The sequence below is a fragment of the Streptomyces sp. NPDC042336 genome (assembly GCF_055581985.1).
Genome location: NZ_JBVJEA010000031.1, coordinates 1 through 57,181 on the forward strand (window position 1 = coordinate 1; position 57,181 = coordinate 57,181).

A 57,181-nucleotide genomic window follows, 5' to 3' on the forward strand; every position below is an offset into this window, starting at 1 on the left:
CCCGAAAAGACCGTCCCTACAAGCGCGTTCGCATCATGCACGCTCGATGATCACAGGCGAGCACTCACCGTCACCACCGACTACGGAACAGACCCGCTCACCGTACAGACCCGCCGTATCTCAACCGATCGTGGAACGTGCGGGTCGAACAGGTTTCCCGCCGGGGTGATCTTCCCGTTGTGCGCGCATGAAGGCAGGGTTATTCGGTAGCTCGGGATGCGAATCCAACCGGGCAGTGCCGGGAGGCTTTGGTGTCGCTGTTGTACGCGTCCGAGCCCGTTCAGTTCAACTCGGCAGTTCCATCGTGTGATTGGCGCATGTGTGCGGCAACGCGGCCGACCGTCCGAACCCGGAACGCCGGTATCCCTCGGACGTGTCGGACGCGGAAGCCGTTGTTGATGTCGCGAAACTGCCAGAAGGTGGCTCCTGTTCCTGCTGAAATAGTGTCACTCTTCATGTGAGGCCCAACACAGGACGGGATTCATGCCCACAGCAACCACCACTTCCATCGACTCGCCTTCATTACCGGCGCGATCACCATTGGTATCGTGGCTGGCGGTGATTTCGGTGATGTTGGGGATCTTCTCGATCATCACCACCGAGATCCTGCCGATCGGCCTTTTGACCTCGATTGGATCGAGTTTCACCATTTCCGATGGAATGGCTGGTCTGATGATGACCATGCCTGGTTTTCTGGCCGCGGTATCGGCGCCCGTGGTAACTGTCGCCACGGGGCGCATCGATCGTCGGCTCATGCTGGGCACGTGTATTCTGTTGCTGGCATTGGCGAATTTCCTGGCCGCGGTTGCGCCGAGCTACTGGCTGGTCCTGGTCTCACGTGTATTGGTCGGGGTCACCATCGGTGGTTTCTGGTCCATCGGCGCAGGGCTGGCAAGCCGGCTGGTTCCTGCCGCATCGGTGGGCCGGGCAACCGCCGTGATCTTCTCCGCGGTGCCTCTGGGGTCCGTGCTCGGAGTCCCGCTGGGTACGCTCATCGGAGACGTTGCGGGGTGGCGCACCGCGTTTCTTGTCATGGGGATTCTGACCCTCTGTGTCTTCGCCCTGTTGTTCCTGGTGGTCCCGCCGCTGCCGACCGATGAGCCGACTCGTCTGAGTGCGCTCACGGGCATGCTCAGGAGTGTCAATACTCGGTCTGCCTTGGTGATGACGTTCCTCGTGGTGCTCGCCCACTTCGGTGCCTACACCTATGTCACCCCGTTCCTGGAGCAGGTGACTCATGTGAGCGCCGGGCTCATCACGGTCTATCTGCTCGTGTACGGAGTTGCAGGAATTGCCGGGAACTTCCTGGGCGGATCGGCTGTGGCGCGGTATCCGATCGGCACCTTCGCAGCCGCCGCCCTGATGATCGCCGGCGCGACTGTGCTGCTCCCGGTGCTCGGCAAGGAGGATCTCGGCGCCGTGGCCCTGCTGGTTTTGTGGGGCGTTGCCTACGGTGCCGTGCCTGTCTGCTCGCAGACCTGGTTCGCCAAGGCCTCACCCGATTCACCCGAAGCCTCTTCCGTGCTCTTCACGGCCTCGTTCCAGGCCACCATCTCCATCGGGGCGCTGGTCGGAGGCGTCGTGGTTGACCACTCCTCCCCATCCACGGTCATGACGCTCGCTGGCACAGCCGCTGCCCTGATGGTGCTGGTCGCCTGGTCCCACTGCGCCCGGAAGAACCCGTTGCCTGACCCGGCCAAGCCGTAAATAGCCGCATCTCAACCGATCTTGGAACGTGCGGGTCGAACAGGGTTCCTGGTCGGGTGCTCTTCCGGCAGTACGTGTATGAAGGCAGAGCCTCTTGGTAGCTCGGGCGTGCGACCCCATCCGAGTAGCTCCAGGAGGCCCTGTTGTCACATGTGTACGCGGTTGCGCCTGTCGACTTCAACCCGTCCGTCGTGTCGTGCGATTGCCTCGCGCACTTGTACGGCAACGCTGGCGCTCATTCCGACCGGCAGCGCCGGTATCCATCGGACATGACGGACGCGGAATGGGTGGCGGTGCGCCCCTTGCTGCCCACGCCTTCCTGGCTGGAGGGCCGGGGCGGACAGCCCGAGGGCTACTGCCACCGTCAGATGCTGGACGCGATCCGCTACCTGGTCGCGGGCGGGATTTCCTGGCGGGCGATGCCCGCCGGCTTCCCCGACTGGGCCCGGGTCTATGCCTTCTTCCGCCGCTGGCGCGAGAACGGTCCAGTCGCGGAGTTCCACGACCGGTTGCGTGGCCGGGTGCGGGAGCGCGAGGGCGGGAGGCGGAGCCGACGGCGGGGATCATCGACGCGCAGTCGGTGAAGGCCGCCGCGACGGTGCCGGCCGCCTCACGCGGCTTCGACGGCGGGAAGCTGATCAATGGGCGGAGGCGGCACATCGTGACTGACTGCCTGGGCCTGCTGGGGGGCGTGGCCGTGACCGCCGCGAACATCGGGGACCGCGAGGCGGCCACCGGCCTGCTGACCCGGCTGCGTGAGCTGCACCGGGACATCTGCCTGGTCTGGGCCGACGGCGGCTACACCGGATCCCTCATCGACTGGGCCCGCGAGAAACTCGCCCTGGCCGTGGAAATCGTCAAACCGACCGACGATACAAAGGGGTTCGTGGTGCTGCCGAGGCGGTGGGGGCATCCCGATGGCTACCGGCATCGCCTTCGCCGTGGCCGTCCTGGCGGTGGTCGGCCGGCACCTGCCGACGCCGCTGCGGACCTGCCTGCTCACCCTGGCCACCGTGGACGACAAGGTCCGCGGTCCTGGTCATCGCCATCGCCATCGCCTGCACCAGCGGCAGCAACCTCACCGCCCTCGCCTTGGCCGCCGTCGGCCTGGCCGTGTTCGGCTACTTGCAGAACAGTCCGGGCGGGCGGTGGCCCGGGTGCGCGCGATGGTCCCGGCGTGGCTGCTGTTCGTGCCGCTGGCCGCGGTCGTCTGGGCGCTGATGCACGCCTGCGGTGTACACGCGACCATCGCCGGGGTCGTCATGGGCCTGTCGATGCGCACCCACCCCCAGGGGATGGAGCGGGTGTCGCCCTCGCACCGCGCGGAGGAGGTCTTGCGCCCGTTCTCCGCCGGGATCGCACTGCCGCTCTTCGCGCTGATGTCAGCCGGCGTCTCCCTGGCCGGGGCGGGAGGCTTCGTCACCTCCGCCATCACCTGGAACGTCCTCGCCGGCCTGCTCGTGGGCAAGGTCGTCGGGATCTTCGGCGGCACCTGGCCGACCAGCCGCCTCACCAGCGCCCACCTCAACCCGCTGCTCGGCTGGGCCGACATCGCCGGGATCGCCGTGCTGGGCGGGATCGGCTTCACGGTCTCCCTGCTGATCGCCGAACTCTCCTCCACCAGCCAGGCGCATCTCACCGATGCCAAGGGCGCCATCCTCCTGGCCTGCACCACCGCGGCCCTGCTTGCCGCGCTCCTGCTGGGCCGCCGCAGCCGCCTCTACCAGCGCCTCGCCCGCCAGGCCGCGCAGCAGGCGACGACGTGAACGCCGGTGTGCTCGCGCCAGCCGTCGTCATCGCCGCGTTGGTCGTACGCAGCGCCGTAGCCGAACTGCGGATACCGGGCACGGCGCGAGCGGAGTGGTCCTTCGCCCGTGACCCCGTAGCCGTGACGGCAGCCGTCGTCGTGTCCGCGATGACGGCCGCGGCGAGCGCGAGCTGGCCGGCCACCGCCTGGGGCCTGCTCGCCGCCGCTCCCACCGGGCACCTCACCCACACCGCGCCGCCGGGCACTGTCGCTAACGCCGGAGCCTCAGAACCTGAGCGCGCTGGTTGGTGTTCGTCGCCGACCAGCGCGCTCAGTTTTTCGTCCGCAGACCGCGGCTCGGGGCCCGCCTTCCGCCGCGCTCTACCCACAGGCCAACCGCTTTACGGTTCGGGTCCGCTTCCGGGTGTGAGGAGCCGGCACGCACGGGACCGTCGGCGCAAGTATGCGCAACCTGGTCACAGAGGAGAGCGTCATGGCGTTACGGTTCGTCGGGATCGCCCCCCACACCGGCGGCGAGGGATCACCGACGGTGTGGGTGGAAGAGGAGAGCGCGGACCTGGTCCTCCAGGGCGAGGAAGCCGGCGCCCTCCTCCAGGCCCTGGTCGGCTCCACCGAGTGGGTGGCCGGCCACAGGACGGGATCCCCGCGCACGAGCGGGTGATCCGGATTCCGTTCCGCACGGTGCAGATCTTGAGGGAGGCGTGCGATGCCGCTGAACGCGCAAGCACTGACCACCGCGACGTTCGCTGAGCTGCTCGCCGACACCCACCACATGGCGGTCCACCTGGAGATGCGCGACCTGTATGCGACCTGTACGCCGTCGGTGACGTGACGGACGACTACGCCGCCTTCCTACGCACCGGCGCCCCGAACCTCGCCCCCGGCCGGACGTTGCGGCCGCAGTGGATGCCGCAGTGGATGCCGCAGTGGATGCCGCAGTGGATGCCGCAGTGGATGCCGCTCGTGCAGGACGCGGTCGCCCGCGGCGTGGTGATGCGCCGCGCGGATCGTCTCCGAGCCGGTCACCGACTACATCCGCTACGAGCACGCCGTCACCCCGCTCAACCTCCAGGCCGGACAGGACGTGCGCCGGCTGCCCCGCCGCCACGCGAGCAACATCGCGCTGCCCGGCAACGACTTCTGGCTCTTGGACGACCGGCTGGTGCAGTTCCACCACTTCACCGGCACCGGCACCGGCGACCGGGCGCCCGACGGCAAGGAACGCACCACCGACCCGGCCGCGGTCGCGCTGTGCCACGCCGCCTTCGAGACCGTCTGGGAGCGCGCCGTCCCGCACGAGAAGTACCCCGTCCAGGCCCACCGAGTAGAGCACCGTGAGCGCATCCCCGTCGTCCAGTGCACAGGCGGCCCGTGAGGCGCCGGCCGTCCGTTCGCAGCACCTGCGCAAGGACGCCGGCCTTCCGTCCTTGACAGAGCGGCGCTGGCGGCTCAACGGATCACGCTGGCAAGCCGTTCGCCGAGCGAGGCATGGACCGGATCACCGGCACGACCGTCCGGGCGTCAAAGCTGCCCCGCCGCCCGCCCAGCAGGGCCGCTGTCACAGGCAGCGGCTACCTTGCAACTCAGCTCAGACCCAAGGCAGGTTGCAGCAAGAGGAGCGGCAATGGTGTCGAAGTGGGGTACGCGCAGGCGTGGGACGCGCAGGCTTGTGCGCCCTGGCGGCCGATATCCGCCGGGGAGGCCCGGGAGCGGGATGCCGCTGGGCTTCCGTACGTGGTGGTGTACCGGGAGCCGGGCCGGGAGGCTCCGTTGGAAGTCCGGCTCGTCTCCTGGCAGGACCACCACGTCGGGCTGTGGGCCTACGACGCCCAGGGCCGCCGCAGCCACGACCTGGACATGCGGCTGCTGGACGACCCGTCGCGGCTGCTGCGCCGGTACTCCGTCAGCTGGCACTGCACAGGCCCGGAGATGGCGGAGTTCGACGAGGCGGGCCCACGCATCACCGTGGATCTCATGCAGGAACACCAGCGCCTGCATGGCGAGGTCCTCACCAGCCTCCGCGCCCTGCCGGAACCACCTCCCAGCCTCCGTCCGCTGCCCCATCGCTGAGGAAGGGCAACGCCGCGGCGGTGCATCGTGAACTGACCCCTCGCGCGGCCAGGGCCGAGGGCGAGGCTCCTCCGTCCATCCTGACGCTGCACCGGGCGATCCGCCGGGATCTGACGCCGGGGGAGCGGACCGGACTCGCCGGCGGTGAACGCGAGGCACGTAAGCACGATGAGTTCCTGGCACGGCCGCGGGGCTGGCCGGAACCAGGTGTGGGAGACCGGCCACACGCAGATCCCGGTGCTGGTCGATGCGACGGCAAGCCCCCAGGCCGTCGATCACCTGGTTCACCGACTGTGCCACCAACGCGATCACCGGTGTCGCGGTCACGCCCGGGCATCCCTCGCGGAAGTCGGTGCTGGCCGCGCTGCGCTCCGCGGACCTGCGCGATGGGCCGCACCGGCGATGTGCCGCCCGGTTCGTCATGGTCCGTTCGAACTGGCAGCTCAACGCGGCCAAGTTCGAGGTCACCGGCGCCTTCGAGCAGAGGTTGCCGCCGTACGCCTACCCCAGGGCGGAAGGGGCGGCCCTCGGCGAGGGGCGCGAACTGCCGCTGACCCACGTCGAGCAGTGGGTGCCGCTCATTTTCACTTTCGCCCACGTCGTCGCGTTCTGCGCTCTGGTGGTCTGACGTTCAGCCCGACCACTGTGCTGCCCAGCAGGGGCTGCTGCGGCAGCGGGGAAGGGACAGGCGGCGGGGGAGGGGTGGTGACGACCGGCGCCGGCGGAGGGAGCGTGTCCGGGGCAGCCTGCCGCTGCGGCAGAGCCGCCCACGCGCCCACTAACGCGTCGATGCGTTCGCGCACCATCCTGCGCATGGTCCAGACGTGACGAATCCGCGGGACCGTGACGACGAACCAGTGCAGGCTCGGCCGCCACTGCTGGTCGAAGGTGACGAAGGCCCTGAGTGGCGACTGCCACTCACGCTTCGAGGCCGGGGGCCGCGCGGGACAGTCGGGCAGCCGTGGTAGCGGAGCCCAAGTGCTGCCCGGCTCCTCGGATTTCCGGACGGCGTACCTCTCCACGACGGCCGAACGGAAGGCGTCGTACTCCTCGGGTCCGCAGCAGACCATGAGCACCAGCCGTTCCGGAGGCATCGTGCGCAGTGCCTCGGTGAACTCCCACACCGTTCCCGGACCCGGCGCCACGGACATGAGGACGCAGTGAGCCCCCTGGATCAGCTCGCTCACGGTCCTCTCCCAGCCCTCGAGCGGCAGGTAACCCCGCTGTGCGCCGAGCAGAGGCAGTTCTTCGCCGGGTTCCCCCACCGCGACGACCCTGCCGTGCCGGGTGAACTGACGGACGAGGAAGTCCTCCATGGTGAGCCCGGGAAGCTCATACGGGGAGCGCATCCACCAACCTGGAGCCTCAGGAGGGGGCAGCGACATCCGGGCGTCGAGAGCGAAGGGCCGCAGATAGAGGATGTAGCGCTCACCCCGTAATTCCTCGAAGCCGGTGACAACGCGGACGCGGTGCCGTCTGCCCCGGACCACCACCCTGCGACTGGCGCGGAAGACGAGCCATCCGCCCTCCAGGACTCCCAGCATGATCAGCAGGCGCAGGACCCAGGGGATGTGGCTGACCGGCGGACCGGGCGCGATGACGAAGTGCTTCAGCAGCAGGGACCCGCATCCGGTGGACAGGGCGTACCCCAGGAATCGCAGGGTGCGGCCCGTCACGGTCAACGTGTTCCCGGAGGCACGCCGTTGGTGGGGAAGGATCGGGGTCGTCCTCGGTTGCTGTTCTCGCTCAGCACGCACGTTGCCTCCGACGCCGTCGCGGACGATCGCAGCACTACTCCTGCCTATGCTGGCCCGCGCGCGGAAGGAGCGTGCCCGATTCGGCACAACGCGACGCCGGCAGTCCTGTTCCGGCGTCTTCGACGACGCCGTTGAGCGGTCTGCCGGATGTCTCCGGCACCAGCGGTCCGCCGCGCGGAGCCCGCGTACCGCAGCCCGGTCAGGATCGGCCCCGCACTTGACCCCCTCCGACCGGTGGAGGCCGAAACTGATGACGGGGCACCACGGGCAAGTCCTGGTGGGCGTACGGCGAGGTGGCATCCGGCCCGCTACGCCGGATGCCCCCACCGCCGCCGTGGATGGGTGGCCGGCGACTACCTAGCCACCGGTTACCGGCACGGCGACTGAGCGGCGCCACCGCCCCGGTTCACACGGGCCGGTGGTGCCCCGGCTATCCCGCAGCTTGTGCGGCCGCCGCCCATTCGAGACCCAGCTCAGCGAGTGCTGCCATGTCCAGGGGCGGTCTTTCTGGACAGTGGGTGGTGGGCTGGCCTGGGGTGATCAGTTTGGTGTTGGGGCCGATAGGGCTCCGGGCCGAGCTATCACGGCTTGGTGAAGGGGACCGGGGTTTCAGTTCTCTGCGTTGAGCGGGTGTGTCCAGTCAACGGCTGATCTTGGTTGTTGAGGTTCAGTGGCTGGTGGGGGTGAGGCGTCCTTCGAAGGCGATCTGGAAGGCGTTAAGTGGCGCCTTCCAGCGCATCGTCCAGCGGCGTCGGCCCTTGCCTGTCGGGTCCAGGCTCATCAGCGCCATGTAGACGCACTTCAACGCAGCGGCCTCATTCGGGAAGTGCCCGCGGGCCCGGACCGCCTTGCGGATGCGGGCGTTCACGCTCTCGATCGCGTTCGTGCTGCAGATGACCTTGCGGATCTCGACGTCGAAGGAGAGGAAGGGCACCATCTCGGCCCAGGCGTCGGACCACAGCTTGATCACGGCCGGATACTTGCCGGCCCACTTCTCGGAGAACTCCAGGAACCGTTCGGTCGCGGCGGCCTCGCTCGGCGCCGTGTAGACGGGCTTGAGGTCCTTGGCGACCTTGTCCCAGTCCTGGCGGGCGCAGTAGCGGATGCTGTTGCGGATGAGGTGAACGATGCATGTCTGGACGACAGTTCGGGGCCAGACTGTCTCGACGGCGTCGGGCAGGCCCTTCAGTCCGTCGCAGACGAGCATGAGGACGTCCTCAATGCCGCGATTCTTCAGCTCGGTGAAGACCTGGAGCCAGTGCTTGGCGCCCTCGCCGCCGTCACCGGCCCAGATGCCGAGGATGTCGCGGGTGCCCTCGACGGTGACGGCCATCGCGACATAGATGGGCCGGTTGGCGACCTTGCCATCGCGAATCTTCACGTTGATCGCGTCCACGAAGACGACCGGATAGACGCGATCGAGCGGTCGGGCCTGCCATTCCGCCATGCCCTCCATCACGGCGTCGGTGATCGTGGAGATGGTCTGTCTGGACACTTCCGCGCCGTACACCTCGGCCAGATGAGCGGATATCTCACCGTGGGTGAGGCCTTTCGCGGACAGCGACAGCACCATCTCGTCCACGCCGGTCAGCCGGCGCTGCCGCTTCTTCACGAGCTGCGGCTCGAAGGTGCCGGCCGTGTCGCGGGGCACCTTCACCTCGATGGGGCCGACGTCGGTCAGCACGGTCTTCGAACGGGTGCCGTTCCGGGAGTTGCCGCTGTTGCGGCCTGCTGCGTCGTGCTTGTCATAGCCGACGTGATCGGTGATCTCACCCTCCAGGGCGGACTCCAGCACCCGTTTGGTCAACTGCTGCAGCAGCCCACCCTCGCCGGTCAGCTGCAGGCCGTCCGAACGGGCCCGGTCGACCAGCATCGAGATCAACTGCTCGTCCGACACCGCCTCCGCGACCGGCTCGACGACCGGCTCCTCCACCGTCTCGCGCTCGCTGATGGTCTCGCTCATTTCAGGCGTCTCCTTGATCATCGGATCCGCCGTCTATTGGACACTCCCGTCCGCCGCACCCGACGCCGAATCTGCCTCCGCCTTCCACGAGGCAGCCCTCGCCCACGCCTGGACACACCTCCCCCCGGAACAGCCCCAAAGGCCCGGCCAGAGGGAAGTCCTCGTGCGCTTCCTCCTCGACCGCCGCTTGAGCAGCCCCGACCGAGCCCGTTCACGCGGCTCCGCAGCGCACAGCCTCTTGTGGTCCGCCCCGTCTTGAGGTGAGTGGTCTGGAACAAGCAGTTGGCCATGACCTGTTTCAGGGCAGGCAGGACGGACGATGATGCCGGTCACTGCGGCAGGGATACGACGACTGCGCCGGGCGCCCTGCTGCGTGACGTGCCGGGCGAGCCCGAGGAACGCATGTCCCGGCCTTCGATCGCGTGCGCGCATGTCGACGCGACGCCGGGCACACCAGTTCCTTGTGCCGCACGGTCGGCGACTGGTGGTAGACGCCGTCGATGATGACGACCGTGTCATCGGCCGTGATCTGCGGGTCGAACAGGTCGCCGAGCCGGATCGGCGGTCCTACTCCTAGATACCGGTGTCGCAGGGCGGGATCGTCCGGGCTGAGCGCCCGGTGAAAACGTGAATCACAAGGTCTCCCAGGGAAGCGCTATAGGGCGGGTGCCCGGCCACGGCCGTGGCCGGGCACCGTCGAACCGGCTAACTCAGGTCAGAAGGTGTAGCCGCCCTCCTGCTCGACGTCCTCGGAGCGCGCCACCGCGGCGGTGACGACCAGGCCCGCGACGTCGGTCGCGTCGACGGTGATCTCCGTGCTCTCTGCGGCTTCCTGCGCCGTAGACATGAACCTCCACGGTCCTTTCGGCGGTGGTGCGCCTGGAGGGCGGGTCGCTCTGCAGGCCTCGGCTCAGACGGCGCCCGTGGGGCAGCCCTGGGCCGTACCCGTGCGACAGCTTCGGGCCGGCGGGAGTCTTGAGGCGGACTGTCGGGGCGCCGCCAGTCCTCGGGCAGTGCACCGTCGAGATGCTCGGCGAGCAGCTCGCCCGGCTCGTCCGCCGTGTTGGCCACGGCGTCCATCGCGGTCACGATGGCGTCGGCGAGTTCCTCTTCACGTTGTCCCCTGTGTGCGAGGCGCCTTTTACGCGGGTTCGCGCCGGTCGTTCCGCGATACGCTTCGTCGACCTCGCCCATCTCCTGGAAGGGGAGTCGCCTCCCAGGGGGATGGCGCTTCAGGCCGGGAGTGGAGTCTGTGGGACGGCCCCGACGGAGGCCGGTTCCTTCAGGTCCGCGCCGTGACGAACCGGTCGATGGCCTGCTTGCTGTATCCGTAGAAGTGGCCACGCACCTGGTCGTCGTCGGGGTCCGGCGGGGCCTCGCCCCACTCGACGTTGTGGCACACTCTGCGGTCGCTGGACCACCGCACGCGCACTGCGGGGAAGCCGGGACGGCCCAGCAGCGCGTAGCGCAGACAGCGGGCGGTCAGGCGGTCGTCGACGGCCAGGAACCCGCCTCGCCGCTGCCCGTCGGTTTCGCTCACGGGTACGGCCAGGTAGCCGACGCGGTCCACGACGGCCACGACCGCAGCGTCCAGCAGGGACAGGTCCGTCAGCCGCTCGCTGTACCAGATCACTTCCCAAGCGTCGGGCGCGCCAGGGGCCCTCAGGTACACGCTCGGCGGGCGACGCCTGAACGGGGGCCTGACCGTCAACGGGACCTCCTCGGGAATGAAATGGGGCGAGCGGAAGGGCCGCTGCGGGCTGAGGGCTTCAGGTGAGAGCGATGACCGCGGCGGTGAACAGGACGGCGCCGTAGGGCGCGCAGAGCATGGCCAAGCGGGGGTGTCTGCGGCGGATGCTGTGCCACCCCTCCCGTCCGCTCCGGCCACCGGCGTGCGGCCGGATTCCGAAGCCGTTGAGGGACATCAGACACGTTCTGGACGGGCTTGTCGTGTTCGTCGAGCGGGGCGTCAAGCATGCGGCTCCTCTTCGCGATGCGGCTCCGGCGTTACATCGTGGGGCCAGGAGAGCGAGATCCGGCTGTGTACCTTGTCGATGATCCGGTCGGCCGGGATGTGGTCATCGGGGGTTCCTGCCGGATAGACCCGGATGACCGGGCTGGGACCGCCGCGCCGGTTGGTCTCCCAGTCGCGCAGCACGTCGGCGATCTGGTCGGCGAGTTGTGTCGCGTGCGGTCCGAGGGAGTGCACGCCGTACTCGAGGTGCTTGTTGTCCTCGGTGCGGCGGGTGACGAGGTAGGCGAAGCTGTCGCCTTCGACGGCGGCGAGGGCGAACCGCTTGTTCACGGGGGCGACCAGGCCCGTGTCCAGGATTTTGTCAACGGCCATCGTGCAGAAGCCTGGCAGGCTGATCGCCATGGCCATCTGGAGGCTGTCGATGAGCTCCTGGGGGCGGACGGTGACGCCGGTCCACCGTTCGTGGCGCGGTGTTGTGACGGCGTTGTCGAGCCGGTGTAGGTCGGCCGGCATGCCGTCATCGAACTTCAGCCCGATCTCCGGGGTGCCGTTGACCAGGAGGAGTTCCTCCCGGTGAGCGGTCGAGCCGTGCATCGGGACGAAGCCGCAGATCCGCGCCGATTCGCTCTGCAAGTAGGTGCCGTGTTCACCCGTGCCCTGGGTGAAGGTGACCGACCGGGTCAGGCCTCGCATTCGCAGCGGCACCACGAGCCGGCCGCCCTGCTTGAGCTGAGTGGTCCATGCCGGTGCGATGTCCCAGGCTCCGGCGGTCACCATGACGACGTCGACCTCACCGAGGCCGGGGATGGACTCGGCCGCGTCGGCGGTGACGACGCGGACCCTGCCGTAGCCGTGGGCCTCCAGCAGCCGGGACGCACGGTCAGTGACGGCCGGGTCGATGTCCACGGTGACGACTTCACCGCCCTTGCCGACGAGCTCGGCGAGGTAGGCCGCGTTCAGTCCGCCCGATCCGATCTCCAGCACCCGCATCCCGGGCCGCACCTGGGCCTGCTCCAGCATCATCGCCTGGATCTGCGGGGCGGAGACGGAGCTGAGATGCACGCCGTCCTCGTCCGTCTTGGTGATCACCGCGGCGTAGGTTGCGTATGCCACGTCCAGTGGAGTGTCCGGGATGAATGCGTGACGGGGAACCTTGCGCATCGCCGCTTCGATCGCCGGGGTGGAGATCGTGCCGTCCGCGCACAGCTCGTTCACCACCCTGTTCCGCAGACGGGCCGCCTCGTCAGGCTCGATGGTCGTGTCGGTCATAGGGGGTTCCTTCGGTTGTACGTATTCGGAGGAGGCCGGCATGAGCGAGCCGGTGGGCCGGGAGGGATGCTCCGTTCTCGCCAGTTCACCCGGGGCAGGCGGAGTCGTAGCGGACGGTGCGAGACAGGTTTGGCGCCGGTGGAGAGCGGTCCGACCCGTCACGTCAGGACCGTCGGGCGGCCGTCTCTGGGGTGAGCGCGAGATCGTCCAGGTTGACGATCGTGTAGTCCCGCAGTTCGCGGACGAGCTGCGACGCTAGGAACATGCCGATCTGCGCATGGTTGTAAGGGGTGGGGAGCCGACGTCTGAGAGGTTCTGAATGCCCGTACGCGGGGCCGATCACCCGTGGCTGGGGAAGCGAGTGGTGCCTCCCTGAAGCGGCTGAGCCGGGGGAACGCGCTGCCGTGCATATGGTCAGGTCCCGTGGTCTCTCTTGAGGCGCTCATGGCGCGGTACGGTGACCGACAGTTTTTCGGCGTCCGGGGCCGTCCAGGTGAGGGCCCACGAGTGCACCTCGCGCAGGATGCAGGTGCCGTCGCGCCTCACGTCGCTGACGATGCCTTCCTTGCCTGCGTTGGCGTCAAAGACCTGGTCGCCGACCCACGGCGAGGCCTCTTCGGTCATCGGACCGGCTCGTACTTCAGTTCTCCCCAGACCTGCTTGCCCCACCGGTAGAGGTCGGTGCCCCAGCGCTCGGTCAGGGCGTTGACCAGGACGAGGCCACGGCCCCTGACCTGATCGCCATTGGAGTCGGTTCGCATCATCGGGATGCTCTTCGAGCGGTCGACCACCCCGAGGCGGACCCAGCCCGCGGTGGGACGTGAGACGATCACCCGGATCGAGGCGAGGCGACCGTGCTCCACTGCGTTGGAGACCAGCTCGGTGACGATCACCATGGCGTCGTCGATCTGATCCTCCAGGCCCCAGGCAGCCAGAGCAGTCCGCACGAGCTTGCGGGCGACGGCTGCGCTCTCTGGCTCTCGGGGAAGGGTTTTGGAGTATGCGGGGTACCTCGTGGGGTGTGGCTCTGCCATCACAGTCATCAGGACCTCTGGGGTGCGGTTGCGGTGCGGCCTTACCTGAGTGAACGGCTTCCGGTCCCGCAGGGGCAGGAAAAGTACGGTCCGCGTACATCAGCCCCGACCGGAAATTTCTCTGCCATGGCTGTTACTGATGGGCACTCGGTCACTACCGTGGGTATGTGCAGGGGAACGAAAGCCTCAAGAGCGCCATGCAGGAGAAAGGGCTCACCCAGGCCGAGCTGGCCGACAAGGTGAACGCGCACCTGATCGGTGCTGGCCACGAGGGGACGGTCAGCGACCGCACCGTCCGCAACTGGCTGACCGGAAAAACAGGGTGGCCCCACCCCCGACAACGCGAGGCGTTAGAGGCAGTATTCGGTTGTACCCCCGGAGAACTGGGCTTCAGCCCACCGGCACGAAGACGACGCACCTCGAACCCTGCGGAGGACCCCGTGAGGCGCCGGAACTTCCTCACAGCCGCGAGCGGTACAACCGCCGCTGTGGCGGTTCCCTTTGTGGGCGCCCCACCCCAGGTGGGCACCTCCGACGTCCTCCGGCTCCGCAGCGGCCTGGACGCCTTGATGGCCCTGGACGACACCAGAGGAGGCCACGAAGACCTGGAGCGGGCTGCGTTGGCCGGAGCGGCTGAGGTCCTGGAGAAGCAGAAGTTGGGGGCCACCCAGCGCATCCGGCTCCGGCTCTTTTCCGTTGCCGCTGACTACACCGCCACGGCCGCCTGGAGCGCCCTGGACGCCCGTCAGTCGGACCGTGCGTACGCCCTGCTGGGGAAGGCTCTGTACTTGGCCGGGATGGCTCAGGACCCGGTGGTGGAACTGAGGGTCTGGAACTCGTATGCCATGCTGGCCCACCAGCGCGGGGAGCACGCAGAGGCCGTCGATTCCGCCCAGGCCGCGCAGGCGACCTCGATCACCAGGCGGGATCCGTTCTTCTCCTCCCTGGCCCACGCACGTACGGCCATCGGCCACTCGAACATGGGCGATCGCCAGGCAGCCATCCGCTCGTTGGGGCATGCCCAGGAGGCCCTGGGCAAGGCGGAGCCGGACCAGCCCAGGCCGAGCTGGATGGCCTTCTACGGGCCGGCTGAGCTGACGGCCATGACGGCTATCGTCCGGGACCGGACCGGGCACGCCGCAGAGGCCGAGGCCGCCTCCCACAAGGCGCTGGGGTCGATCCCTAAGCAGTTCCGCAGAAACCGGGCCTTGGCCACCGCACGGCTTGCCCTGGCCCAGCTCCACCAGCGGGACGTCGATCAGGCATGTGCCACGGCCTCCAGCGTCTTTGAACTGATGAAAGGCTCGCCGTTACCAGGAAGGATGCGGTCCCTCCTCGGTGATTACTACCGCGACTTGATCACTCTTGCGCCGGACGCGGCAGTCGCACGAGAGTGGGGAGACCGCTATCGAGCCGAATGGAGGCGAGCTTGAGCGCCGCCGATCTGGACGTCCGCCGCTTCACCCACAAGGATCTCCCGCAAATCCGCCAGGCCCTGATCGACGTGCACGCCGACGCCTACGCCGATGCGATGGACGACGAGTTCAACCAGCGCTTCCCCTGGTTCGTGGACCACTGGGGCGCTCACCCCGGGTTCGCTTGCGTGATCGCGTTCGATGGTGAGGAACCGGTGGCCTTCGCCTACGGGGCCCCGGCGCATCCGGATAGGGAGTGGTGGCGCGAGCACCTGAAGCCCGCCCCGGAGAGGAGTCGGACGTTCTCGTTCTCCGAGCTGGCCGTCCGGACGACGTGGCGGAAGACCGGGACGGCCGAGCTAGTGAGCCGATCGCTCCTGGAGAGCCGGGACGAAGACCTCGTGGTCCTGCTCGTCGACCTCGAACACCCCAAGGTGCAGGACATGTATGAGTCTTGGGGCTTTCGGAAAGTCGGGGACCGCCAGCCCTTCCCCGATTCACCGGTGTACGCCGTTATGCTGGCCGATCTGCCCCTGCCGATATAGCGATAATCGCTCCAGAGAGCGGGACTATGGTGAGCATGGCTTCTGCTGAAACGCCCACCAGTTTCCGCGAATCACGCTGCGGACGGCCTCATCGCGTGCCCGTGCTGCTTCCAGCGGGCATCGGAGGAGCGGGCGACCTTCTAGATCAGTCCAGAGTGCGGCTGGGAGGACGACGGGCAGACGACGTGGGTGCTCACGTTGTCCGGGGCGGTCCCAACGGTTGGCTGAGCTTGGCGCAGGTCCGGTTGGACTATCTGGAGGAAGTAGCCGAGGGACGCGATGAGTCGATGACACGCGGCGGCGAGGGGCTGTGGTTGTCAGAAGCACGGCGCCAAGTTCCGGGCGTGGCCGTTTAGGGCAGCGTCCAGTGAATGCTATGCCCGTCGACGGTCCTGACGCGGTTCTGTAAGACCTTCGTGGGCGGTGCCCGGCGTGACAGTGTGAGACTTGCTCTGTCGTGAGGTTCAGCAAGGGGGATGGGACGTGGCAACGGGGACGGGTGTGGCGCTTCAGCTGACGCGTGCGCATCGGGTTCTCGTCGGGGTGGTCGTCTTCGGTGCTGTCGTCATCGCGGGGATCGGCTTCGCGGGTTCCTATGCGGCGGTGCGCGAACTGGCCCTGAAGAAGGGCTTCGGGAACTTCAGTTACGTCTTCCCGATCGGCATCGACGCGGGCATCTGCGTGCTGCTCGCCCTGGACCTGCTGCTGACCTGGATCCGCATCCCCTTCCCGCTGCTGCGGCAGACGGCGTGGCTGCTGACGGCGGCGACGATCGCGTTCAACGGCGCGGCGGCCTGGCCCGATCCGCTGGGCGTGGGCATGCACGGCGTGATCCCGATCCTGTTCGTGGTGTCGGTGGAGGCCGCCCGGCACGCGATCGGCCGGATCGCCGACATCACCGCCGACAAGCACATGGAGGGCGTCCGCCTCACCCGCTGGCTGCTCTCGCCGGTGCCGACGTTCCTGCTGTGGCGGCGCATGAAGCTGTGGGAGCTGCGCTCCTACGAGCAGGTCATCAAGCTGGAGCAGGAGCGGCTGGTCTACCAGGCCCGGCTGCGGTCCCGCTTCGGCCGCGCCTGGCGCCGCAAGGCGCCCGTGGAGTCCCTGATGCCGCTGCGGCTGGCCCGGTACGGCGTCCCCCTCGCCCAGACCGCCCCCTCCGGGCTGGCAGCCGCCGGCATCGTGGAACGCGCGGGCCTCGTCACCGACGAACGGGTCCCCGCCCCTGCCGACCAGGCTGGTGACAGCAGGCTCAGCGCTGTACCGGACGACAGGCCGACACCGGCGCAGATTCCGCAGGCCGGCCCGGAGCAAGAACAGGCGGTGGCGCCCGAAGAAGCACGTGGTGCGCTGGTCACCGAGGGGAAAAGTGCTGAGCGGTTCGCTGACGCCTACCAGGCGTTCCTTACGCGCTACCAGGTCGAGCCGACGCCGATGCAGTGGGCTTCGTGGTTGCGCGACGTCTACGGCATCACGACAGCGGCCGGCAACCCCCTCGCCGAGGACCAGGTGCAGCCCCTCCTTCTGGTCCTCCGCCAGCGCTACGCCGGATCGGTCGGGGCACCTGCGGTCGCGGATGTGCCGGAGCCGGCCGACGCATCCCTCGACTGGAACGACTACTTCTACAGCGCCTGGCTCACCTACGCCGATGAGCATGGTGCTTTCCCGGACGCCGAGGCCTTGGCGTCCTTCGTCTACCAGCGGGACGCCATCACCGGAGAGGGCGGACAGCCCATCAGCGGCGAGGACCTGGCCGACTTCGTCAACCGCTTTAAGGCGGAGGCCGCCGGCGGACACGATGCCGCAGCGCCGGCCGACGATTCCGACGGGCAGGACACGGACGAAGCCCCCGCACCGCAGCATCCCGAAACGGCCCCGGCGGGGGTACGGGCAGCTAAGGAGTTGCGCGGCGCCCGGGTGGATGCGCTCATCGACGACTCGCTGCCGGAGCAGGATTCCTCAACCGCGGAGCATTCCGCCCTGACTACGGCCGACCGCTACTACCTCGGATGGATGCGGTACCAGGCCGAGCACGGTGTCGAGCCCACCGCCGAGGAACTGTCCGCCCACCTTGCGCAGCACGGAACGTTCGGCCGCGGCGGGAAACCGGTCAGCCCGGCGAACCTCCGCCGCTACGTCCTGCCCTTCCGCGTCTACAACGTCTGGGCCGAACACCGGACGGCCGACGAGAACCCTGCTGCGGACGACGTCGCGCAGCGCTGCGCGGCCCAGGGAATCACCGGCCAGTACAACAAGCCCCTCACCACCGCCTACATCACCGAGCACGCCGCCGAATTCGAGCGACGCTGGCAGGCCCTCATCCACCACCGCGCAAGTGCCCAGCACTGATGGCGTGACTGATCCCCGGACAAGGAGAAGAAGAGTGTGAGCGGTGAAGGTCGAACCGGACGCCACCGTCACGGAGATGGACCTGCCCGAAGCCGATGCGCGGGCAGCGATCCGGGAACTGCTCGGCTCCCGCGACACCGTCGACCAGGGGCATCTACTACCGCCACGCTGTGCTCCATGTCCACGGTAACGGTCGGCAGTTCGGGCTCCTGCAGAACACCTGGCCGCATGGGCACTCGAGAGTGCCTGGCGCGGCACGGCCATCTACCCGCTGGCCGGGGTCACCTGTCCTGTGTCAGGTGCTGGTGTCGGCCCTCGTCCGGATTCAGCGTCGTGAAATCATCCAGTGATGACTCCACCGAGCAGCGACGACGACCGCAGTTTCCGGCGCGAGACCGAGCGGGTCGTCAACGAGATCGCCCAGGGGCTCCGCACGTTGCACTCTGGTGTGAGCTGGTTTTCAGACCTCGCCCCGACACGCCAGCAGATGGTTCTGCAGGAAGTCGCTGGCTATGCAATGCAGGCGCACATTACAACTGCGGACGGGCGTGCGGGAGTGGCGCGGTCTGGTGTGAAGCCCACGGCTGACCCCTCGGTCATGATCTGCATGGACCCTCCCCGCTTCGGTTTCGCGGGCCTGCCCACCGCCGAACACGTCAAGGCGTTCCGCGTCCTCGTTTCCGTGTTTGCCGTTGCTGATACTCGCCGCCGCGAGAGGTACTGCAAGGGCGCCTGCGGACATGCATGGCACAACCTGTCGGCCGCGACCGAGCAGCCGTAGCATCGGCCGTTCCAGCGGGGTGGGCGGGCCCCCGAGCGGCCCCTCCTGAGTGACATCCGTTCGTTTCTCGCGTGCGCAACGCGCGACATCTCCGAGAGCAGGTAACCCGGGACGCCTGGTCTCGAGGCGACCGCGAGGACGTGCAGGCCTCGATGGGTCCGCGGGCGAAGTCGTTGCCTTCCACTGGCCGGCCGGAGCGCCCGTCCACTTCAGGGGGCTGGGACTCGGGCCAGGGACAGCAACTTCATCGAGGTCCGGCGGTGCCCCTCCTGTCGCCGGAGCGGCGCTCACAGGGTCTTGCGGGCACTGCTGTCGGCGTCGTTGAGGAGTTCTTTGATGAGCTGTTCGGTCTCTGTTTCCAGGGAGCAGTCGAGTTCGCGGTTGACTTGTTGGATGCGGGTGATCGCGGTGTGGAGTCCGTGCCGGTTTCCGGCGGCGTGTTCGAGCCGCATCCAGTCGCGGTAGAGGAGTTCGGCGGTGTGGTCGGCGTCGAGTCCGGTGGTGACGGCTTGGCGTGCGGCGTTGAGGTCCTGGTGGGGGCCGGGGGAGGTTCGGTAGGTGGCGACGGTGTGCGCGATGTCGATGATGCGGGTGGTCATCTCCTGCTGGTAGGGCTCGGCCCATGGCAGGGGGGTGCCACCGAATGGTTTGCCGCGCACGAGGGAGAGGGCCTGTTCGAGGTCGGGCAGGCCGGCGGGGCCGGTGGGTAGGGCGTGTTCGGCGAGTTGGAGGAAGTGGGTCCAGTCGCATCGTACGGCGGGGGAGAGGCGGTAGGGGTCTTGGCCGGTTTTGCGGCGGGGTACGTAGGGGTTGCCGTGGGGGTCGTTGCCCAGTGAGCGGCGCAGGCCCTGCATGCGGGCGTTGAGGGTGCTCAGGTGCCAGGGGTGGGTGGGGTCCATGTCGGCGCACAGGGTGTCGGCGCTGCGTCCGGGCCGGAAGTACAGCAGCGTGGCGAGTTGCGCGAGCCGGGGGCCGTGGCCGGTGGTGGCGACTCCGGTCACCTCGATGGGGCCTAGGACCCGGATCTCCGGCGTGTGCAGGTCCTGGGCCGTACCTGCGGCCGAGCCCGCCTGCGCCGTCGTGCTTGCTGCACTGGCCGTCGGTTCGGCGGCGGACTTGTCGTCGTCGGAGTCCGAGCGCGGCGCGGTAAGGGCGGCTGGAGTGCCCGTTCCGGTAGAGCGTTCCCCTTGAGTGGGGGGCGGCGGTGCGAAGGAAGGCAGGAGACGCAGGGTGGCTGGGTCGGTGGCGGCGGCGAGCAGGGCGGGGAAGACTTCGCCATCTGCCTGTGCGTCCTGCGTCACCGTGTCGTCTGGCTCCGTCGTAACGGGCCCTGGTCCGGTCGGTTGCTGCGCCTGCTCGCTCTGCTCCCTATGGGTGGGTTCGTCCGGGACGTCCGTCCATGCGCCGTGGGCTTCGTGGGCGGGTTGTGCGGCCATGTGGAGTGCGGTGGTGATCTGGAGGTAGGCGGCGTGTTCCAGGCGCTGGACGGTGACCTCGTGGCCGGCGGGCTCGAGGGGCTGGGGGGTGCTGAGGGAGGCGTTGAGGATCGACGCGTCGGGGAAGTGCGGTGCGGCTGCGCTGGCGGGGGCCACCAGGGTGACCGGAATGCCTGCCTTGTCGATGAGGTCGGCGAACTCCCAGGCGGTGTCGGCATCGAGGACCGACGCGCACAGCAGCAGGTAGGGCTGGTGCTGGGTGTCGGGCATCTGGTGGGCTTCCAGGAGCCGTTCGGTCAGGTCCCGCAGCGCGTGCGCGGGCTGGCGCATGTGGGCGATCCGCGCGGTGGGCAGCAGTTGCGGCAGATCCTCGCCGAACCCGACGGTGACGACCTCGACGTCGCCCGCCCACGGGCTCATGGCGAGTTCCAGCGCGAGCGAGGTACACATCTCGGTGATGTGCACGGGGTTGCCGTCCAGCAGCAGAGCGGGCATCCGGGCGAGGTTGAGGAGTACCAGGTCCCCCTTCTCGGTGCTGCCGATGGTGACCAGGCCCGGGCAGGGTGCCGGCATGTCACGGGCGGTGTCCTCGTCCAGGAGCACGGCGTCCGAGTCCAGAACCCACCAGCCGTCCTTGTCGAGGTCGAACGGCGCCAGCGGCGGGGAGAGGTCGTCGGGCAGCAGGTGGAGGGTGCGGGCCCCGATCCGCGCGGCCCGCACTACCGGCACTCCGGCTCCGTCCTCCTGCCGGGCTGCGTGGTGGGCCACGGTCCGCAGGGCCACGTCCAGGCGCGCGGCACCGCCGGGTTCGGCGGCCGCCGCCAGCTGTGCCTCGGCCGGGGAGGTCTCGTCTGCGATGGCGATGGTCTCGCCGGGCTTGCGGCGGCGCCGTTGCAGGGTGCGGCGCAGGGCGAGCGCGCCGGTGACGGCAGCGGCCAGCAGCGCCCCGGACCCGAACACGATGCGCAGGTCCAGCGGCCCGTCGGCCCGGGCCGACGCCGGCGCGGACGCGGCGGGGTTGGTGGGGGTGGCTGTGGTCTCGGGCGTCTGCGCCGGCGAGGTCGGTGTGGACGGTGACGGTGACGTCGGAGGAGCGCTGGTGACGGGCTGCGGCGTGGCGGGCGTTGTGGCGAAGGGAGAGTGTTCTGGGCTTGGCTGTGCAGCAGACGGGCTGCCCGGCGTGGCGGGAGACGGCGAGCTCGCAGGGGGCGGGGCCTGGTCTGGCACGGGCGCCTGCCCAGTGTCCGGAGCTGGTCTGTCCGGCGTCTGTTCGCTGTCCGGTGTCTGAGCAGGTGGGGGAGTGGTCTCCTGTCGGTCGGACTCGCCGGGCGCAGGAGGCGTCTGGGCGTGCTGCTGGTTGGGCACGGTGATCTGCTGTCCCGGGTAGATGACGTCCGGGTCGGTGACGGCGGGCAGACCGTCCGGTTGCGGTGTGCCGCGGCTGGCGGCGAACACGGTGGGCCACTGATCGCTGTCCCCGAGTTCCTCCTCGGCGATCTTCGACAGGCTGTCGCCCTCATCGACGGTGACCACCTGCACGCTACTGGCCTCGTCGTGGGCTGCCGTCCTGGCGGTCAGCTGGATGCGGTCACCGTCCGCGATGGTGTGGCCGGCGGGCATCTGCAGCTGCCAGCCGGCTTGCAGGAAGCTGTTCGACTGGAAGACCTGGCCGTCGGCCATGGTGTGGCCCTCGTTCAGGGCGGCGATCTGGCGCCACCTCTCGCCGTCCCCGAGTTCCTCTTCAGCGATGCTCCACAGGCTCTCTCCCGCCCTGACGGTATGCACCGGTGCCGCCGAGCCCGTCCCGGAGTCCGGCTGCACCTGCGCGCTGGCCAACGGTTCGTTGGCCTGCCCAGGCAATCGGGCCGCGGTGGCGGTGGTCGCTGCTTGCGCGGTGGAGGCGAGTGCCGAGCTGGTGGGCAGGAGGACGAGGATGCTGCCGATGAGCGCGGCCGCGGCCCGTTGCGAGGCGCTGAATCCGGGCGGCACCCGCCAGGTACGCCCGCGCAGTTGCGCGGCCAGCTCCCGCACCGTGCAGAACGCGAACTGCACCCATCCCGCCCAGCCGACGACGAGGAGCAGGGCCAGGAACGCTGCGCTGGTGTCCTGCCGGTCCAGCAGATGCGCCAGGTCGTCGCGGGTGGCAGCCCAGATGACCGGGCTCGCCCAGGCGAGCAGCAGCGGCAGCCCGCCAAGTGCGCCGGTCAGGACGAGCAGGCTCACGATGCCGGTGATCACCCGGACCGGGGTGCGGCCGGCTGTAGCGGAGGCGTGGGTGTGGCGCATCAGGGCTTTTCCTCTACTCGGGTGCGGTGACGCCGTGCAGGAGCGTGGCGGTGCCGTGGCCGGTGACTGGCATGGAACCGATCCCGACCACCGGCAGGAACTTCGTGGCGTAGGTGGCGGTGGTGTGCACGGTGAGCGTCGTGCCGTCCGCGGACACGTTCACCGTGCCGGTGGCGCCGACCGAGTGGAGGTAGGCCTGCGCCGCGGCGACGGCATCCTGCGGCTTGACCACGATGTTCTCGCCGCGGATGGCCGCGGCCGGGTCGATGGCCTGTCCGCCGGCCCGGGCTGCTTCCCCGGCCACGTGGTCGGCGCGCTCGGTGGCCCGCATCTTGCCGCCCCCGTCGACGGCCACGCCGATGATTCCGATCAGCGCGACGACGCAGACGGCCACGAACACGGTCACGCCTCCGCGGTCGTCCCACCGGTGCGCACGTGCCCTCACCCGGGCCATGGTCATGAGGTCCGGCTCCGGAAGGCGTCGACCACCGACGTGGCCGTGGAGGTGAGGCTCTTGGACCCTGGCACCCCCGGGAGCAGCAGGTCGGACAGGTTCACGGTGCAGTTCACCGTCACCGTGACGGTGCCGACCTGTCCTGCCGGCACGCTCAGGCCGCTGGTGTCGATGGCGACGCTGCTGGAGGCGCAGGTGATGCCCTGGTCGTCCAGGGATTCGGCGGCCGCTGCCTGGGCTGCGGTGTGGGCGGAGGCGGCGGTGCGGTGGATGGACGCTTCCCGGGCGGCGTCCTCCGCGGCGGCGTCGATCTTCGCGCCGGAGGTGACGAGGCGGCCGCCCGCGAGCGCCAGGCACACGAACATGATCAGCGGCGGGACGACGATGGCCGCCTCGATGGCGACACTGCCCTCATCACCACCTCGTGTTCCGCCCGGACGTTGCAGCAGGCGACCCAGCCTTGTTGACACCGATCTCATGGACCGGGCACCCACCTCTCAACCGGCCCGGAAGCGGACTGCGTGATGGTCAGCCCCGGGACACCGGGCAAAAGTGACTGAGCGACCCCGCGGACCTGCACACGTACGCGTTCGCCGTCGCTGCCGGCGCGCACGCTGGTGGAGCGCAGGCTGTCTCCGGCGGTGCGGTCCAGGACCTGGCGGGCGCGGGCGGTGCCGTCGGCGGGCCCGGCCTGGTAGGCGCGGGCAGCGGTGACGCCTTCCCGGGCGGCGGTCAGGGCGACCTGCCGGGCGTAGTACCACATGGAGGCCTGGATGACGGCGATCGCGGCGAGCAGCACGAACGGGTAGACGATGGCCATCTGGATCGACGCGTCCCCGCGGTCGTCAGACCGTCTGCGCCTGCGCCACCAGTACGTCAGGCGGCTGCTGGCCGGCATCAGATGCCGCTCAGGTTTCCGTTGTACTTGGCGATGACCGCAGCGATCGTCCCGGCGATCACCAGGGCGCCGGTGACCGCGGCGACCCAGATGATGACGGTCGTGATGCTGATGTCCCCACGGTCCGGGCGCCGCTGCAACTCGGCGAGGCGTTCTTCCAGCCGCGTGGACACAGCGAGCACGGCACGGCAGACGCGGGCGGCGGTGTACGTCACGAGATTCTCCTTGTCGGTCAGCAAGGTGGTTCCGGGGGCGTGCCGTCACGGCCGGCCCGGGTTCAGACGGTGAGCATGCGGATCACCGCGGGGAAGGCCATCAGGAGCATGACCAGCACCGCCAGCAGGGCGCCGGGAGCGGTCATCTTCTCGCTGGCGGCGTTCGCCTCCGCGGCCTGGCCGGCGAGCAGTTCGGCGCTGAGCGCGGCGGTCCGTGCCCGCAGTGCCTTGTAGACGGCGGCGCCGTCGGTGGCGGAGCCGCGCATGATGTCGGCGACGTCATCCAGAGCGGGCAATTCATACTGGGCGGCCAGCTCGCTCAGTGCTTGATAGGGCGGGATCTTCTCCAGCCGGGCCCGGCGCAGCGCACCCTGCAGATACAGGAAGGGCCATCCTCGGCCGACGGCGGCGGCCTTCTCCAGGGCTTCGGTGGGGCCGGCGTCCGCGGCCCGCTTGAGCGCGACCAGGTCCAGGTAGGCGACCAGGGCGTGGGCGAACTCCTCCCGCGCCCGCTTGGCCTGGTCGCGCACGGCCAGGTCAGGGATGAGGAACAGCAGCCCGGCGACGGCGAGTCCGGCGACGGCCGGCACGTAGAAGGGCAGCGAGATGCCCGCCACGATCCACGGGATGGTGACCAGCACGGGGCACAGCAGCCCGAGTGCAGCGAGCGCGGTCTTCTTCAGCATGAACTGGCCGGGGCCCTGGCCGAGCAGGGCCAGGTTGGTTGCGGGCACGCGCACGCCGGGCAGGCGCTCGAGGCGGGCCAGCAGCCACCGCCCCCACACCTCGTCCCGGTCCAGGTCCCGCTCGGCGGACACGGGCAGGCTGCCGGGGGCCGTGCGCTGCAGGGCCGGCGCCAGAGCGGGCTGCGGGCGCAGCATCTCCCGCACCAGCACAGCGACCCCGGCGCCGACCGTCCCGCCGGACAGCACGATGGGCAGAAGGTTCACGTGCTCACTCCTTCGTGCGCGCGTTCAACGGCTGGTGCATCGAGATCGGTGGTGGTCGGGGCGGGTAGCCGTACGGTGCTGGCCGCATCGGTGACCAGGAACCGTGGGATGCGGCGGAAAGCGCCGAGCTGCCGCATCAGCGCCAGCGTGGCGACGAACCCGGCCGTGAGGAACGCGAGGACCAGCTGGCCCAGGAGCGTGGAGTACGGGGCGGTGTAGGAGGGGACGAAGAAGCCGACCATCACGATGCCCACGGTGATGAGGGTCATCCACCGCACCGTGGTCCGCGGCTTGGCACGGTCCGCCTCGATGCTCCGCTTCTTGGCGACCTCGTCGCGGACGCTGCCTGCCAGGTCCTCCAGTGCCTGGGCCAGGCCCGGCCCCCGGTCGCCCGCCGACAGGATCAGCGCGGCCACCACCTTGTCGCCGGTGACGTCGCCGAGCTCGTCCCCGAAAGCGCGCAGGGCGTCCTCGGGACGCCAGCCCAGCCGCAACCGGTCGGACAGATTCACGATCTGGGCCGCGAGTTCGTCCGGCGCGCCCTGACGACTGGCGATCATCGCCTGCTCCAGGCCCATACCCAGACGCAGCAGACCGGCCAGCCGCTGCGTCCACTCGCTGAGCGCCTCGAGCTGGCCGATGCGTTCCGCCGCGATCTGCCCAGGGGTGACCAGCCACGGCACACCGATGACCGCAGCCCCCAGCAGGATGCCCGCGACGAAGTTCCCCGAGCCCAGCCACACCGCGGCGAACACGACGGCCGCGGCGACGAACAGGGCCCGCCGACGCATCCGGACGTCTTCCGTCTGATCCGCGGGGCCGCGCCGGGCCAGCATCCGCTGCCACCACGGCGCCCGGCGCGGCGCCGCCGTTCCCACGATCCCGGCGACGACACCGACCAGCCCCCCGACGACGGCCATCCCGCTCAACAGCCCCCACAGCAGGATCACTGGACGCCTCCGACCTTCAGGGGCAGCGGCTCCGGCCAGGCCCCGTAGGGCTGTTGCAGCAGGCTGGCATCGAATCCGACCCGGCGCAGATCGTCGATGCAGCCCGGGTCCATCCGCGGCACCGCCCGCAGCTCGCCGAACTCCAGGCCGGGGGAGAAGACCTCGTTGGTGGCCGGCCGGCCTGACTCACCGATGCCGGTCAGCTCCAGGACGTGGGAAACGTAGCGGTGGCGGCGCCCGCCGATCTGCGTCTCGTCCGTCATGTCGACATACACGATGAAGTCCAGCCCATTGGCGGTCTGCCGGTAGGCAAGCTGCTCGGACAGATTGCCCTGCGCCAGCGCGTACAGCTCCGCGATCCGGTCGAAAATAATGTCCGGGCGCCGGGCGTGGATCGTGCACAGGTTCCCGCCGGCCCCGTTGGTCAGCGCCTGCATCATCGCCACGACCTCCGGGCCGCGGACCTCACCGACCACGATCCGCTCCAGCGACATCCGCAGCGCCGGATGCATCAGATCCAGCAGCGTCACCTCGCCGGCACCGCGCCCAGACGCATCTTTCTCCCCGTTGGACTCCCGGCCGATCAGGGAGACGACCTGACGGTGGTAGCCGCCTGCGTGGGCGAACAGCTCGTCCTCGGTCTGGATCGTCGCGAACCGCGTCTCCGGGGCGAACTCCTTGAGCATCGCCCGCAGCAGCGTCGTCTTCCCCGCCTTCTGCTTCCCCGCGATCATGATGTTCTTCTCCGCACGCACACACGCACCCAAAAACTCGCGCAGGACGGGGTCGATCGTGCCCAAGGCCACGAGGCCGTCCAGGTCGGCGTGGGAGACGCGGTGCCGGCGGATGACCGCATACGTCATCGGCCCCAGCCCTGTGATGGCCTGCAGACGGGACCCGTCCGGCAACGACAGCGCCAGCGTCGGGTTGGCGGTGGAGACGGTCCGCTCCTGGTGCCCGGACCCCCGAGCCAGTTCCCGCAGCAGTTCGAGAAGTTCTTCTTCGGAGTCCGCGATAGGCCCGACCATGCGGCGCTCCCCATCGCCGTAGTCCAGCCACACCTCGCCCGGGCCCTGAATGATGATGTCCTCGACCCGCTCATCGTCCAGATACGGCTGCAGCCGCCCCGCCCGGTACAGCAGGTCATAGACGGCCCGCCGCAGCGCCTCGTCCTCCCGGGGGCTCATCGCGGCGGCATCCGACCACACCGCGACAGCCTCGGTGATCCAGTCCAGGCAGCGCTGCTCCTCGCTGGCCCGGTCCATGTCCGGCGCCGTCTTCAGCAGCTCCTCACGCTGCTTGGCGACCTGCGAGGCGATGTGCCGGGCGACCTTGTAGTCCACCGTGACCTGAGGCGCCGCACCGAGAACCCCAGTGCTCGCGGCAGTCCCGGCCGCAGTGCCCTCCGCCTGCCGGCTTGAGGGCTTGGGAGGCCGGCCGGGCGGCGGCACCACGGTCGGATCGGCGTGCAGAGGCCTACCGCGCATGGGTCACCTCCGCGCCCCTCACCGGGGCGCTGGGTGGGCCAAGACGGGCACGTCGGGCGGCCGCCCGCTGCACCAGCAGGGTGCTCGTCGTGCGGGCAGCCTTCATCAGCGCAGACTTGGTGAAGTGGCGCGGCTGATCGGCCCCGTCGGACAGCACGCGGGCCTCCTTCGGCGCATACGGCAAGGTCGCTACCACCGGGACCTGCAGCACCCGCTGCACTTCACCCGCGGGGTACGGCCCCTCATCAACCACGATCAGACCGACGTCACCGACACGCTCTGCCAGCGCGCTCACCCGGCTCTGAGCGGCCTGCAAGCAGCGCAGCGTGTTGCGGACCACGACCAGCACGGTGTCGGCCTGATCGGCCAGGACACAGGACGGGCCGAACGCCCCGCGCCGCCCCAGATCGACCAGGACGTCGTGTCCGTGGTCGGCGTCGATACCGCGGAACATCGTCGCAAGGCCCTTCCACACCGAGTTCAGACTCGCCGCCTGCCCGGGATCGGTGATTCCGGGCAGCAGCAACCGGTCGCGTGGCGACTCAGCCTTGCCCTCCTCGCTGCTCAGGTCGATCAGCTGCCGCCAGAACGCCTCACCGAACTCGCCCTTGCGGGCCGCCACGGAGAGATTCCGCAACCCGTGCCGGTCCCCGAGCGTGCCCTGCAGCAGACCATGCAGGACCGCGCCGCCATCCGGATCACACTCGGCCAGGATCATCCGACGCCCGGGTTCCACAGGCCAGGACAGCAGCAGAGCGAGAGCACTGGTCGTCACCCCCGGAGCGCCGCTGCACCCGGCCAGCGCGATCACGGCCATCAGCTGTTCTCCGGGGCGTCGAGGACCAGGCGCAGCTCGTCGGCCGACATCCACGCGGCGGCGGTGGGACCGTCGTCCGCGGCCGTGGCCACGTCGACGACCACTACACCGGTACCAGGGGCCGCCTGCGACGCCTTCACCACCCGTCCGGCGATGCTCTGCGGACCGTCCCTGCCTGGCTCCTTGCCGGGACCGGCCGCTCCCTGGGCCGGCACGTGCACCAGCTGGACCTTCTGCCCCGGCACCAGCGCGGTGGCCGGGACCTGCTCGGGCTTGAGGCCGATCGGGACCAACTGTTCACCGGCCTTCACAAGGGAGTCCTTCGTGACCTGTGACGGACTCAGCAGCGAGCCAGGCTTCAGCTCGACTGCCGCCCGCTTGCCCACCACCGAATCCACCTTGTCGACGCGCACCGCCTTCACCGCCGGGTCCAGCGCCACCGAGGCCTTCCCGAGATCCTGCTCGGTGAGAATCTGGCCGACCTGCACATCGCGCACCACCGTCACCACATCGGTGCGGTCCCCGACCTGAAGGAGGAGGACGGCGACACCAGCACCACCGGCCGCGATCAGTGCCAGCGACAGGGCGATCACTCCCGGCCGACGTCTGCGGGCGGACACCCGCGGAGGCGCAACGGGACCGGCGGCCTGAGCCTGTTGAGGGATTCCGCCAGAAGCTGGAGTACCAGCGCGTTCCTTGGTATTGCTCAACGTTCTGTCCTTTCGGCGGCTTACCTGACGACCTGCAACTCGCCCACGGCCACCTGCACGTCGGACTGACGGGTCTCGGTGAACTCTCCGGCCTCGCCGCCGCCTTGCCAGTCGACCGTCCATGTCGACGTCGCTGTGATCGTGAACTTGTTGGACTGGGCACCCGCAGAGGTCTTGGCGTAGATGTGCCCGCAGGTCGGCGACTGGGCCATGCCCTCGGAGGCCCGGTAGGGCGTACCGGGCCCGTTGCACGTCACGGTGGAGCCGTCCCCCATGTTCCAGGTGATCGAAGAGACCCGGGCTGTGGCGGTGACGGTGACGGCGTCGGCTGTCGCACTGGTCGTCTGAGGTCCGTACGTCGTTGGTGTCTGATCCACCAACATCCACATCGGCACCCCGACGGTGTAACGACCAGCAGCCCGCGGGCTGACGATGTCGGGGCCCAGCAGCTTCATCTTGCTCACCGCCTGCCGTGCTACGACCTCGGGGTCGACTGCGGGCGCGGCCGGAGCTTCATCCAGCACGACGCTCTGCGTCACCGGGGTGCCGCGGGGTCCGTTGAGGCAGGTTTGTTGGTACACGGCGCCGTCCTCGGGTGACTTGTCGCCCCAGAACATGCTGTCCGCGGGTGGTTGCGGCTCCATTCGCTCGCTCGTGCACACCGGTTTGGCCTGCTTCTTCTTGCCAGAGCCGGCCGGTTTGACCGCGGAGCCGGAAGCGGATGAGTCTTCGTCGGCCTCGCAGACCACCCACATACCGGCTCCGCTGCATTTGCCGCCTGTGGGCGGTCCGGCAGCGGCTGACGGAGGCAGCGTCAATGTCACGGCGGCCAGGACGGCGGAGCCGAAGAGAACGCGGCCTAGCAGCTGCGCTGCTGCGGCGTCACAGTGACGATCTTCCACTGCGCCCCCCACTTCTCCGCCTCAATTACCGTCACGTAACGGACAAGCCGGCTCGGTGGCATCTTCACGGGCGCGCGGGAATCGGCGTAGACGAACTTCCAGTCCGTGCTGTCCAAGCAGTCCGCCAGCTTGGCGTAAGGAACCTTCTTCTCCGGGACCAGCTCCTCCACCGTGACGTCGTGGGATGGCGCGCCGGTTGTCACGATGCCCTTGGACCGCAAGTCCTTGAGGTCGTTGCGCACGTTCGACAGCGCTTCTGCAGCGGCGTACTGGCCGAAGTCCGTGCCTGCCGTGTCTCCCTTGGAGTACGCCTTGACCTGCTCGTCCCAGAAGCTGCTGTAGGCGTCCAGGACAGCCGCCCTGGACGCCGCCTCCGGATCATTGGACTGGCTCGGTGCGGCAGTCGCTGTCGGGGTCGGCGCGGCACTTGAGGCCCCGTCGGTGGTCTTGCTCTTTCCGTCAGAGGTGCTGCACGCGGGCAGGGCAAGCGCAGCGACCAGCGCCATGGCCGTGCCGGAGAACATTCGCAAATGAGTACGGTCGTGAAGGATCCGATGTGCGCAACGTTTCACGATTGCCTCCCCGTGCGGCGCGGTGAACAGGATCGATGCCTGCGACGCCTGCGAACAGCAGGCCGGTTCCACAGCTCGGTCAAGCTGCGGTGATGCGTTTGCGTGATCGCTAGGTTACGCATATGCCGGTCAACTCCCAAGTCGGGAAAGTGAGTTCACTCGAACATCTTGGGTGGTATTCGGTCACTTCCGTAACCGATTGTCGACTTGTTGTCGTGTAGCTTCACTGCTCTCTTTGCGGGATGCACCTGCAACTTCACGGCGACGCTTGCCTCACAGTTCGGTCCACGACCGCGGCTGGCCGCCGTTCAACGGTGTCCAGACTTCGCCGGTAGGCCTGTGCAGCTCGAGGTCTTCCAGGACCGCGGCGCCGAGCGGTACCTGCCGGGCCAGTGCGGCGACGTGGGGGTGCTGCGCCACCATGGCCTGCAGGTCGCTGATCCGGTTTTTCAGGACGTACCGGGAGGCTCCGGTGAGCACGAACAGGACCCTCGGGTAGACCGGGTACCAGCGCAGCCAGACGGCGCCGGGGACGGCCGGTTGCCTGGAGCGCTGCCGGCCTGTCGGCTGGGAGTGGTGGGACCACAGCCGGGCGTACTCGATCAGTTTCGAGGCGAGGCGTTCGCTGCTCATGGTCGTGCGGTCGACTTCGACGAAGGCGCGGAGTTTCGTCCGCTGGTCGCCGGCGGTGAGGGTGTAGTGCATCAGCGCGTCGGTGATGACTTTCTCGCCGTCGCCGAGCGGGTGGGAGACCTCGGGTGTCCAGTCCAGGTGGCCGTGTTCGTCGCCGCGTTGGCGGGCATCGGCGACGAATGCCAGGTGGGTGCGTAGGACGGTCAGCGTGTGCGGGGTCTTCAGGGAGGCAGCGGTGGCTGAGGTGATCGGGTAGGGCGGCCGGCCTCTGAGTGCGGGGAGGTCCTTCACCAGCCGTGCCCCGTCACTTGTCAGGTACCAGGCGCGTGTTCGGTTGGAGTGGGGGAGCACGGTGTAGTCGACGAGTCCTTTGCGGCGCAGCGTGTTCAGTGGGGTGGAGACGCTCTGGCGTGCTGTGTGGGGCCGCAGGAGGTCGTGGAGCTGGGCGGTGGTGGCCATGCGGTGCTGGCCGAGTGCGGCCAGGAGCTGGTGGGGCAGCGGTTCGGCCGGGCTGGGGGTGTGGGCGGCCGGCGGGGTGTCGGTGTGCGTGGTCACTTGTAGTGCTGCTCCTTCGAGGCGGGTGGGGTGGTGTGGGCGAGTTGGGTGAGGAAGCCGATCACGCGGCCGAGTTGGTCGGTGGCGTGGGTGGTGAGCTGGTCCAGGGGTGCTGCTCCGGCGATGGTGCGGGCTGCGTGCTCGAGTGCTGCTGTGTTGCGGGGGCGGGCGTAGTGGGCGAAGACGTCGTCGAGGTACGGGCCGGTGATCTTGAGGGGGCCGACGCGGCGTCCTCGGACGGTCAGCGACAGGTAGTGCTCGTAGCGGTCCAGGGCGGCGACGAGGTCGGTGCCGGGCTGGTCGCCCCACTCGGCGGTGATGGGGGTGATGGCGGACTGTGAGCCGGCTGTCGAGGCCAGGGTGGAGGCGTTCTGCACCAGGGACAGCCGTACCGGGGTGGGCAGGCGTGCCAGGAGCTGGGTCATGCCGTGGACGTGGACGCGGTATTTGCGGAAGTCCTCGAACATGGCGGCGATCGTCTCGGGGGCGGCGCCGGTGAGGGTGATGAGTTCGTCGAAGTAGGGGCGGAACGGCACCCGTCGGGTCTCGGGGATGTCGCGGCGGGAGCGGACGGCGCGCAGGAGATCGCGGGCGAGGAGCGCGGTGGTCAGCCGGTCGGTGGGGCCGTTGCCGCCCGGGCACACCCACACGATCATCCGGGAGTCCATCGCGGCGCGGATGTTGTAGCGGCCGGTCGGCTGGCCGAGGAAGGCGCGGGTGACGGGGTTGGCGGCGAGGCGGGCGATCGGGTTGAGGACGACGGCGAACGCGTCGGCGGGCAGCGTGGGGAACACTGCCTGCCACCAGGAGCGGGTCTCCTCATCCAGTCGGCCCTCCACGCCGGCGAGGGCTGCTGCGCGGAAGGCGGGGTCGGTGAGCAAGGCCCGCACGTGGAAGATCGTGGCCTGGTCTTCGGGGCGTCCGGCTCTGCAGGCGGCTTCGTTGACGGCCACCAGCACGGTCAGGGCGGCGGTGAGGATGGTCAGGGCGCGGGGTGCGGTGGCGTCCTCCCAGCCGAGTGCGGAGGCGAAGGCGTCGGCGGTGGCCTCGACGACCTCGTGTGCCACCTGGTGCTGGTGCATGCCGAGCGGATTCCACGAACTGACCTGCGGTCGGGGCCCGTGGGCGCCGAGGTCGATGAGGGCGATCCGGTCCATCAGCGTGTCGTGGGCGAGGAAGGGAAGGGCGCGGGGCCAGGAGTCGCGGTGCGGGTCGACGAACATCAGCCCGCCGCCCGCGTGGGCCCAGCCGATGGCCTGGGCGAGGGCCCGTTCGGTTTTGCCGCCGCCGGCTTTGCCGACGCCGACTTCGAACAGTGTTTCCTGCGCGTAGCTGGCGATCAGTCGCCGGCGTCCGTCGGGCCCTTGGTAGATGCCCTGCAGCAGCAGTTCGGGGTTGTTGAACTCGAAGGTCGGCAGGTCCGAGGCGAGCAGCGGGAGCCGGCAGTGCATCGTGGGCGGCTTGAGGAGACCGGTCAGTTCCTCCAGGCGCACCCAGTTCGGCCTAGGTGGCTGGCAGTGCCCCAGCGACCAGCGGCGCTCGAAGCCGCGGCGGCTGGGCCAGCGGTCCGCGCCGATGCGCCACGGGCCGAGGTTCCAGCCGCGCATCGCCCACCGTGAGCCGCCGCCGAACACGTCGAGGGCGGCCTGCAGTTGCCCGAGGCGGGCTTCGGCCCGGCCTTCAATGTTCGATGCGCACATCACCAGGAGCTGGACGCGTACCAGGTGGTCGTCGTCGGCGAGTTTGCCCAGTGCTTCGGCCGGCTCCACCCGGCGCGGCACCGGAGGCATCACCAGACGGCGCCCGGCCCCGCCTGCGCCTTGTTTTCCGCTGACCAGCTGCTGCAGGTGCCAGCCCAGTGAGTCCTCGATGCCGGTGGCGTCCTGGCGCACCCAGCGGGCCGCTCGCTGGGTCTCGCGCCGCTCTCTGCGGCGGGCGTCCGACATCAGCTGTACCCGTCGGGCCCGCAGTGTCCATTTGGGGGCCCGCTGTATGTCGAGCCGGATCTCCGCGAGGTCGCCCAGCTCGGCCCGCAGGTCGCAGACGGCGTCGATCAGGGGCTGCAGCGGATCGGGGTCCAGTGGGACGTCCCGCAGCGGGGCCGTGGGCTTGCCGCGCAGGATGAACTCCGCCCGCACGATGTGCCGGCGCGGCCTGTCGGCGATCGGCCGGCCCCGGTTCACGGTGACCGCAGGGCCGAACGGAGTGATGGACAGCAGCCGTTCACCTCCGGCCGGGCCTTCGATCCGGTAGCGCAACGGGCTGGAGCCGTCGGCGCGAAGCCGGATCTGCACGCTCTTGGTCCGCCTGGGCGCCCACCACGGCATGGACGTGGAGGCGCGGGCGAGCTGGACTCCGCGGCGGAAGATCTCCTCCAGGCCGGGGTCGAAGTGCCGGGCTGCGACGAGTTCCAGGGCCATCCGCTGGGCCGAGGCCTGCCGCGCCAGGTGGCGCACGGCCCCCTCGCCCGCGGCCCAGCACGCGGCGACGAACAGGGCGAGGAGATACCAGTGGGCGGACAGCCAGTGCGCGGCCTCGACCAGGTCGGACAGCAGACCCAGGACGCGACCCGTAGGTGCGGTACTGGTCAGGGGCGGGGCTGGGGCGTCCACGCGGAGTCCTTCCTGCTCGTGGAGGGGGTGCGGAAGAAGTACAGATCGGTGATGCGGCCGTCGGTGTAGGTGCCGCCGCGGTCGGTGCCCGCCCACACCAGGTGCACCACCGCCCGGTCGGGCGAGCCGTCCTGGCGGGCGATGGCGGCCTGGATACGGAAGCGAGCGGTGGCGAACGCCGGCGCAATCGCCTCCTGCCGCGCGAAGTAGGCGGGCCACCGGTGGCGGCCCACACCGGTCGCGTCAGCTCGCAGCAGCGCGCGGCCGGCCGTGAGCAGCTGCTGTTCGTCGACGGTGTCGAGGTCAGCGGGCCAAGCGGCGTCCAGGGCTTGCTGGATGGCCCGGTCCCCCGCGTGCCCTTCGCCGTGCGGCGGTAGCACCGGCGTGGACACCGACGGCGAAGGCGCCGGGGCCGAGGCGTCTGCAGTGGTCGTGGTCTCGGGCGTGCTCCTGGTGGCGGGCGACGCGCTCGAGAAAGACGGAACCGAGCGGCCCGAAGGGAGGCGTGCCGGGGGGCCGGCGGACAGACCGGTGCCGGACTGGTTCGGCCTGATGAGCAGGAGCATCCCCACCACCGTGAGGATGACGGTGGCGGTCAGCAGCAGGCGCGGGGAGCGCGGAGAAGGTGTCGTCACAGCAGTCGGGCCCCTCCCGCATAGCCGGACATCGCGTCGACCGCGTCCAGGCGCACGACCGTCCCGGGGCGGGCGGCGTTGACCATCTGCCCTGAGCCGACGTAGATCCCGACGTGGTAAATCGTGGAGTCGCGGCCCGGGGCGTAGGCATAGAAGACGAGGTCACCAGGCTTGAGCGCGCGCGTTCCCGCACTGGCAGGGATCCGCTGACCGACGCCGGCCTGAGCGGCCGCGGTGCGTGGCAGACGGATCCCGGCCTGGGCGTACGCGTAGGTGGTCAGCCCCGAGCAGTCGAAGCCCCGGATGCTCGCACCGCTCTTGCCGCTGGGGGAACAGCAGACTCCGGTGCTGGGCCCCTTCGCGGTGCCGCCACCCCACGAGTACGGAACACCCCGCTGGGCAAGCGCCGCCTCGATGACGGTACGGACGCCCCCGGTGACGTTGTCCAGGGCCGGTCCCTTGGCGGCCGCGGTGTACTGGCTGATCCAGCCCTTCACGTTGGCGACGTACTCGCCTGACCGGTTGTACTGGAAGATCGCCGCCTCCAGCTGGGAATGCTTGGTCAGGTCGCGTCCCTTCCCGCACAGGTAGATCGCGGCACCGAGGGCGGCGTCGTCGGCGTTGTGCGGGTCGGCCGTCTTGTCCCCGCTGGCGTCTTTGCCGACGCCGTCCCAGGTGGAGGGCAGGAACTGGAAGGGGCCGACAGCGCGTTCGCCGGTGGCGGTGCCGTCCCAGCGGCCGCCGTCCGTGTCCGGGAAGACGGTGGTGTTCCCGCCCGCACCGGAGCCGTTGAGGAGCACCCCGTAGATCTTGGGCCGGATGTCCCCATTGCCGGCGACGCTGCGGCCGATGGCGTGGTTGGACTCGACCTTGGCGATCCCGGCAAGGATCGGCCAGCGCATCCCCCGGCAAGTCGGCATGTGCTTGCCGACTTGCTGGGCGGCCCTCTGGTAGGCGGCGAGCATCCGGGGCGGGATGTCGGCGACACTGCCGCCAACCGCGATCCCACCGCCATCGTCCCGGGCCCCGGTGGCCAGGGCAACGTACGCGCTGATCGCATTACTGACCGGCGCGGCACAGCACACGGCGGAGAACAGCAACAGCACCCCCACGCACCCCCACCGGGCCCTGCGGCGCCCAGTCGGCCTCACTCGTCCTCACCGTCCTCGTCACGCTGTTGCGCCCGCTGTCGGCGCAGCCGCTCGGCCTCGGGCTCGGTCCGGCGCATCAGCTCCTGCATACGAAGCCGCGCCTCGTCGCGTGCGGCGTGGCCCGCCCGGCTGCCCCCGGCAAGGACCGGCGGGGTCGCTGCGCCGTCAGCCGCAGCGGATAAGCCGCCGCCGGTCCTGTCCACTCGCGCCGTCGGCCCACCGGTTGCTGCCGCGTCGCTGCGTGCTGTGGGCGGTGCCGTACGGGCCGCCGGCCGGTGGGACGCGGTCGGGCGCTGCGCGGCAGCTGCGGGGGCGGCGGCCGGCAGACGACGACCAGTAAACGGGGCGGGCCCGCCGCGGTCGTCGGTGTTCTCCCGAAGGACGCGAGAGACATGACGGCCCGTGTCGGCCCAGGCCCGGCTGTCTTCTCGGACCGTGTTGCCCCACACCCGCACCTGCTGGCGGGCGTCCTGGGAGTAGCGCGAGCGGCCCTCTCGCAGGCGGCGGACGTTCTCTGGCAGACCGGCCGTTGCCCCGTAGGCGGTGCGGCCGCTGCGGTTCAGGATGCGGTAGCCCCGGAAGCGGACCAGCCGGTTGTGCGCGCGCGTCGACAGCAGGGTCCGGTCGCTGTTCTGGTCGTGCAGCACCTCGCCGGTGCGACGGTCGACGACCTGGCCGTCCTCGCCGCGGTAGCGGTCAGGCGGACCACCGGGACGACGCGGCCCTCCGCCGCTTGTCACGCCACCGGCTCCGTCGCCCGGCCCGCCGTGCGGGGCGCTCTCTTCCGGCCCGCCCTCAGCGGTGGGCTTACGCCACCGGGCCAGCTGCTCCCGGTCCGGTCGCCGGCCGATGAGCAGCCAGTGCGAGCCCTTGGCGCCGAGCCGTGCCCCTGCCCCGCCGACGGCGGCGGCCGCGGAGAGCGGGGCGAGGCCGCGCCCCGCTTCGGCGGTGGCGTCGGCGAGCATGCGCCCGGTGTCGACGGGCATGCCTGCGCCGTCGAACACAGAGATGAGGGCGCCCATCAGCCGCTGGCGGGTCCCGAGCATCCCGAACCGGCCACCCCCGCCGCCGGTGAACGCACGCAGCCCGCCGCCCAGAGCGCCCGGGGAGTTCATGGCCAGCGCCGCACCGAGTTCGGACGTGTCGCCGGGCATGTGAGTGCCGCCGACCTTGGCGTACCGCATCCGCATGGCCATGCGCCGGCCCAACGACGAGATCCCGGTCAGCAGCCTGCGGTGCCCGGCCGCGCCGGCGATGGCCAGCACGTCGATGAGCAGAATCCGCTCCACCATCAGGTCCGGGCCCTCGGTGATGGTGGCGTCAACGGCGATGCCGAAGAACGGGATGAATGCGCAGATGCCGACCAGGGCGAGCATGGCGATGCCCCACAGCGACAGCCACTTCCACACCGACTGGCGCGCGGGCCCGGGCAGCATGCCCGCAACGAAGGTGACACCGCCGACGGCTGCGGCGGCGGCACAGATGCCCTGCGTGCCCAGCAGGACGACCGCGCTGCTCAGCAGCATGCCGCAGATGAACAGCGCGGCGATCAGCAGCAGGACGGCGCCCCCGACTCGCCACCAGGTGGGCTTCTCGGCGTAGGCGGCGCACGCCTTGCCGACGTCGCCGGCCTTCTTCATGTCCTTCAGGAAGGTGTAGAACTCCCTGTCCTCTTCGGTGACGATCGCCTGGGAGGCGTCCAGCAGTGCACCGCCCGGGGTGAGCTCCGGCAGGTCGCCGTCGTCCCCGGAGGCGTCGTCGCCGCGCTCGCAGTACCTCTTCGCGTCGCCCTTGATCAGATCGCAGGGGTCCTTCTTGTTCTCCTTGTCTTCGTCCACCTTCTTGGCGCCGGCCTTGTACCCGCCGGTGATCCATTTCAGATGGACCGCATAGGCCTTGCGGTCCGAGTCTTTGGCAGGGTCGAGGATCCGCCCGTACTGGAGCAGCATGTAGGGCTTGACGATCAATGCGTTGGTGACCGAGTCCTGCAGCGGGCGGGCCACCTCTGCGGCGGTGGCGGGGCGCTCACCCTTCCGTTCCAGGCACTTGACCTCCCGCATGCCGGCCAGGTCGGCACACGGGCCCTTGCTGGCGAGCTTGCCGCCCCAGTCGTAGGCATTGACGCTCTGCTGGGCGACCTCGACAGCGACCTGCTGCGACTGCCCCAGCGGGCCGTCCTCGGCGAGTAGAGTGTCCGGGCGGACGAACGCGGAGGCCGCGAACCCTGCGATCAGCAGGGTCAGGAAGATCTCGCCCAGCCCGCGGCCCACCCGACCACGCACGATCATGAACCCGGCGAAGACGAACGCCCATGCCAGCAGCAGGCCCTTCAGCCCGAGCTGTTCGACGACCACATCGTTGTACGTGTCGGCGGCCTTCTGCGCCGGGCGCGTGAGGATCTTCAGCAGCGGGAACCGGAACGCCACCTCGATCGCCCACCCGGCGAGACCGACCAGCAGCCGGATCAGGGTGAACAGCCCCGACAGGGCGAACGCCAGGGCCTGGGTCTTGAAGGCGACGATGGAGCCGCCTTCGGCGTTCAGCTCGTACCCGTCGATCGGCACCCCCTCGGAGGAGGTGATGTTCAGCGGCGCCAGGAGGTCTCCGGTCTCGCTGTTGCTGCCGGCCGCGTACACGACCTGGCTGTTGACCATCACGAAAACGACGGCGAGCAGCACCGTGATGGCGGCGGAACGGAGCGTGCCGGGGCTGGGACGACGTGCCATGGTCAGACCTGCCCGCTCTTCACATCGGCAGATGCGGCCGACGGTTGTGGCACATCGGCCGCTGCGGCTGTGGCCTGGGTGCTGCGATGTCCCGGGGTGGTGGTGATGGACGCGGCGATGCGTTCGATGCGAGGGATGACGGTCTTGACCCGTCCGGTGTTCTGTCGCGGGCAGGTCAGCAGGAACTCGCCCTCCCGGCCCTTGCGGCCGACGGGGGACAGGCCCGTGGTCACCAGCCGCACCAGTTCCTTGTCGGTGGGATCAAGGCCGACGAACTCCAGGCCACGGCGCGCCCGCTCACGGTCGGCAGTACGGGCGAGCGCCCGGTAGGCCATCAGGCCACGGTCCGGGCCTAGTTCCTCGGCGTCGTGCGAGCCCGCCAGGAGCCCGGCACCGTGCTTGCGCCCGTCGTGGAGGATCTCGTGTACGAGGGCGGTCCCCTCAGCAGACGACGTGAGCCAGTACAGCTCGTCCAGGACGACGGCGGTGAACCGCTCGGGGTCCTCGAACGCGGTCTGCCGGGCGAGCGCGGCGATCAGATACAGCACCGCGCGGCCGATCAGGGCTTCCAGCGGCTGCTGGTGCAGGACCTCGGGGTTGTTGAACGCGGCCTTGGGCGGCAGCTTCAGGCCGGCCGTGGTGATCACGATCATGTCGGAGGCGCTGGAGGCGTCCAGCCTGACCGGCGGCAGCGTGGGGTCGAACACCATCCGGGCCAGGGAGTTCCCGGCGACCACGCGGATGAGGCCGGCGAGGGTGGCGGCCGCGTCCTGCCGCTTGCCCGCCTCGCTTTCGCTCATCTCCTCGAGGACTTCCAGCACGCGGTGCATGGACGGCTTGTCGCCGGCGGCGGCCCGCTCGACCGCATGGTGGAGGACCTCGCCGCTGGTGCTCATCGGGCCGATGCCCAGCTGGAGGGTGAGGTAGGACAGGGCGTAGTGGCGGCCCTGTGGCCCGTCGAACATCCGCAGCGGATCGATGGACACCTCGGCCCGTGCGGCGTCGACGATCTGCACCCGGCCCTTGGCGGCGCTGCGGGCGAAGGTGGCCCACTCGCGCACCGGGGTGCGGTCGATGCAGATCGCGCAGCCGCCGCGCGCCCACACGGCCTCCGCGATCAGCTTCTGCAGCACACTCTTGCCCGCGCCCAGGTCCCCGACGATGCCCATCGACGCCGACGCGTCCTGCTTGGGCGCGTCCGGGACGTTGATCATCACGGGACGTGTGGTGCCGCAGTCCAGGTCCAGGCCCAGGAACATCCCGTTCGGATCACCGACCTCGCTGACCGTGAAGGCCCCGGACAGGGCCCAGTCCTCGGAGACCTGGTGCTGGGTGAACTCCCGCAGCACGCCCGGCCGCGCGGTCCCCGGCAGTCCCAGGGTGAACAGCGCTTCCTGCAGTCCGGCGGGGCGCACCACCCGGTAGTCGGCGCCGCTGAGCAGCGCGGTCAGCGCCCGGGCGCGGGCGTCGCAGACGGCGGCGGTCGGCCCCCACACCGTCAGCACTGTCACCGATTGCACCTCCACCTCCACGGACGTGCGGGACAGGCGGGCGTCCAGCTCACCCAGGTCACGGGCGGCGTCGGTGAGGGAGGCGGGCATGCCGGTGGGCCGGGCGTCGTACTGGTCGGCCTGGTCGATCAGCTCGTTCTTCTTGCGCCGCACCTGGTCCCGCGCCTTCTCCGCCGGCACGAGGGTGAGGTCGACGGTGTAGTCGACGGGGAAGTCGAGCATCTCCAGCTGAGCGAACAGATCCGCGGCCTGCGCACCGACCGCCGGCGGGCACTCGGCCAAGGCGAGCTGCGCCTGGTAGCCCACCCCGGCGTCGGACTCGACCTGCAGCCACCTCCGCCGGAGAGGAGAGCCGGCCTGCAGGCGCCACCACGCGGTGCGGCCCGACCGCGTGATACGGCCCGCGCCCTTGAGCTCGTCGGCGTCATCCAGACCGGGCTCGATGCCGCCCTCCTGCAGGCGGGCCTGGCCGAGATCGGCGTAACTCGGGGAACACAGCACCCCGCCCTGCACGTGCCCGCCGTACAGATCGCTGGCCTCGGCGTCGCTCAACAGCGGCTCCGCCAGGCCGCGGTGCAGGGCGTGCTGGACCATCCACATGATCTCCGCCGGACGCGCCGGACGCAACGCGATCCCGCCGGCGAGCGCGGCCTCCACCCGCGACGCCTGCTCGCGGTACGCGCTCACCTCACGGCGCGCCACGGGCGCGGCCCGCATACCGAGCACGGGTGCGACCTCTGCCCACATCGCTCCCAGCGACGCGGCCACCTGCGCGCCCGCGGCCTCGTTCTGCAGGGGCACCGCCAGCCACAGAGTGCGGCGGTGCATCTCCTGGCCGTCCAGCAGATCCAGAGTCGCCTCGACGTTCTCCACCCACGGATGCGCACCGTCGCCCGGAACCTGCCCGGCGGGCTCGATACCCTCGATCATCCTCAGGGCGACCTCGCCGGGATCGACCTGCGCGCACAGCCCGAACAACCGCGGCGCCCCGGACAACGACCGCACCAGATGCGTGACCTTGGCGAGCTGCTCGTCACGGACCGCGGCGGGCACGTAGGTGCCCTGAACGGTCTCCTCCTCTGCCTGCCCCTCGTGCTGCTCCCGCGTACCCGGACCCGGGTGCACGCGGTACACAGCCCACACGCTGCCCTGCGTCGACCAGACCAGGTGGCCGGCGATGTGACGGACCGGAACCCTCACCGCACTCCCCCCGTCTCCTGGACGCGGGCCAGCAGCTGCTGCACACCCGACACCGGCGCGGCCGACGCCGACGCAGGCCGCGTCGGCGGCCGGCCCTGCCTCGTCGACGGCCCACGGACGGGCGCGCGGCCTTCCCGGACCCGGGGCACCCTGCGGTCGGCAACCGGCTCGGCGGCGCGCTGCCGCACCGACGCAGGAACAGCCGGACAAGCTCCCTCGACGGTGAAGCCGCCCAGTACAGGGCGGGCGGCCCGGTCGCGGGCGGCCCTCCCGCCCGTCCGGCCGCCTTGCGGCTGCCAGGCCAGGAGCAGCCAGCCCAGCGCCGCCTGCAGCGGCGCGCGGCCTTTGACCTTGGGTCGGCGTACCGCCCACACGGCCAGCACCCAGGCCACGACGGGTGCCGGGCCCATCCACGACCACCAGCTGATGGTCTTCACCACAAGGAACCCGCCGCCGACGGCGACGGCGATTTGTGCCGGGGTGTAGGGGCCGAGCGGAATCCTCCAGTCTGCGACCTTGCCCAGCACCCAGGGGTGGCGCCGAGCGGCGGTGTAGAAGCGCCCGACCCGCCCCGCAGCAGGGGCCGCGCTCACAGCCGGCCTCCCGTCCCAGCGGAATGCTCCCGTACGACGGGATCAGCACCGTGCACGACGCCGGGGACAGCGGGCGCCCCCTTTGTGGGGTTCTTGACCTCGTCCTCGATCATGTCCGCGAGATCCTCGCGGGCGTTGTACAACCCCAGCACGATGATCATCAGCAGCAGCGCACCGAGGCCGGCCTTGAGACTGAATCTCTGGATCATGACGACAACGACGAGCGCGAGCAGACCCGTCTGCAGCCCTGCGGACGCCCAGCCCTGAAGCATGTCGATCCACGAGTCGCCCAGGTCGTCCAGCTCACCGGCGAGGATCACGCTGTGCACCGTGCTCACCGAGCACCCCCGGCCACAGCGGTCCCGGCCTCCAGCGCGGCGACATCCCACCGGCCGGAGCGGGCCGTGAGCGCGAGCTCGTACGCCAGCGGCCACCGGCCGGCGTCATCACGCGCCTCGGCCTGCACCAGGACGTGGACCTTCGTCCCGTCGGCCGGCACCTCCCCAGCGGCCGCGGCCTCCTCGACAGCCGACACCTCGCGGACCGTGACCGCCCGGTAGGGGGCGGGGGAGACGGGCGTGAGTTTCACGCCGGGCGCGAGGTAGCGGTCGACCCCTCCGGTGCCGGTGAGGTAGGCGCCGAGGAACTCACCGGCCGTCGACGACAAGGAAGCTTCGGAAGGAACGCTCACCGTGTACGGGGACGCGGACACCGTGGCCCGGGCCGGACCGGCCACCACCCCCGGAGCACCGGCCACCGCGAATGACGCACCTGTCCGGTCGGTGGCCACGGGGAGGGCGAAGTAGCGCACCGTGCCGTCGGCGTACTGCGCAGCCACCGTCACCGCCCAGGCGTCCCCGTCGCGCTGCACACTGCGCACAGCGGTCACCGACCGGAGCCTGGACTGCGCACCGCCGGCCGGGTCCGGCAGCGCGACGTCCGGTGCGAGGGACTGCGCAAGACGAGCCTGCGCACTGCCCGCCTCGTCCGCGCTGCTGCGCAGCCACGCGTCGATGAACACCTGCGCATAGCCCGCGGGGTCGGCCGCGACCGCCGCCGTGCGCACCGGGAGCGGCTGGCGGGGGGCGGCAGCTTCGGCGGTGGCCGGACCAGAGGCCACCACGACGGCCAGGGCGATGGGGCCGGCCGCGATCGCGGTGAACAGCGCCAGGCGCGACAGGCGCACGCGGCGCCGCATCTTCTCCAGCTCGACTCCCGCAGCGATCGCGGGGACGGCCTCGCTCCGTGAGGTCTTCTTGCCAGGAGGCATGGTGAAACTCCCAGGTCAGGAACGGTTGTTGCTGACCTTGAGGAAATCCGTCAGCCCCGACCCGACCACTGACCACACAACCCCGACCACGAACACGAACAGGTCACGGATCCTGTGGTCGGCCCGACCACGACCCCGACCATGGGCCCGACCACGGCCGCCACAGGTCCGCACCGGCATCCCAGCCACCACAGCGGCGGGGAGCGAAGAAGCGCGCGTCGGCACCCGGCAAGACCCGGGAGCGGCCCTCGGCTGCGTACCAGCAGACCGACTGTGCAGCCCGCGGCGACTGTGCATCCCCGCTGTGCACACTGCCCGCGCATGCCGCCTGTGCAGAACCCCCCACGCATTGCGCAGCCACCTGCACATTGAGCGTCAAGAGCGTTGCGCAGCGGCGAGTGTGCACACTCGCCGCTGCGCGCGAAGGGTCTCTTGGTCGGCCCGACCATGGATCCGGCCATGGCTGCTCAGTGCGCGGGCTGCGGTTTCGTGGCGGGTGGCCGGGGGCGTGGCGGCCTGCCTGGTCGGGGGCGGGGAAGGCCTCTTGGTCGGCCCGACCATGGCTGGTCAGTAGGCAGGTCGAGGTTTCGTGGCGGGTAGTCGGGGGTCGTGGCCGCCTGCCTGGTCGGGGAAGCCAGGGTGTGCTCCCAGGGGACGGCACCGTGGAGGACGCGGGTTAGCGTCGCGTCCTGGTCGTGAGGGTCAGGTGCCGACCAGTTGGTCGGTCTGGGCCCACGTGCCGTCTCGGGGGACCTCGAAGCTCAGCCGCCAGGGCTTATGTCCCTCGACCTCGCAGTCAGCCCACAGCCGAATACGGGCGTCTCTGTACTGGGTGTACCAGCGGCTCCAGCCATCGTTGCCTTCGTACCAGGACGGTTGCCGTGAGGGCTGCATGGCCAGACGAGTGTGGTCGCTCACCTCGAGCGGGAACGGTGCGACGGTGCGTCCGAGATGGTCGGCGCCGTCGATACCGGGTTGAAACCGGTATGGGCCCCAGATGATCGCCGCGATCTGTTCCGGCGTGGGACCACCCGCGAGAGGGGGCACCCGCGACCGGTCGAAGTCGTCCCGGACAGTAAGCCGCACCCGGACCTTGCCGAGTCTGGCCGGCCCCTCGAAGCGGACGTAGAGCATGTTCTGCTGCTCCTCCAGCTTCAAACGGAGCTGAGGAGTCAGTTCCTGGTGCCAACGGTCCCGCTCGATCTGAGCTACCGATGAGGCCGTGGCATTGGCCTGCTTCGATGCCCGCCAGGCAGCGAAGGCCGCAATGCCGCTCAGCGCGGCCGACGCCGCTGCGATGCTCGTGTCTAGGGTCCCCATGCGCGCGGACTGTAGCCCAACCGGGCGATGCGTCAGTCCACGACCTGCATCCCTGCCGCGCTGGGAAGGCCCCATGGTTGGGCCGACCATGGGGTCGACCACGTTGTTCAGCACGCCTGTTGTCGGATCGTGACCGGTGGTCGGGGATTGTGGTCGTCTGTCTGGTCGGGGGTGGCCGGTGGGCTAGCCGTCATGGATCTTGCGTGCGTCTCCTCTTCCTGTGGCCGGGGTCGGATCGTTGTCGTGGTCCGGCTGCAGGACCACGGTGGCCGCGTGTACCCGGCGTGCAGGCAGCCGCGGTGAGCGGCTTCGGTGCGGGGATCCAGCGTGGGGTGATGGCGGGAGATCAGTTCACCCAGATCGCCAACGGTCTGTTCCGTGACGGCCGGCTGTCCTACAAGGCGAAAGGGATCTTCGGGTACGTCAGCACGCACCGCAGCGGCTGGCAGGTGACGATCGCCGATCTTGTCCGCCTGGGCCCCGATGGCCGGGAAGCGGTACGCGCCGGCCTGAAGGAACTGGAGGAGCACGGCTACCTGATCCGTGAGCGCCTGCGCCGCCCCGACGGCACCCTCGGCGAGAGCGTCTACTGCATCACCGACCACCCCGCCGTCCTGGACATCGCGCTCCCCGGAGCCGACTCGGTGATCACGGTCCCGGAGGCCGGGTCCACCAGGAGGTCCGGCGCGGGGATCCGGCGGGGCGTGATGGCAGGCGATCAGTTCACCCAGATCTCCAACGCGCTGTTTCGTGACGGCCGACTGAGCTTCAAGGCGAAGGGCATCTTCGGATACATCAGCACCCACCGGGACGGCTGGCAGGTCACCGTCGCGGAACTCGTGCGCCGCGGCCGTGAAGGCGTCGACGCGGTCACCACCGGGCTCAAGCAGCTGGAGCAGCACGGATTCCTTCACCGCACTCGCGAGCGGAGCCCCAACGGAACGCTCGGCCAGGCACTGTACGTCATCACCGATCTGCCCGACCCACAAAACCCCAGGTCACAGCCAAAGTCGGGTTTTCCAAGACTGGATAAACCTACGTTGGCTGATCCCGGCACTAAGAAGACCAACAGAAAGAAGACCACCAAGCAGAAGACCAACCCCCTCCGTCCCCGCGACCGCGCCGCCGCCTCGGCCCTCTCCCCGCGGACGGGCCGACCGGACGCAGCAGCGTCCTCGCCGGACAGCTCGCCCGCGGCGCCTTCGGAGCCCGACACCTCGCCGGCGATCCCGCCCGTACCTGCGGCCGATGAGATGCATCCCGGGATCCAGCTGCTGCTGCAGATTGGAGCTGCTCAGCCCGAGCTGCTGCTGACGGGGAAGGCGCTGACCGATCAGGGCCGCGTCGTGACCGTGATGCTGGAGTCCGGCTGGACCAGCGCCCAGCTGCGCCACGTCATCGCCGGACGCCCCTTGCCGGCCCCGGTGCGTACCAGCGTCGGCGCGATCATCGCCGCCCGCCTGCGCGCGGCCCAGGCCTACCCACCACCCGCCACCCTCACCAGCCGGCACTGCCCCGGCGACGTCCGGGACGACGAACCACCCGTTTCCCCGACGCCCGAGCGGTCGTCCACGGTGCCCGCCGCCCGCACCGTCACCGAAGCCCTGACCTACCGGGCCCTTGTCGAATGCGCCGGCTGCGGCGTCCCAGGCACCGTCCGCGGCCAGGACCTCTGCCCTGCCTGCCTGGGCTGGCCGACGTGCCGTACCTGCCCGGGCCCGACGCCTCGCCGCGCCGACCCCGACGGCGACGGCCGCTGCACCACGTGCGCCTCCACCCTCATCGACCATCTGGAAGGAAGCTCCCTGTGACGGACACGTTCTCCACCGGCGCCGCCGACCGCGGCCGCGCACCGAAGGGGCGAGGGCCCTTCTCGAGAGCGGACTGCTCGTGGAGCGGCCTGAAGTCTCTGTGGCGCCAGCGCCATCAGCTGCCCGGCGCGCGGGACCAGCACTCGCAGACCAGCGCCGACGACGATCCCGCGCCTGCGCCTCAGGACGCAGCCGCCGTGTCCCAAGCCGACGATGTCCTTCAGGTAGTGATCGACCCGCACGTACCTGCCGAGGACGCCGCGCTCATCGCCGGCGTGCCGCCGGAGCTGCTCCCGCCTGCACAAGGACCCGTTCCCGACAGGCCCCGATGGGCAGGCCGGCCACCCAACGCCGTGAGCAGGGGGACTCCTACAGGTGGCTGTGCTACCAGGACGGGTACCGGGCTGCCGCTCGTCACCGCGGCGGCTACCGCATCGTCAACAAGCCACCGCGGTCACAGCAGTGGGAGCCGTATCAGGAGATCCTCGATCGTCTGATGGCCGCCACCATTCGTGATGAGATGGCACGCGCCACCGTGCGGGACGAGGTGTGGGCTCTCACGCAGCTGCTCTGGTCTCATGCCGAGTTGTCTGCCAAGGTCACCTCGCTGAAGAGGCAGGCCGACAGCGCCGGTACGGGCGCACTGCCGAGCGCCCCTTCTCAGACCCTCGACGCAGCAAGGAATGCGATCACCGATCGGATCCGCCGCCTGGAACACTACGACCAGACCGTACAGGCGGCAGAAGACGCCGAGCAGGACACGGTCGAACAAGTCGAACAAGAAGAGCGGCGTATCGCCCTTCAGTCCTTGCTGCGTGATCAAGCTGCCCACTACAGCAGCGAGGCGCTCGACCTGCTCGCCCAGGCGCGCGCGGGCTCCCTGGCCCCGGACCTTCCCGCTTCACCGTTGAAGGCTCACGCACCCGAGGCCGCCGGGCATCCTTTGCATCCTCTCCGGCAGAGGGCTGACGACCTGGCGGAGTGCATCCAGGAGCTGGGAGCCGACGCGCCATCCGACCTTGCCGCGGCGGCACGGCACCTGAATGCCTGGCTGAAAGACTGACTCGACGGTAGCCCTGTGGCGGATGGCGAAGAGTCCGGCTATCGGCGATGCGCCGGCCGGAGCGTCGGGTGAGCCAAGGCAGCCAGGCCGGACAACCCTGCTCGCCTGTACCGCCTCCGCCTCACTCGCAACACTGATGAGGCCGGCGAAGGAGAAGCACCCGTGGGTGGGACGTACGTTCACCGCCGGGTGTGCTCACGCGACGCCCTGAATGGCACGCTCGTCCAGCCTGACGCCGTGGTGGAAGTGATGGCGGATGTTGCCCGCGACGCCGCCGGCCGGTGGCGCCACCCGGTACGCCTGCACCGCACCCGCGCCGACATGTCCCCGGACACCGTGGCACTGTTCGGCACCTGACCATGGGCAGCGACGAGACGGCCCCTCAGTGCCGGTAGCCGGTTGCCACGTGGTCCCCGCTCACCCAGCCTCGCTCGCCGTTGTGCGGCCCCGACATGACCTTGCCGTACGCCCACCAGGTGCGGCCCGAGGCCCGGCCCCAGCACTCCGCGTAAAAGTCGGTGCCACGCGTCAGGAGCGCACGCGAGGTGTGTGAGGTGCCCTTGCCGGACCGCAGATGCACCGCGCGGGCCGTGACGTGGAGCTGCGCGGCAGCGCCGTCGGTGTTGCAGGCCCGCGGCTTCAGTACTGCGGCGGCGCCCGCGGTGCCGGCGCTGCCGCCCACGGCCAGGAGCAGCGAGGCCAGCACCGTTCCTGCCTTGATCACATTCGTCTTCATGCCCCGGATAACGGACCTCTCGGGACGAGGACACGACCTGAGCACGCATGTCTGGCAGCGGATCGCCGACCGCGCGCATGAGGCGGCACGGTCGCACCCCAGGTGGTGGAGGTAGCTGCTTCGATCATGGGCAGCTCAGCGGTCTTGCAGTAGTCGATCCACGGTGCCGTCGCTTTTTCGGAGTGCTGGTCATGGTGGCCAGTATCGCGACCGTGGCCGAGCACGGGCGGGCTCTGCTTTTCCTCTACCTGTCCGCCCGGCAGGGGCTAAAAGTGGTCGGGCAGCCAGGGTTCGAGCTGTGCCGTGCTGCGGACCAGGGTGGCGAGCGCCTTCTCCGATACGGCGTGGACTCCGGCCATGCGGGCCGACGTGGTGGACCGGTAGCCGCCGGCGTACCAGACCGCGAGCTGGCGCTGTGTGAGGAGCACTTGTCCCTCGACCTGTGTGGCGACGATCTCGCCCGCTCCGGCTTTGATCTGCAGCATCCACCGGTCCCACTGGCCGTGCTCGCTCTCGATTTCGACCGGTAGGGCGGTGGTGAGGTCGCTGGGCCAGCCGCGGAGCCGGATGGCCTCGGGGAGGTTCAGGATGCGGAGCATCCAGGGGTGCCATGCTTCGGCGGTGGTGCGGTGGTGGCGGAGTCCGTGCAGGAGTGTGGGGTACGGGGGGAGGGCACCGCGGCGAAAGGTGATGGTGCGGGCGCGGGTGTTGTGGCGGCCGAGGAAGGCGAGCATGGCGGCGGCGGTGGGCTGGCTTGTGGCCCAGAAGTCGTGGACGGTCAGGGTCATGCCGTGGCGTTCGTGTCGTTTGGTGGTGAGGCTGAGCAGGCCGGCGGTGGGGTGGCCGGGCCGGGCGAAGCGGTAGGTGGTGAGGTTGCTCTTGTCCTGCTTCCACCGGTTCCACCAAGTCGGGCGGTGGACAGGGCCGTTCCACTGGCGGGCGAGGTCACGTTGGAGGGCTTCGGCTTGGTCGGTCAGTCCGTGCTCGGCCTCGAAGTCTTCGCCTGTGAAGGAGCGTTTGAGGTCGTCGGTGGTTACCGTCCAGGCGAGTACGCCGGTGGGGGCTTCCCAGCCGAGGCGGCGGGCGTAGCCGGTGGAGGAGGTCACGATCGCGGAGATCACTGCCCCGCGCTCGATCAGGGGGCGCAGTCGTTCGCGGGTCATGTCGGTGGCCAGGTGGTCGCCGCGTTCTTCGGGGGCGACGCAGCCGTCGCCGAGGCAGGCGCTGGGGACGAGGGCGCCGCCGAAGAACTGGTCGACGAGGAGGCCGAGGCCGCCGGCGACGACCCGGCCGCCGCGGACGGCGACCTGAAGGTCGGCGTGCTCGCGCAGGTGAGTGATGTCCCCGATCGGGTGACCGTAGGCGCGGGTGGCGAGCTGGTCGTACTGCTCCCACAGGGTCTCGTCGGCGGGGGTGAAGGCCAGTTGCTGGTTCATGGTCCGCCTTCAGTAGCGGGTGGCGTCGCGGGCAGTGTCGGCGTCCAGGGGGAGGAGGAAGGTGCGGGTGAAGTCCAGGACGGTGGTGTCCGCCTGGTTGTGGGCGGTCGTGTGGCAGGTGATGACCCCGGTGTCGGGACGGCTCTCGGAGGTGCGGCGGGTGACGATCTTCGTTTCGGCGTAGAGGGTGTCGCCGATGTGGACGGGCGCGGTGAATCGCACCCGGTCGACGGCGAGGTTGGCGGTGGTCAGGCCGCTGATGCTGCGGACGGTCATGCCGGCCACGAGGTTGAGGGTGACGCCGGAGCAGACCAGGATGCGGCCCCACGGGGTTTGGCTGCTGTAGTGGGCGTCGGTGTGGATGGGGGCGACGTTGCCGCTCAGGGCGGCGCCGAGGAGGTTGTCGAGTTCGGTGACGGTCCGGCCGGGCCGGTGCTCGATGATCAGACCGGGGGAGAGTTCGGGGTAGGAGAGCCCGACGTTCTCGCGGATCCGGTCCTTACCGGTCTGGCGGTAGCCGTGGGGCGGTTCGGAGGTCATGACGTGCGGTCCGCTTCGGCGACCAGTGCGCGGGCGCGGTTGAAGAAGGGGGTGCCGCGCATCTGCCCGTCGACGGTGGTCACCGTTCCACCGCTGGCGTCGGCGGCGGCGACGATGGCGCGGGCCTGGGTGATTTCGTCGGCGGTGGGGGTGAAGACGTCGTTGATCACCCGGACATGGCGGGGGTGGACGCAGCCCTTGCCGTAGAAGCCGAGTTCCTTGGCCCGCTCGGCGTCGCGGCGCAGGAGGTCGGGGTCGTTGAGGTTCCAGGTGGGGGCGTCGATGGCGGGGAGGTTCGCGGCGGTGGCCGCGTTGATGAGGGCCGAGCGGGCGTAGTGGAGAGCTTCCCAGCCCAGACCGCAGCGGACGGAGGCGGCGTAGTCGGCGGAGCCGAAGATGACGCCGCCGAGCCGGGGCGCGCGCATGATCGCGGGCAGGGTGGTGAAAGCCCGGGGGCTTTCGATCAGCGCCCAGATGTCGGGGGTGTAGGCGTCGGTGTCGAGCGCGGCGGCGACGAGTGCGATGTCGCGGTCGGATTCCACTTTGGGGATCACGATGAGGTCGGGCCGGGCGGTGTAGGCGGCGAGGGCGGTGAGGTCCTTGATGCCGTCGAGTGTCGTGAGGCTGTTCATCCGGATGCCGAGGGTGCATGGCGGGTCGGGGAGGGCGAAGAACGCCTCGGAGGCGGTGCGGGCGGTCTGCTTGTCGGCCGGGGCGACGGAGTCCTCGATGTCGACGACGGCGACGGAGGCGCCGGACTTCTGCGCGCTGGCGAAGCGGTCCAGGTGCAGGCCGGGGGTGATGATCCAGGCCCGTTCGGGCTGGCGGCTGGTGCTGGTCATAGGGGTGGTCACCTTCCGTTGCGCTGGGTGGTGATGAGGTGGTCGAGCTGGCCGAGGGTGGCGGCGTCCTTGATGTCGCTGTCGCTGATGTCGAGGCCGTAGCGGTCGGTCAGGAGAACGGAGAGCTCCACGACGGCCAGGGAGTCGAATCCGGCGTGGTCAAGGGTGGCGTCGTCGGTGAGCCGGTCGGCGGGCAGTTGGAGGTCGTGGATCAGGATGCGGATCAGGTCACCGGTCATGTCCGGCTCCTTCCGGGAGGTGGGGGAGGGATGAGGCCGGGCCAGGTGAGCGTTGCGGCGCCCCAGGTCAGTCCGGCACCGAATGCCGTGAGCAGGGTGCGGTGGCCGGGCTCCAGGCGGCCGTCGGCGGCGGCTTGGGCCAAGAGCAGGGGGATGGACGCGGCGCCGGTGTTGCCGACCTCGGCGATGTTGCCGAGCCGGCGGCCGTCGGGGATGCCGAGCCGGCGGGCAACGAAGGAGGTGATGCGACTGTTGGCCTGGTGCGGGGCCAGGCGGTCGACCTCTGTGAGGTCCCATCCCGCGGCGGTGGCGGCCTGGCGGGAGGCGGTGGACATGCGGTCGACGGCATGTCGGAAGACGGCAGCTCCGTCCATGTGCAGGGCGCCGGGCCGGGAGGCGCGGATCAGGGCGGCGCCGCTGCCGTCGCTGCCCAGCACCACTGGCCCGAGTGCCCCCGCCTCGTCCGCGCTGCCGCGGCGCAGCACCACGGCTCCGGCGCCATCCCCGAACAGCGGGACAGTCGCGCGGTCCCCGGGGTCGGGAAGGGCGGCGAGGCGGTCGGCGCCGACGACCAGGACGGTCCGTACGGTGCCGGCGGCGATGAGCCCGGCTGCGGTGGCCAGGCCGTAGAGGAATCCGGTGCAGCCAGCCGCGATGTCGAAGGCGGGGATGCCGGTCAGTCCGAGCCGGGTGGCGACGGCGGGGGCGGTGGCCGGGCAGCACTGGTCCGGGGTGGTCGTGGCCACCACCAGAGCCTCCACCGGGGCCGGTCCGTCGTCGGCGAGGGCCTGGGCGGAGGCCCGCACGGCGAGGTCGGTCGTGGACAGGTCCGCCCCGGCCACATGCCGCCGGGTGATGCCGGTCCGCGAGCGGATCCACTCGTCCGTGGTGTCCAGGCGCGCGGTCAGGTCGGCGTTCGAGACGGTGCGCGGGGGCAGCGCTGCACCGATCGTGCAGACGACGGCCGCCCGCTCGGCCTGCGGGGGTGAGGCGGTCATCGGGTGGCTGCCTTGAGCTGACGGGCGACCTCGCCGATCAGGTCTTCCTGTCCGGCGACGACCTGCCGCTTGCCAAGGGCGAGGAACAGGTCGACGGGGTCGACGTCTTCGGAGCGGGCGGATTCCAGGACGGGCCGCTTGAAGCCGGAGAACACCCCGGCCAGGCCGCTGGCCACGGCGATCGAGTCGATGGACGGTGGGGCCTTCATGAGGCGGTCGGCGGCGATGTCGGCGGCGGCCAGGATCTGGCGCAAGCCGATTCCGGTGGCGAGGCCGTGGCGTTCCAGGACGGCCACGAGGACTTCGAGCGGGGCGTTGCCGGCCCCGGCACCGAACCCCCGGGCCGTCGCGTCGATGACCGACGCCCCGGCGTCCACGGCGGCCACGCTGTTCGCCACCGCCAGACCCAGGTTGTTGTGGCCGTGGAAGATCACCGGTACGTCGACGGCGGAGACGATGGCGTTGACGCGCTCGGTGACGTCGCCCGGGAGGTAGTGGCCCGCGGAGTCCATGATGCCGACCGCCTGGGCGCCGAACTTGACCATCAGGGCACACTGTTCGGCGAGTTCGCCCGGGCCGGTCATGTGGCTCATGAGCAGGACGCCCTGGGCTTCGGCTCCGAGGTCGCGGACGACGCCGAGGTGGCGCTCGGTGACGTCGGCCTCGGTGCAGTGGGCGGCGATCCGTACGACGTCGGCGCCGTGGTGGACGGCGGCCGCCAGGTCGCGGGAGGTTCCCCAGCCGGGGGCCATGAAGACGCCCATCCGTGACGAGGTGAGGGCCTCGCGGACGGTGGTGAGCATCGTGGCGTCATCCAGCCGGGCGCGGCCGATCTGGAGGCTGGAGGCGCCCAGCCCGTTGCCGTGGCCGACCTCCACCACCGGCACTTTGGCGGCGTTCGCGACGGTGGCGTAGGCGCGGAGCTGGCCGGCGTCGAGCTGGTGGCCGACGGCGTGGTGGCCGTCGCGCAGGGTCGGGTCGTGCAGCAGGATCCGGGGCCGCGGGCGCGGGGGTGCGGTCATGGGCGGGTTTCCCTTCATCGGGAGCCGGCGGCCGTCTGCTCGGCGAGGAGGACGGCGGCGGCGTTGATGATGTCGACGCTTCCGGCGTGGCGGGGCAGGCGGCCGCCGCAGACGGTCACCTCCACCGCGACCGAGATCCGGCCCGGGGCGACGGCGAGCGAGGTCACCTTGAACCCGGGCGTGTAGGCGCGCACGGAGTGGGCGGCGGCCGCGATGCTCGTGCGGACCGGAGCCGGGCGGATGCCGTCCGCGAGGACGGTCATGGCCACCCGGAACGGCGGAGCGGGCCGGGCGGGGCTGAGGTTGACCATCACCTTCGCCTCCCGGGTGCCGGTGAAGGTCCGGATCGCGGCCGAGGTGGTGGCGATGTACTGGTCGAGGTTCAGGCGGGTGGCCCGGCCGGCGCTCGCGCTCGCCCCGGTGGAGACCACCTCGATGTAGGTGGGGGCGCAGCGCTGGGAGATGGCGTGCAGGATCGGGATGGCCGCCTGCCCGCCGCAGCTGACGAGGTTCAGGTGCCGGTGGCCCGCCGACCGGTGGCTGGTGACGCCCGGGACGATGACCGTGCCGAGGTCCGCGGGCGTCAGGTCGATCAGGGTGGTGCCGGTCGGCCGCAGCGCCGCCCAGTGCTCGGCGTGGCTGTCGGCGTTGCTGGCGTCGAAGACCACATCGAAGGGGCCGGCTTCCACCACGGCGCGGATGCCGCCGGCGGTGGTCGGATGGCCCATGTCGGCCGCCCGGCGCAGGCCCAGACTGTTCCGGTCACGGCCTGCCACCAGGGCCAGTTCCAGTGCCGCCGACCGGCGGATCTTGTCGGCGAGGTCGATCCCGATCAGGCCCGCGCCGAGTACGGCGACGCGCAGACGCTGTCCATCAGGGGCCATCGGACGCTCCTTCGTACGGAAAGAGGGCTGGAGAGGTGCAAAGACGGCGGAACGCCGGGCACCAAGGGGGTTAGTGGACGTGCAGTGCGACCGGCGGCAGATGGGGCGAGTAGGCGCGGACCGTGCTCCGGGCATCCAGCGGGAGGCTGGCGTGCACGGCCCCGGCCAGGACCAGCTGTCCGGCACGCAGCTTGTCGCCGCAGCGGTGCAGCCGCCCGGCGAGCCAGGCCAGAGCGTGGAGCGGGTGGCCGAGGACGGCTCGGCCTTCCCCGGTGGCGACGGCAATGCCGTCGACGCTGACGACCAACTGCTCGGCGGCCAGGTCCATGTCCGCGCTGAGCGGCATCATGGGCCCGGTGACGACCTGGGCGCAGGACGCGTTGTCGGCGATGCTGTCAGCGACCGTAAGACGCCAGCTGGTGAATCGGGTGTCGATCACTTCCAGGGCGAGGAACACCTCCTTCACCGCCGCCCGCGCCTCCTCGACGCCCACGTTCCCGCCCGTCAGGTCGCAACCGAGCCGGAACGCGATCTCGGCCTCCACTCGCGGCTGCATCAGCGCGCACCGGGCCATGGTGCTGCCGGCGGGCAGCATCATGTGGTCCAGCAGGACACCCGAGTCCGGCTCGTCGACGCCCATCTGCTCCTGCATGGCCCGAGAGGTCACCCCGGCCTTGTGGCCGACGACGCGGGCGCCGCCCGCGACCTGCCGGGCCACCGCCGCCGCCTGCACGCGGTAGGCCGTCTCCAGCGACAGATCCGGCCGCCGGACGGTCAAAGCTTCGATCGGAATTTGCTTGCACTCCGCCGTCAGCAGAGCCGACGCCGTAGCGTCGATCCAGCGGTCGTCCTGGTTGTCCTGGTCATGCAAGGCAATCCCTCCTCGGGGCATACGGCATCCCATGCGGTGTGCAGACGCGGGCTCGGAGCAGATCTGTTGCGGCACTTCGGCCGCCGGGCTCGGGCCTGATGAACAGTCAACCTGCGGGCCGTACGCAGCGGTACGGTGAGGGGCAGGCCAAGCGGTATATCGGGTATATCGGGGCAGGTGCTCATGACCACGCGGACACCGAACACCCAGCTCAGCGCCCTTGTCGCTGAATCCGGGCTCACCTACGAGGCGCTAGCCAAGGCAGTCCGCGCCGTCGCCGCCGAATGCGGCGACCGTTTACATACGAACAAGTCCAACGTCGAGCACTGGCTCAGCGGATCCGTGCCCCGCGGCAACACGCCCCGCTACCTCGCAGTCGCCCTCTCTCGGCGCCTGGGCCGCCTCCTGACCCTCGCCGACCTCGGCCTGCCCTGCCCAGCAGAGCCAGACAGTGACACCATCGGACTGTCCCTCGGGAGCGACCCGCTGGATGCCCTGCTGCCGATGTGGAGGTACGAGTTGGACCGCCGCCGCTTCCTGTCGGCATCCGCCTACTCCGTGGCCGCCGCCGCCCTGCCCCTCAGCCACGTCCAGGACATCGCCGCCCGCACCGCGGCCGCCCGCAGCGGCTCCACCGTCGGCATGGCCGAGGTCGCCGCCGTCCGCGACATGATCCATGCCTTCTCCGAAATGGACGAACGCCACGGCGGTCAACACGGCCGCAGCGCCCTGGTCACCTACCTCCGCGACGACGTCGCCCCGCTGTGCCGGGCCCGGTTCCGTAGCGACGACGTCCGCCAGCAGATGCTCTCCGCCGCCAGCCGCGGCGTTCACCTGCTGGGCTGGAAAAGCTACGACGCAGGTCAACAGGGCCTCGCCCAGCGCTACTACCTTCAGTCCTACGCCCTGGCCGCCGAATCCGGTCTGCGCGGGCACGACGGATTCGTGATGCGCACGATGGCCATGCAAGGCCTCAAGCTCCACCGCCCCGAGCACTGCCTGGGCCTGGCCGAGACTGGCCTGAACCGGGCCAAGGGCCGGGTGGACGCCCAGACCGAAGCCCTCTTCCGCGTCGTTCACGCCCACACCCTGGCCAAGATCGGCAAGCACCGTGCGGCGCTGGCTGAGGTCGATCATGCCCGCACCCTGCTGACCGGTGCCCCCGGCGACGAGGTGCCGTTCTGGGCACTGGCCTGGGGCCCGCCGGCCGCATCGGTGTACTCCCGCACCGCCAAGGTCCACGAGACCGTGGGAGACCACCGGGCCGCCGCCGAGCACTACGCGCTGGCTGCCACCGCGCGCCCGGCCGACACGTACGCACGCATTGTCGCCCTGGACCTGGTCGCGGGCGCGGAGATGCACCTCAAGCGCGGCAGCATCGAGCAGGCGTGCCTTACGTGGCACAAAGCCATCGACAACATGGGCGGTGTCCGCTCCGTCCGCACCCGCAAGGCGGTCGCCCGCATGCGCAGCGACCTCGCGCGGTTCCGGGCCCGGGGCTTGCGATGCGTGGCCGAGCTCGACGAACGAGGACGCGACTTCCTCGCCGGCGCGTGACGTCAGCGGTGTTCGTAGAAGCGGCGGACGATCGGCTCCAGATAATCCGCGTGCGGGCCCTTTAGACCGATCAGTTCGTCCGGCGAGCGCACAAAGGCGATGTTGTCGAGTTCAGCTTCGCGGCCCTCGACACGCTCGGCTGCCGCAGCAGCAGTGAAGTGAGCGCGCAGCGTTGCCTCGGGAAGGGCGGGGGCCAGGTAGGTCAGGCCGACGCTGCCGTTCTCTCCGCGAGTGACGACCCACAGCTCCAGCTCCTCGGCTGCGGTGCCGATTCCCAGTTCTTCGGCTAGCTCGCGCGCGGCCTGGCCGGCCAGTGCCGCCTCGTCCAGTACCGCGCCGGCCTGGGGAGGCTCCACGGACCCGCCGGGGAGTTGCCAGCGGCCCGGGGCGGCTGTCAAGGGTGACATCCTCGCTGTCAGTACGCGGCCGTCGTCAGTCGGCTGGACGACGTTCACGAACAACGAGGGCAGCGCGATGGCGCCGGGAACGCGCCGCAAGGCGTAGTGCCGGTAGGTCACACGCACCCACGACAGGCGCAGGATGCCCGGCTCGGACCATTCCATTCCCCCACACGCCACCACCGGCCCGTCAAAGAGAGTGGGGTTGGCCTTGACCGCCATGTCCCATACCCGGTCTCGGGCCTCAGCGTCCTGGGGTGGCAGCGGC

At 70.1% G+C, this 57,181-nt stretch carries 50 protein-coding genes and 4 pseudogenes (1 of these 54 cut by a window edge); 15 read left to right on the forward strand and 39 right to left on the reverse strand.

The genetic code is table 11. From position 1 onward, the window contains the following. Positions 1-483 precede the first annotated feature (483 nt). The 8 genes and pseudogenes from ACZ6IM_RS37040 (at position 484) to ACZ6IM_RS37075 (ending at position 6,173) form a co-directional block, all read left to right on the forward strand. Positions 484-1,707: an MFS transporter gene (locus ACZ6IM_RS37040; RefSeq protein ID WP_391104372.1), complete on the forward strand. Its 1,224-nt coding sequence runs from the start codon at positions 484-486 to the stop codon at positions 1,705-1,707. 269 nt (positions 1,708-1,976) lie between these two features. Further along, entirely contained in the window at positions 1,977-2,291 is a 315-nt protein-coding gene (locus ACZ6IM_RS37045) for a transposase (RefSeq protein WP_391104369.1), read from the forward strand. A gap of 14 nt (positions 2,292-2,305) precedes the next feature. After that, positions 2,306-2,557 (forward strand): annotated as a pseudogene (locus ACZ6IM_RS37050) (transposase); the annotation flags it as partial. A gap of 67 nt (positions 2,558-2,624) precedes the next feature. Further along, the gene (locus ACZ6IM_RS37055) at positions 2,625-3,473 is read left to right on the forward strand and encodes a Na+/H+ antiporter NhaA (protein WP_391104366.1); all 849 of its coding nucleotides are present in this window, start codon (positions 2,625-2,627) and stop codon (positions 3,471-3,473) included. 474 nt (positions 3,474-3,947) lie between these two features. Further along, positions 3,948-4,225: pseudogene (locus ACZ6IM_RS37060) on the forward strand (hypothetical protein). Continuing rightward, a pseudogene (locus tag ACZ6IM_RS37065) lies at positions 4,182-4,850 on the forward strand (DUF6879 family protein). Before ACZ6IM_RS37060 ends, ACZ6IM_RS37065 begins: the two co-directional pseudogenes overlap by 44 nt. A 260-nt stretch (positions 4,851-5,110) precedes the next feature. After that, positions 5,111-5,545 carry a hypothetical protein gene (locus tag ACZ6IM_RS37070; protein ID WP_469562994.1) on the forward strand — a complete coding sequence of 145 codons (435 nt, stop codon included), beginning with the start codon at positions 5,111-5,113 and terminating at the stop codon, positions 5,543-5,545. A gap of 247 nt (positions 5,546-5,792) precedes the next feature. Then, on the forward strand, positions 5,793-6,173 hold the full coding sequence (locus ACZ6IM_RS37075; protein ID WP_435607291.1) for a RipA family octameric membrane protein: 381 nt from the start codon (positions 5,793-5,795) through the stop codon (positions 6,171-6,173). Here the strand turns inward: ACZ6IM_RS37075 and ACZ6IM_RS37080 are convergent. The 7 genes from ACZ6IM_RS37080 to ACZ6IM_RS37110 all read right to left on the reverse strand — a co-directional run bounded on the left by ACZ6IM_RS37080 (position 6,130) and on the right by ACZ6IM_RS37110 (position 13,456). Then, a complete protein-coding gene (locus tag ACZ6IM_RS37080; protein ID WP_391104357.1) occupies positions 6,130-7,221 on the reverse strand; it encodes a hypothetical protein in 1,092 nt (363 codons plus the stop codon). The two genes, ACZ6IM_RS37075 and ACZ6IM_RS37080, sit on opposite strands and share 44 nt — an antisense overlap. 748 nt (positions 7,222-7,969) lie before the next feature. Further along, positions 7,970-9,175 (reverse strand): IS256 family transposase, encoded by a 1,206-nt coding sequence (locus tag ACZ6IM_RS37085; RefSeq protein WP_391104432.1) that lies wholly within the window; start codon positions 9,173-9,175, stop codon positions 7,970-7,972. A gap of 805 nt (positions 9,176-9,980) precedes the next feature. Next, positions 9,981-10,112 carry a hypothetical protein gene (locus tag ACZ6IM_RS37090; protein WP_399936680.1) on the reverse strand — a complete coding sequence of 44 codons (132 nt, stop codon included), beginning with the start codon at positions 10,110-10,112 and terminating at the stop codon, positions 9,981-9,983. Positions 10,113-10,547: 435 nt separating this feature from the next. After that, positions 10,548-10,898, reverse strand: coding sequence for a DUF6302 family protein (locus ACZ6IM_RS37095; protein WP_469562999.1), 351 nt, complete (start codon positions 10,896-10,898; stop codon positions 10,548-10,550). 336 nt (positions 10,899-11,234) lie between these two features. Next, complete coding sequence (gene fxlM, locus ACZ6IM_RS37100) at positions 11,235-12,509, reverse strand: methyltransferase, FxLD system (RefSeq protein ID WP_319217712.1); 1,275 nt, start codon at positions 12,507-12,509, stop codon at positions 11,235-11,237. A 414-nt stretch (positions 12,510-12,923) separates the two neighbouring features. Beyond that, entirely contained in the window at positions 12,924-13,133 is a 210-nt protein-coding gene (locus ACZ6IM_RS37105; RefSeq protein ID WP_319217714.1) for a hypothetical protein, read from the reverse strand. Further along, positions 13,130-13,456 carry an ATP-binding protein gene (locus tag ACZ6IM_RS37110; RefSeq protein ID WP_319217716.1) on the reverse strand — a complete coding sequence of 109 codons (327 nt, stop codon included), beginning with the start codon at positions 13,454-13,456 and terminating at the stop codon, positions 13,130-13,132. Before ACZ6IM_RS37110 ends, ACZ6IM_RS37105 begins: the two co-directional genes overlap by 4 nt. A gap of 254 nt (positions 13,457-13,710) precedes the next feature. Between ACZ6IM_RS37110 and ACZ6IM_RS37115 the strand changes: the two genes are divergently transcribed. From ACZ6IM_RS37115 to ACZ6IM_RS37130, 4 genes and pseudogenes are all read left to right on the forward strand, one after another. Next, the gene (locus tag ACZ6IM_RS37115) at positions 13,711-14,976 is read left to right on the forward strand and encodes a helix-turn-helix domain-containing protein (RefSeq protein ID WP_319217718.1); all 1,266 of its coding nucleotides are present in this window, start codon (positions 13,711-13,713) and stop codon (positions 14,974-14,976) included. Further along, positions 14,961-15,503, forward strand: a complete 543-nt coding sequence (locus ACZ6IM_RS37120) for a GNAT family N-acetyltransferase (protein WP_319217720.1) — start codon at positions 14,961-14,963, stop codon at positions 15,501-15,503. Before ACZ6IM_RS37115 ends, ACZ6IM_RS37120 begins: the two co-directional genes overlap by 16 nt. A gap of 501 nt (positions 15,504-16,004) precedes the next feature. Continuing rightward, positions 16,005-16,704 (forward strand): annotated as a pseudogene (locus ACZ6IM_RS37125) (DUF2637 domain-containing protein); the annotation flags it as partial. A 1,497-nt stretch (positions 16,705-18,201) separates the two neighbouring features. Continuing rightward, complete coding sequence (locus tag ACZ6IM_RS37130) at positions 18,202-18,633, forward strand: DUF5958 family protein (RefSeq protein ID WP_319217722.1); 432 nt, start codon at positions 18,202-18,204, stop codon at positions 18,631-18,633. 287 nt (positions 18,634-18,920) lie between these two features. Here the strand turns inward: ACZ6IM_RS37130 and ACZ6IM_RS37135 are convergent, their stop codons facing one another. From ACZ6IM_RS37135 to ACZ6IM_RS37240, 22 genes are all read right to left on the reverse strand, one after another. Continuing rightward, a complete protein-coding gene (locus ACZ6IM_RS37135) occupies positions 18,921-22,355 on the reverse strand; it encodes a LysM peptidoglycan-binding domain-containing protein (protein WP_469563006.1) in 3,435 nt (1,144 codons plus the stop codon). A 13-nt stretch (positions 22,356-22,368) separates the two neighbouring features. Continuing rightward, positions 22,369-22,809, reverse strand: coding sequence for a pilus assembly protein TadG-related protein (locus ACZ6IM_RS37140; protein WP_398918172.1), 441 nt, complete (start codon positions 22,807-22,809; stop codon positions 22,369-22,371). Between the two features lie 2 nt (positions 22,810-22,811). Continuing rightward, a complete protein-coding gene (locus ACZ6IM_RS37145) occupies positions 22,812-23,279 on the reverse strand; it encodes a TadE family protein (protein ID WP_398918106.1) in 468 nt (155 codons plus the stop codon). Positions 23,280-23,284: 5 nt separating this feature from the next. Next, the gene (locus ACZ6IM_RS37150; RefSeq protein ID WP_398918108.1) at positions 23,285-23,707 is read right to left on the reverse strand and encodes a TadE family protein; all 423 of its coding nucleotides are present in this window, start codon (positions 23,705-23,707) and stop codon (positions 23,285-23,287) included. Continuing rightward, positions 23,707-23,922 carry a hypothetical protein gene (locus ACZ6IM_RS37155; RefSeq protein ID WP_210976154.1) on the reverse strand — a complete coding sequence of 72 codons (216 nt, stop codon included), beginning with the start codon at positions 23,920-23,922 and terminating at the stop codon, positions 23,707-23,709. Before ACZ6IM_RS37155 ends, ACZ6IM_RS37150 begins: the two co-directional genes overlap by 1 nt. Positions 23,923-23,984: 62 nt before the next feature. Then, positions 23,985-24,872 carry a type II secretion system F family protein gene (locus tag ACZ6IM_RS37160; RefSeq protein WP_398918110.1) on the reverse strand — a complete coding sequence of 296 codons (888 nt, stop codon included), beginning with the start codon at positions 24,870-24,872 and terminating at the stop codon, positions 23,985-23,987. Beyond that, positions 24,869-25,822, reverse strand: coding sequence for a type II secretion system F family protein (locus ACZ6IM_RS37165; protein WP_398918112.1), 954 nt, complete (start codon positions 25,820-25,822; stop codon positions 24,869-24,871). The genes ACZ6IM_RS37160 and ACZ6IM_RS37165 overlap by 4 nt, the downstream gene beginning before the upstream one ends. Continuing rightward, the gene (locus ACZ6IM_RS37170) at positions 25,819-27,309 is read right to left on the reverse strand and encodes a CpaF family protein (protein WP_398918113.1); all 1,491 of its coding nucleotides are present in this window, start codon (positions 27,307-27,309) and stop codon (positions 25,819-25,821) included. Before ACZ6IM_RS37170 ends, ACZ6IM_RS37165 begins: the two co-directional genes overlap by 4 nt. Then, positions 27,299-28,126, reverse strand: coding sequence for a hypothetical protein (locus tag ACZ6IM_RS37175; RefSeq protein WP_398918115.1), 828 nt, complete (start codon positions 28,124-28,126; stop codon positions 27,299-27,301). The genes ACZ6IM_RS37170 and ACZ6IM_RS37175 overlap by 11 nt, the downstream gene beginning before the upstream one ends. Continuing rightward, positions 28,126-28,746, reverse strand: a complete 621-nt coding sequence (locus ACZ6IM_RS37180; protein WP_398918117.1) for an SAF domain-containing protein — start codon at positions 28,744-28,746, stop codon at positions 28,126-28,128. The genes ACZ6IM_RS37175 and ACZ6IM_RS37180 overlap by 1 nt, the downstream gene beginning before the upstream one ends. A 110-nt stretch (positions 28,747-28,856) precedes the next feature. Next, positions 28,857-29,591 (reverse strand): ATP/GTP-binding protein, encoded by a 735-nt coding sequence (locus tag ACZ6IM_RS37185; RefSeq protein WP_398918118.1) that lies wholly within the window; start codon positions 29,589-29,591, stop codon positions 28,857-28,859. A 104-nt stretch (positions 29,592-29,695) separates the two neighbouring features. Further along, positions 29,696-30,262, reverse strand: coding sequence for a hypothetical protein (locus ACZ6IM_RS37190; protein WP_398918120.1), 567 nt, complete (start codon positions 30,260-30,262; stop codon positions 29,696-29,698). A gap of 321 nt (positions 30,263-30,583) precedes the next feature. After that, positions 30,584-31,498, reverse strand: coding sequence for a replication-relaxation family protein (locus ACZ6IM_RS37195; protein WP_398918122.1), 915 nt, complete (start codon positions 31,496-31,498; stop codon positions 30,584-30,586). Continuing rightward, complete coding sequence (locus tag ACZ6IM_RS37200) at positions 31,495-34,110, reverse strand: ATP/GTP-binding protein (protein ID WP_398918124.1); 2,616 nt, start codon at positions 34,108-34,110, stop codon at positions 31,495-31,497. The genes ACZ6IM_RS37195 and ACZ6IM_RS37200 overlap by 4 nt, the downstream gene beginning before the upstream one ends. Beyond that, the gene (locus tag ACZ6IM_RS37205; RefSeq protein ID WP_398918126.1) at positions 34,086-34,745 is read right to left on the reverse strand and encodes a hypothetical protein; all 660 of its coding nucleotides are present in this window, start codon (positions 34,743-34,745) and stop codon (positions 34,086-34,088) included. Before ACZ6IM_RS37205 ends, ACZ6IM_RS37200 begins: the two co-directional genes overlap by 25 nt. Beyond that, positions 34,742-35,851 carry a C40 family peptidase gene (locus ACZ6IM_RS37210; RefSeq protein WP_469563018.1) on the reverse strand — a complete coding sequence of 370 codons (1,110 nt, stop codon included), beginning with the start codon at positions 35,849-35,851 and terminating at the stop codon, positions 34,742-34,744. The genes ACZ6IM_RS37205 and ACZ6IM_RS37210 overlap by 4 nt, the downstream gene beginning before the upstream one ends. 41 nt (positions 35,852-35,892) lie before the next feature. Further along, entirely contained in the window at positions 35,893-38,622 is a 2,730-nt protein-coding gene (locus ACZ6IM_RS37215) for a hypothetical protein (RefSeq protein WP_398918129.1), read from the reverse strand. Positions 38,623-38,624: 2 nt separating this feature from the next. Then, complete coding sequence (locus ACZ6IM_RS37220) at positions 38,625-41,333, reverse strand: ATP-binding protein (RefSeq protein WP_398918130.1); 2,709 nt, start codon at positions 41,331-41,333, stop codon at positions 38,625-38,627. Next, a complete protein-coding gene (locus ACZ6IM_RS37225; RefSeq protein WP_398918132.1) occupies positions 41,330-41,926 on the reverse strand; it encodes a hypothetical protein in 597 nt (198 codons plus the stop codon). The genes ACZ6IM_RS37220 and ACZ6IM_RS37225 overlap by 4 nt, the downstream gene beginning before the upstream one ends. After that, positions 41,923-42,264, reverse strand: coding sequence for a hypothetical protein (locus ACZ6IM_RS37230; RefSeq protein WP_398918134.1), 342 nt, complete (start codon positions 42,262-42,264; stop codon positions 41,923-41,925). The genes ACZ6IM_RS37225 and ACZ6IM_RS37230 overlap by 4 nt, the downstream gene beginning before the upstream one ends. Further along, complete coding sequence (locus tag ACZ6IM_RS37235; RefSeq protein ID WP_398918136.1) at positions 42,261-43,196, reverse strand: conjugal transfer protein; 936 nt, start codon at positions 43,194-43,196, stop codon at positions 42,261-42,263. Before ACZ6IM_RS37235 ends, ACZ6IM_RS37230 begins: the two co-directional genes overlap by 4 nt. 702 nt (positions 43,197-43,898) lie before the next feature. Then, positions 43,899-44,516: a hypothetical protein gene (locus ACZ6IM_RS37240; RefSeq protein WP_398918138.1), complete on the reverse strand. Its 618-nt coding sequence runs from the start codon at positions 44,514-44,516 to the stop codon at positions 43,899-43,901. Positions 44,517-44,851: 335 nt separating this feature from the next. Here ACZ6IM_RS37240 and ACZ6IM_RS37245 point away from each other — a divergent pair, with 335 nt between their 5' ends. Beyond that, positions 44,852-46,327, forward strand: a complete 1,476-nt coding sequence (locus ACZ6IM_RS37245; protein WP_469563022.1) for a hypothetical protein — start codon at positions 44,852-44,854, stop codon at positions 46,325-46,327. Between the two features lie 496 nt (positions 46,328-46,823). Then, complete coding sequence (locus ACZ6IM_RS37250; RefSeq protein WP_398918140.1) at positions 46,824-47,390, forward strand: hypothetical protein; 567 nt, start codon at positions 46,824-46,826, stop codon at positions 47,388-47,390. A 382-nt stretch (positions 47,391-47,772) separates the two neighbouring features. Here ACZ6IM_RS37250 and ACZ6IM_RS37255 read toward each other — a convergent pair whose 3' ends face one another. From ACZ6IM_RS37255 to ACZ6IM_RS37295, 9 genes are all read right to left on the reverse strand, one after another. Further along, entirely contained in the window at positions 47,773-48,126 is a 354-nt protein-coding gene (locus ACZ6IM_RS37255; protein ID WP_398918143.1) for an SH3 domain-containing protein, read from the reverse strand. 266 nt (positions 48,127-48,392) lie between these two features. After that, positions 48,393-49,562 carry a GNAT family N-acetyltransferase gene (locus ACZ6IM_RS37260; protein ID WP_469563026.1) on the reverse strand — a complete coding sequence of 390 codons (1,170 nt, stop codon included), beginning with the start codon at positions 49,560-49,562 and terminating at the stop codon, positions 48,393-48,395. A 9-nt stretch (positions 49,563-49,571) separates the two neighbouring features. After that, positions 49,572-50,102, reverse strand: a complete 531-nt coding sequence (locus ACZ6IM_RS37265) for a MaoC family dehydratase (protein ID WP_469563029.1) — start codon at positions 50,100-50,102, stop codon at positions 49,572-49,574. Continuing rightward, a complete protein-coding gene (locus ACZ6IM_RS37270; protein WP_461712094.1) occupies positions 50,099-50,944 on the reverse strand; it encodes an HpcH/HpaI aldolase/citrate lyase family protein in 846 nt (281 codons plus the stop codon). The genes ACZ6IM_RS37265 and ACZ6IM_RS37270 overlap by 4 nt, the downstream gene beginning before the upstream one ends. A gap of 8 nt (positions 50,945-50,952) precedes the next feature. Next, positions 50,953-51,183, reverse strand: coding sequence for an acyl carrier protein (locus tag ACZ6IM_RS37275; protein ID WP_461712095.1), 231 nt, complete (start codon positions 51,181-51,183; stop codon positions 50,953-50,955). Further along, on the reverse strand, positions 51,180-52,181 hold the full coding sequence (locus ACZ6IM_RS37280; RefSeq protein WP_461712096.1) for a beta-ketoacyl-ACP synthase III: 1,002 nt from the start codon (positions 52,179-52,181) through the stop codon (positions 51,180-51,182). Before ACZ6IM_RS37280 ends, ACZ6IM_RS37275 begins: the two co-directional genes overlap by 4 nt. Next, positions 52,178-53,203: a 4-hydroxy-2-oxovalerate aldolase gene (dmpG, locus tag ACZ6IM_RS37285; protein ID WP_461712097.1), complete on the reverse strand. Its 1,026-nt coding sequence runs from the start codon at positions 53,201-53,203 to the stop codon at positions 52,178-52,180. Before dmpG ends, ACZ6IM_RS37280 begins: the two co-directional genes overlap by 4 nt. Before the next feature lie 14 nt (positions 53,204-53,217). Continuing rightward, the gene (locus ACZ6IM_RS37290; RefSeq protein WP_052842471.1) at positions 53,218-54,087 is read right to left on the reverse strand and encodes an acetylating acetaldehyde dehydrogenase; all 870 of its coding nucleotides are present in this window, start codon (positions 54,085-54,087) and stop codon (positions 53,218-53,220) included. 70 nt (positions 54,088-54,157) lie between these two features. Continuing rightward, positions 54,158-54,958: a 2-keto-4-pentenoate hydratase gene (locus ACZ6IM_RS37295; RefSeq protein WP_398918149.1), complete on the reverse strand. Its 801-nt coding sequence runs from the start codon at positions 54,956-54,958 to the stop codon at positions 54,158-54,160. Between the two features lie 183 nt (positions 54,959-55,141). On the opposite strand from ACZ6IM_RS37295, the gene ACZ6IM_RS37300 reads away from it, so the two are divergent. Beyond that, positions 55,142-56,515, forward strand: coding sequence for a hypothetical protein (locus ACZ6IM_RS37300; RefSeq protein WP_052842472.1), 1,374 nt, complete (start codon positions 55,142-55,144; stop codon positions 56,513-56,515). Between the two features lie 2 nt (positions 56,516-56,517). Here ACZ6IM_RS37300 and ACZ6IM_RS37305 read toward each other — a convergent pair whose 3' ends face one another. Further along, positions 56,518-57,181, reverse strand: the 3' portion of a protein-coding gene (locus ACZ6IM_RS37305) for an NUDIX hydrolase (RefSeq protein ID WP_398918151.1). 77 nt of this gene lie beyond the right edge of the window; only the last 664 of its 741 coding nucleotides appear in the window; its start codon lies beyond the right edge, outside the window; it ends in the stop codon at positions 56,518-56,520.

Excerpts from the sequence above, each read along its gene's own strand:
- ACZ6IM_RS37185 (WP_398918118.1), bottom strand. The coding sequence starts at position 29,591 with ATGTGGGTGGTCTGCGAGGCCGACGAAGACTCATCCGCTTCCGGCTCC.
- ACZ6IM_RS37265 (WP_469563029.1), bottom strand. The coding sequence starts at position 50,102 with ATGACCTCCGAACCGCCCCACGGCTACCGCCAGACCGGTAAGGACCGG.
- ACZ6IM_RS37055 (WP_391104366.1), top strand. The coding sequence starts at position 2,625 with ATGGCTACCGGCATCGCCTTCGCCGTGGCCGTCCTGGCGGTGGTCGGC.
- ACZ6IM_RS37240 (WP_398918138.1), bottom strand. The coding sequence starts at position 44,516 with ATGGGGACCCTAGACACGAGCATCGCAGCGGCGTCGGCCGCGCTGAGC.
- ACZ6IM_RS37120 (WP_319217720.1), top strand. The coding sequence starts at position 14,961 with ATGGAGGCGAGCTTGAGCGCCGCCGATCTGGACGTCCGCCGCTTCACC.
- dmpG (WP_461712097.1), bottom strand. The coding sequence starts at position 53,203 with ATGACCGCACCCCCGCGCCCGCGGCCCCGGATCCTGCTGCACGACCCG.
- ACZ6IM_RS37175 (WP_398918115.1), bottom strand. The coding sequence starts at position 28,126 with ATGGCCGTGATCGCGCTGGCCGGGTGCAGCGGCGCTCCGGGGGTGACG.
- ACZ6IM_RS37040 (WP_391104372.1), top strand. The coding sequence starts at position 484 with ATGCCCACAGCAACCACCACTTCCATCGACTCGCCTTCATTACCGGCG.
- ACZ6IM_RS37045 (WP_391104369.1), top strand. The coding sequence starts at position 1,977 with ATGACGGACGCGGAATGGGTGGCGGTGCGCCCCTTGCTGCCCACGCCT.
- ACZ6IM_RS37190 (WP_398918120.1), bottom strand. The coding sequence starts at position 30,262 with ATGTTCTCCGGCACGGCCATGGCGCTGGTCGCTGCGCTTGCCCTGCCC.
- ACZ6IM_RS37085 (WP_391104432.1), bottom strand. The coding sequence starts at position 9,175 with ATGCTGGTCGACCGGGCCCGTTCGGACGGCCTGCAGCTGACCGGCGAG.
- ACZ6IM_RS37280 (WP_461712096.1), bottom strand. The coding sequence starts at position 52,181 with ATGACCGCCTCACCCCCGCAGGCCGAGCGGGCGGCCGTCGTCTGCACG.
- ACZ6IM_RS37170 (WP_398918113.1), bottom strand. The coding sequence starts at position 27,309 with ATGCGCGGTAGGCCTCTGCACGCCGATCCGACCGTGGTGCCGCCGCCC.
- ACZ6IM_RS37140 (WP_398918172.1), bottom strand. The coding sequence starts at position 22,809 with ATGGCCCGGGTGAGGGCACGTGCGCACCGGTGGGACGACCGCGGAGGC.
- ACZ6IM_RS37270 (WP_461712094.1), bottom strand. The coding sequence starts at position 50,944 with ATGACCAGCACCAGCCGCCAGCCCGAACGGGCCTGGATCATCACCCCC.
- ACZ6IM_RS37150 (WP_398918108.1), bottom strand. The coding sequence starts at position 23,707 with ATGCCGGCCAGCAGCCGCCTGACGTACTGGTGGCGCAGGCGCAGACGG.
- ACZ6IM_RS37260 (WP_469563026.1), bottom strand. The coding sequence starts at position 49,562 with ATGAACCAGCAACTGGCCTTCACCCCCGCCGACGAGACCCTGTGGGAG.
- ACZ6IM_RS37105 (WP_319217714.1), bottom strand. The coding sequence starts at position 13,133 with ATGACCGAAGAGGCCTCGCCGTGGGTCGGCGACCAGGTCTTTGACGCC.
- ACZ6IM_RS37130 (WP_319217722.1), top strand. The coding sequence starts at position 18,202 with ATGACTCCACCGAGCAGCGACGACGACCGCAGTTTCCGGCGCGAGACC.
- ACZ6IM_RS37250 (WP_398918140.1), top strand. The coding sequence starts at position 46,824 with ATGGCCGCCACCATTCGTGATGAGATGGCACGCGCCACCGTGCGGGAC.
- fxlM (WP_319217712.1), bottom strand. The coding sequence starts at position 12,509 with ATGACCGACACGACCATCGAGCCTGACGAGGCGGCCCGTCTGCGGAAC.
- ACZ6IM_RS37235 (WP_398918136.1), bottom strand. The coding sequence starts at position 43,196 with ATGCCTCCTGGCAAGAAGACCTCACGGAGCGAGGCCGTCCCCGCGATC.
- ACZ6IM_RS37135 (WP_469563006.1), bottom strand. The coding sequence starts at position 22,355 with ATGCGCCACACCCACGCCTCCGCTACAGCCGGCCGCACCCCGGTCCGG.
- ACZ6IM_RS37290 (WP_052842471.1), bottom strand. The coding sequence starts at position 54,087 with ATGGCCCCTGATGGACAGCGTCTGCGCGTCGCCGTACTCGGCGCGGGC.
- ACZ6IM_RS37090 (WP_399936680.1), bottom strand. The coding sequence starts at position 10,112 with ATGTCTACGGCGCAGGAAGCCGCAGAGAGCACGGAGATCACCGTCGAC.
- ACZ6IM_RS37215 (WP_398918129.1), bottom strand. The coding sequence starts at position 38,622 with ATGGCACGTCGTCCCAGCCCCGGCACGCTCCGTTCCGCCGCCATCACG.
- ACZ6IM_RS37255 (WP_398918143.1), bottom strand. The coding sequence starts at position 48,126 with ATGAAGACGAATGTGATCAAGGCAGGAACGGTGCTGGCCTCGCTGCTC.
- ACZ6IM_RS37275 (WP_461712095.1), bottom strand. The coding sequence starts at position 51,183 with ATGACCGGTGACCTGATCCGCATCCTGATCCACGACCTCCAACTGCCC.
- ACZ6IM_RS37075 (WP_435607291.1), top strand. The coding sequence starts at position 5,793 with ATGCGACGGCAAGCCCCCAGGCCGTCGATCACCTGGTTCACCGACTGT.
- ACZ6IM_RS37245 (WP_469563022.1), top strand. The coding sequence starts at position 44,852 with ATGGCGGGAGATCAGTTCACCCAGATCGCCAACGGTCTGTTCCGTGAC.
- ACZ6IM_RS37300 (WP_052842472.1), top strand. The coding sequence starts at position 55,142 with ATGACCACGCGGACACCGAACACCCAGCTCAGCGCCCTTGTCGCTGAA.